Source organism: Rhodococcus sp. IEGM1428, from assembly GCF_050321865.1.
Lineage (GTDB): Bacteria > Actinomycetota > Actinomycetes > Mycobacteriales > Mycobacteriaceae > Rhodococcoides.
Genome location: NZ_JBNQFW010000002.1, coordinates 622,960 through 680,630 on the forward strand (window position 1 = coordinate 622,960; position 57,671 = coordinate 680,630).

A 57,671-nucleotide genomic window follows, 5' to 3' on the forward strand; every position below is an offset into this window, starting at 1 on the left:
CAGTACTTCGAAGAACCGGATCCGATGTACCGGCATGCGTCGATCGACATCTTTTTGGATCCGGCAGTGCACGGCCGCGGAGTCGGAAAGGATGCCGTGGGGACGCTGGTGCGCTACCTGACAGTCGATCTGGGGCACCACCGCCTGGTGATCGATCCGGCTGCCGACAATGCGATAGCGATTGCGTGTTACAGCGCAGTCGGTTTCGAGCCGGTCGGGATCATGCGCAAATACGAGAAGGGTCCCGATGGCTGGCACGACAGTCTGCTGATGGACCTGATCGTCGAGTAGCTATCGCCCGTTCGCCGGAGTGGAGCCCGCGGAGCGACCCGTGAGGCCAGGAAGTGACAGGCGAAATCTCGCGCCCGTAGGCCCTGCGGCACAGACCAGTTCACCGCTGTGTGCGCGAGCGAGCGTCCGTGCGATCGAGAGCCCGAGCCCGACGCCGCCGGAGGAGCGATCGCGCGCGGAGTTCAGCCTGACGAGCCGCTCGAAGATGCGCTCACGGTCTGCCTCTGGAACGCCGGGCCCTTCGTCGTCGACAGTGACTACTGCCTCGTTGCCCACTGAATTCACGGCGACAGTGATACTGCCGCCTCTGGGCGTGAAACGACTGGCGTTGTCGAGCACGTTGGACAGAATCTGCTCGATTCGGCCTACGTCCACCCGAACCGGAACCGGTTGCGCCGCATCGATATCGAACCGAATGTGCGGGGTGAGCAGAGCTGCTCTCTCCACCGTGCGGCGGGTGACGTCTGCGAGGTCGGAATCTGTCAGCTCGAGGTCCGAAGTATTGTCGGCGCGAACGGAATCGAGCATGTCGGATACAAGACGCGATGCTCTGGCGGATTCGCCGACGAGCAACTCGCTCCAGCGTGCGACTCGATCGGGGCGTTGCTCGGCATCGCGCTGCAGCGACTGCGCCAACGCCGAGATGCCGGCGACCGGTGTGCGCAGCTCGTGTGCGGCATCGGCCAGGAACCGGCGCATGTCCTCCTCAGCGAGCTTGGCTGTGCGTGCGGCCGAGGCCTCGCGTCGTTCGGCGTCCTCGAGGGCGTCGAGCATCTCGTCCACGGCCGATGCCGTACGGCCGAGGTCGGTGTTCGGTTTGGTGGGGAGCAGGCGTCTACCCCTGTCGCCGTTGGTGATTCGGCGTGCGACAGACGTCATCGAGTCCAGCGGGGACAGTGCTCGTCGCACGGCAAAGGTCAATGCAGCGGCGGCCAGTAGCAGCGTGACGGCTCCCGCCCCCAGCATCAGGATCCGGAGTTGACGCCGAACGTCGGCGATCGCGGTGGTGTCACCGAGGAGCGACAGTGTCGAGCCATCGGGCAGGGGTTTCGTGATCTCCAGCGAATCCGAAGGTGGGGCAGGCGGATCGGGCGGTCCCGGGGGAGTGGGAGCATTCGACGGGCCGGACGGAGGGTTGGGTGCCGCGGGCCGATCGCCCTGCGCGGGAGGCTCGCCGCCGGGAGCCCCGTACACCGTGCCGTCCGCAGTGGTGACGCGAACTCTGATGGCGTCACCCTGAAGGGCCTGCACCAGATCCTCGGATCCGATGCCGCTCTCCACGAGCTCGACAGCACGGGTTGACCGGTCCGACAACCGTGCTTCCAAGTCGCGCCGAAGCTGTTGACCGAGTACGACATCCACCGAAGAGCCGACGATCACCAGCAACACCGCGAACAACACGACGACGGTGGCAACCACCCGCATTCGCAGCGAGGGGGTCGGTGTGCGTTTCACTGCGGAGCCCGCAATGCATAACCGAGGCCCCGGACGGTATGGATCAACCGCGGCCCATGGGCTTCCATCTTGCGACGCAACGCACTGATGTGAACTTCCACCAGGTTGCCGTCGTACGCGCCGTAGCCCCAAACCGATTCGAGGATGGACGTTTTGGAGACTGTGCGTCCGCGTTGCGCGACCAAGAACGTCGCCAAGCGAAGCTCTGTCGCCGTCAGGTCGAGAACCTGACCCGCCCGAGTCACAACTCCGGCGGACTCGTCGACCAGTAGATCGCCGACCTGGACTGCATCGGACGACCGACCGCGGCGGCGCAACACCGATTTTGCGCGGGCAACCACCTCGTCGAGCTGAAATGGCTTGACCACATAGTCGTCGGCACCGTCACCCAGTCCGCGCAGTCGGTCGGCCAGTTGATCCTTCGCCGTGACCATGATGATGCCCGCGTCGGTGCTCTGCCGGACCACGTCGATGAGAGCGAAACCGTCTCGCGCACCGGGCAGCATGACGTCGAGAATCACCACATCGGGCCGGAAGCCTGCCATCGTGGTCTCGAAGTCGTCGCCGTCGGGTAGGGATGCAGCGGTGAATCCCGCGTCCTCGAACGCGGCCACCAGCGCTTCCCGGATGGGCAGCGAGTCCTCCACCACCATCACCCGGGGAGCGGAACTGTATGTCATGCCTCGATTGTCACCCACGAGCTGAAGTGATCCTGAAGATGCGCCCGGCTTCAGGGTGTCTTCAGCTAGCGGCGGCAATGTCGGTGACAGAACGAAACGAACGAGACAGTCCGAACAAGGAGTGAACGTGAACGATCAGACTCAGCCGATTCCCGCCGCATCGAACCCCGAGCCCGCACCGAGTGCCGAGGCCGACACAGCTCGGGCGAACAAGCCGAAGCGTTGGAGGGGACGCGTACCGCTGGCAGCGACCGCAGCAGCGGGTCTCGCCGTCGGAGCCCTGGTGACGGCGGCAGTGTTCGCAGCCACCGGACCCGACGTTTCGCCTGGCGTTTCCACGGCGGCGTCGTCGTCCGCCCTCGGACAGCGGACCGACGGTGGTGGCGGATCGGACGCATCCAGCACACCGGCAGCCCCGGAGTCCACCGACGGTTCGACGGCCCCCGCACCGGCTGACGGTGCAACACCGCCGGCCCCGGGTGACGGCGCAACTCCGCCTGCCCCGCCCGCGGGTGGTCCGGGCAAGGGTGGCCCCGCTGAGGGCGGTCCGGGTAAGGGTGGACCGGGCGCAGGTGGCCCGGGTGGTGCTGTGTGTGCACCGGAAGACGGTGCGACGCCGCCGGCTCCGCCCGCCGAAGGTGATGGTGCGACTCCTCCCACACCGCCGGCAGCTCCCGCTGATGGTGCGACTCCGCCTGCACCGCCGGCAGGTCCCGCTGATGGTGGGACTCCGCCTGCACCGCCGGCAGCTCCCTCGGGTTCCTGAGCTCAACCTCCTCCAGCCCCGCACCGTGTTCTCGGTGCGGGGCTGGTCTCGTTGTCGGTGGTTATGTGATGTGGGGGCCGGCTCGGGCGTGGGATTGTCGGGTTCTCGGGAGGGGTCGACGGTGGCCGGTGGGATGAACCAGGGGTGGTTGTCGGCGGCGATGAACACTTCCCAATCCGAATGGTGGATGAGTCGGTGGTGGAATCCGCAGAGCAGGACGAGGTTGTTCATGTCGGTGGGTCCACCGTCGGTCCAGTGCCAGATGTGGTGGCCTTCGGTCCAGGCTGCGGGTTTGCCGCAGCCGGGGAACGCGCACCCGTGGTCGCGGGCGGTCAACGCGCGTTTCTGTTTCGCGGTGACAGTGCGGGCGGTGCGAGCGAGGTTGATCGGGGAACCGTTCTCGTCCATGACGATGGCGGTGAGAAGACAATCGCAGGCCAGTTGGCGGGACGTATTGCGGGAGAGTGGTCCCATCCAGGGCATCCAACCGACGGTGGTGCCGTCGCCGAACAAGTCGCGATACGCGCCGCGATCGGCGGTGGCTGGCCGGCTGTCGTTGTCGGATTCGGTTGCGATGCTGCCATTCTCAGAGTCAGAGTCGCTGTCGGCGTTCATGGTGCTGCGGAGGTCGGTGAGATCGCGGAGGCTGATGTGTAGGTTGACGTGCGGCTTCTCTCCGCCCTCGGTGGGTCGGTTGCTGGAGGCGAGGTAGCGGTCGAGGATGTGTCCGAAGGCGTCGGCGCGGCGTTTGGCGGGGCCGCGTTCGTCTTGAGTGCCGTCGGCGGCGGGCTGGGGTTCGGTGAGCTGTGAGAGTGCGGTGAGCAGTTTTTCTCCGGTGACAGCGTCGAAGTCGGCCTTGAGCACCAGCCGCCCGTTGAGGGTTGTGGAGGCGAAGAGTTCGTTGCGGTCGGTGGCCTCGGGGGGAAGTTTCTTGCTGCCGAAGGTGTCCTCGAGTTTGGTGATCGCTTCGCGGATGCGGCCGGCACGTGCGCCGGGTCCGCTCGCAGCCTTGATCATGGCGGCGCGGGCGATGTCCTGGCCTTCTTGCGGGAGGTTCTTCGGTGGTGTTTCGGCGAAGGCGAGGATCAGAGCGGCATGGTCGACGGACATGACGCCCGTGTTCACGGCGTCGGCGATGTCGGGGAAGTTCTTCAGTCCGCGGGCCAGGGCGACGATCTTGGTCGCTTTACTGGGGGAGAGCAGGGTGGTGGAGGTGAGCCAACCGGCGGGCCCGGGGAAGCCGAGCTTCTCGCGGGAGACGCGAGTATCGATCTCGGCGACGAGGGCGATACGTCGGGCTTCGAGCAACTGGATTCGGTGGGAGACATCAGCAGCGTCGGCGAGGAGTTCTGCCTCGCTCAGTTGCCAGATCTCCGTTGTCATGGATCAAGTGTATCGAACGTGCGTTCGACTGACAATCATAGTGCAATCGAAAACTATTGTCTTGCATAAGGATTCGTGAGATCAAACTTGTCGGTGGCCCGTGGTATCAACCCGCCACGCAGTCGTACACGTGCGATCTATCGCCCTTGCGGCTTACCCACACGCCTTCGGCGGTCGATCGCCGAAGCTTGCGTCATCGAACGGTCTGCTCCAGATCTCGGACTCTGCTGCATCACAAACCGCCAATCCGTAGCCGGGGAGTCGTCGGCAAAAGATGTCCGCAAAGATTCTTCGGTACGACTGGAATCCATGGGAGTCTCCGTCTCGAACGAACTCGTAGGTCAATCCGTCATATCGTCGGAAGAACTTGGATCAGCTTCTTGCGCAACTGTTTCCAGCTCGGATCGGTATTGCGCCCACCACGCTGCGTCGCCGTCGGCCATGTTTTCGTTGCCGAGGCGCAGTCCAACGGAGTTGTCGATCAATTCGCGCAGTATGTCTGCGTGCCCGGCATGTCGATTCGTTTCGATACACATATGCACCAGCACGCGATGCAACGTGACTTCCTGCTTCTCCACCGGCCAGTGCGGGACGCGTCCGACTGTGTCCAGGTCGAACGAATCGATGGTCTTGTCGGCGTACGTCCAGGCCTCGCGGTACAAGGCGACTATGGATTCGGACGACTCATCGGCCGTGGCCCACATGTCGGCGTTGAGCCGGGCCGTGGCCGATGCCTCCAGTTCCGCGAAACGAGGTGGGAATTCGCGACCGAACGTGAGGCCGAAGTAGCCGTACTCGACGATCGCCAGGTGCTTGACGAGACCCAAGAGATTCGTTCCGGTCGCCGTCATCGGCCGACGCTTCTGGTATTCGGTCAGGCCGTCGAGTTTCCACACCATGTTCTGGCGTGCGATGCGAAGGTACTGGTGCAGATCGTCTTTCATCGGTATCAGTTCATCGATGCGTGCCACACGAGGGCGGCAGCCAGTGCACCGAGTCCGTTCAACGACCAGTGCAGGGCAATGGGTGCGATGAGACTTCCGCTGCGGCTGCGCAGCCACGTGAAGACCACGCCGGCCGCGGCCGTTGCAATGACAGCCAGCCCGATGCCGACGATCTGCCCGAACAGTCCGCCGCCGAGGAACCCACTGAGGCCGACGTTGCCCGCCGTCAGGCCCAGCGAGGACGCGATATGCCACAGTCCGAACAGCAGAGATCCTGCCGCGAACACGCCCCGTGCGCCGTAGATCCGGCCCAGCGTTCCGTGCAGAACCCCGCGGAACGCGAGCTCTTCCGGGATCACGGTCTGCAGTGGAATGACGATCATCGAGGCGATCACAGCGGCCGAGACGGTCGCGTACCGATCGGCCATGAAGAACGGGCGGGTCAGCGGCAGCAACGCGCCGATCGCAACGACCGTGAGGACGATTCCGACGGCTCCCAGCGCGTACAGCGAACCCGTCTTCCACTGTTTCGGTGACAGGCCCAATTCGGCCCAGCCCAGGCCACGGCGGTTCGAGAGAACGACCAACAGAACTGCGGCGATAGGAACCGTCGCGATACTGGCCCACGCCGTGGTGAAGTGCGCGATGAGGTTGGTGCCCACGAGTACGAGCACGACGATGGCGACGTCGAGGTAAGCGTGGAAGGCACGTCTGGGTGCCACGCTTCCGGCCGGGTCAACAGCAAGCATTGGATCGAGTGTACCGGCGTCAGCTGATAACGCCCGGAGAATCGAGGCTTCTGTCGAGGCCCTTGCGGTCGTAGAGAAGGGTGAACACCAGGCCGAAGACGAGCCCGATGAGCAGCCCGAGAGACGTCATACCCACCGAATGCAGCAGGCCGGCGTCAGGCGAGGCGTTGAAGTACAGGATCGAGCGGGTGCCGAGAAAGATTTGATGCATCGGCTCGAACTGCGCCAGCCACGTGAAGATCGGCGGGCTCGCTTCGAGGGGAATCGTGCCGCCCGAGGATGGCAGTGCCAGGATGATGAAAACGACCAAGTTGATCAGCAACCCTGCTGTGCCGAATGCGGACATGACTGCCAGCGCTGTGAATCCGACGGCGATGATCGCGAACGCGCCGTACATCCACAGGGTCCACGCATGGGTGATGGGCATGCCGAGCAGGTGGCTGATCAGCAAGTACAGGCCGGACACGAACATGGCAAGAACGAACATCACCAGCCACTTGACCAGCAGGGTCTGGAACCGGCTGATCCGGGTGGGTCCTCGGTGGATGTACTTCGGGCCGATTTCGGTGGGGGTGAACCCCAGTAGCCCGTCGACGAGTGTGCTCACGATGGTCGCACCGGTGAACCCCGCCAAGACGAGCAATAGCGCGTAGTAGAACGCAGACAGGCCCCCGCCGGTACCGTCGGGCAGTGGATCATGCTGGGCCACAATCACATTGATCGGCTGCGCCAACGTCAGTGCGCTCGCGCCCGCCAGCGGAGTGTCTCCGAGTTGCTGGCGAACCTGATCGGATATCTGTTCGCCCACAGTCTGATTCACCGATTCGAATGCAGGAGTGGCCACCCCGGTGACGAGCGACATCCCGAAGCTGCCCGCCCGCGGATTGGTGTACACCGTGATGATCGGCTTTTCGACATCGCCGGGAATCACGCTCGCCTGCGCTAGGATTCCCATTCTCTTGGTGAAATCACTGGGGATGACGATGGAGCCGTAGACCTCGGCCGTGGACAGCAGCGATTCGGCCTGCGCCGGGCCGACCTCGCGGAATGCGACCTTCTCGGAGTCGACGTTCTGGATCAAGCCGTCGACGATGTCGTTGCCGATATTTCGTTGCTCGCCTGCGAGGGTGTCACCCTCGTCCTGGTTGACGATCGCGATGGGCAGGTCGTGCAAGTTGCCCCGCGGATCGAGAACGCCGCCCAGATACAGGGCCGCGAGGAACGACATCAACGCCGAGACAACGACGATCGGAGCGAGCCAGAAACGCGGTGAACGAAGCACGTCGGCCATCGACCGAGGGGTTCTGTCGGAGGTCACCGGATCAGTGTCGCAAGTTCCGCTCCCATCTGCGCGGTAGTTCGACCGCCTCTTCACCCACCCGGGGATCGACAGAACGCCCGCCGGACGGTGGTGGCGAGGGCAGCCCGTCGTCGGTCGTGGTCGGCGACGGGTTCGTTGCTGTCGGCGGTGTGGATGATCGCCGCCTGAGCCCACGTGCCGGCCAACGCGATCAGCATCGACCAGATGTCTGCGGCGTCCACGTCGTCCACCAGCAGTCCGTCTCGTTGGGCGTCGGCGATCATCGAGAATTTCTCGTCATCGTGTCCGGGTCTGCGGTCGAACAGCGGCCCGGCCGGGGTTCGCTCCAGCCGCGCCCACGTCAGCAGGCGTACCAGCATGGGGTCGCCGAGGTACATGTCGTAGAGCTTCACCGCGTACCCGGGCAGGTCCTCGGGAGTGAAGGCGATGTTCTCGATATCGGTGTCGACTCGCGTGTCGAATGCGACGTCGAACAAGGTGTCCTTGTTGCCGAAGTAGCTGTAGATCAACGATTTGTTCGACGCGGCCGCCCCTGCGATTCGATCCACCCGTGCTCCAGCGATGCCGTGCGTCGCAAATTCCTCGGTGGCGGCGGCCAGCAGCCGAGCGCGGGTAGCAGCCGAATTGCCCATGCGAGAACCATACATTTCCAACTGGTTGGTTGAAAGTGGAGTCACGACCCGCTACTGTTTCCAACCAGTTGGTTACTTCTGAAGGGATTCACACATGCGCACAACGACCGGGTACCGAGCCGTCGACGAGACCTCGCCACTCGAGCAATGGACATTCGATCGACGAGATCTTCGCGACGACGATATTGCCGTGCGAGTGACGTATTGCGGGGTGTGCCACACCGATCTGCACTCCACTCGGAATCCAGGTGACTTTCCAGTTGTGCCCGGGCACGAGTTCGTCGGGGAGGTGACCGAGATCGGTTCCGGCGTCACGGACTTCGCCGTCGGCGATGCGGTGGCCGTCGGAAACATCGTCGACTCGTGTGGTCGGTGCGATATGTGCACGGTGGGTCAGGAAAATTTCTGTCGAGAGTTCCCGACACTGACCTACGGTGGGCGTGACCGACACGACGGAACTACCACTCGCGGTGCGTATTCCAACGAGTACGTGGTTCGCGCTCGGTTCGTCTACCACCGCCCGGAAAACCTCGACCCAGCGGCAGTGGCACCCCTGATGTGTGCCGGCATCACCGTGTGGGAGCCGTTGCGTCGCTGGAACGTCGGCCCTGGCGTCAGGTTGGGGGTAGCCGGAATCGGTGGGCTCGGCCATCTGGCGGTGAAGCTGGGCCGCGCTCTTGGAGCCGAGGTCTCTGTATTCACCACCAGCGCAAGCAAAGCCGCCGATGCGCAGAAGTTAGGGGCTCATCACACTGTCGTCTCGACCGACGATGCCGCGATGAAAGCACTGGCAGGTGGTCTCGATCTGATCATCGACTGCGTGCCCGTCGAGCACGATCTGGCGCCGTACCTACGCTGCCTCGCGCTCGACGGAACACTGTGCACCGTCGGCTATCTCGGCTCCACCACCGTCGATTTCATGGACCTGCTGATCGGCCGGAAGAGTCTGGCGTCGGCGGGCAGTGGTGGACGCCGATACACCCAAGATCTACTCGACTTCTGCGGCGAACACGGCATCGTCGCCGACGTGGAGACGATGCCGTCCGCTCAGGTGAACAACGCTTTCGACCGGTTGGCCGCCAACGACGTTCGGTACAGATTCGTGCTCGATATGTCGGACCTGGCTGCCCCATCCATGTGAGCGAAATTTCGACCCCTGCTACGAAGTTTCGCTCACCTGCGGCGAAGCCGCTCTAGGCGGTTGCCCGACGCGGCAGCTTCCAGTCCGGACGTACCCAGTGGCAGGTGTATCCCTCGGGGTACTTCTGCAGGTAGTCCTGGTGCTCGGGCTCGGCCTCCCAGAAGTCTCCTGCCGGGGTCACCTCGGTGACGACCTTGCCCGGCCACAGTCCCGACGCGTCGACGTCGGCGATCGTGTCCTCGGCGACGCGCTTCTGCTCGTCGTTCAGGTAGAAGATCGCCGACCGGTAGCTGGCACCGATGTCGTTGCCCTGACGGTTCTTGGTGGACGGATCGTGGATCTGGAAGAAGAACTCCAGCAAATCGCGGTAGGACGTCTGGGTGGGGTCGTAGACGACCTCGAGGCCCTCGGCATGGTTGCCGTGGTTGCGGTACGTCGCGTTGGGAACCTCGCCGCCGGTGTATCCGACGCGGGTGGAGACCACTCCCGGAAGCTTGCGGACCAGCTCCTCGGCTCCCCAGAAGCACCCTCCGGCGAGGATGGCGGTTTCGGTGGCTGCAGACATCGTTACTCCTTATGCTCTATCGATCGATACATGGGGTCCAACGAACGAGTGGCCGTCATAATTCCGAGTCGTGGGGGCGTTCGCCGACCTCGAGAACCAGTTTGCCGGTGTTGGCACCGTCGAACAACAGGTTCAGTGTCGATCCGAAGGCGGCGACGCCACCGATCTCGATCTGCTCCCGTGCGGTCATCTTGCCGCTGCTGAGAAGCTCGGACAGGGCATCGATACCCTCCTGGTACCGGTCGAGGTAGTCGAAGATGATGAAGCCCGTCATCGATGCGCGATTGATCAGCAGGGACAGATAGTGCGCAGGACCGGGCTGGGGATCGGTGGCGTTGTAGCCGGAGATGGCCCCGCACAGCACTACTCGCGCTCCCTTGCGCAGACGTGAGAGGGCTGCGTCCAGGATCTCACCGCCGACGTTGTCGAAGTACACGTCGATGCCCTTCGGCGCAGCCGCCTTCAGGCCCTGGTACACCGACTCGTTCTTGTAGTCGATCGCCGCGTCGAAGCCCAGTTCTTCGGTGAGCCACGCGCACTTCTCGGGTCCACCGGCGATGCCGATCACGGTGGCACCCTTGGCTTTCGCGATCTGACCCGCGATGCTGCCCACGGCTCCTGCGGCCCCCGAGATGACGACGGTATCGCCCTCGGTCAGCTTGCCGACGTCCATCAGGCCGAAGTATGCCGTCAATCCGGGAAAACCGAGGGCTCCGAGCCACGTGGGTGCCGGTGCGACGGATTCGTCGACCTTCTGCACTCCCGTGCCATCCGACAGAGCATGCTCGGTGACGCCGAACGATCCCGAAACGATCTCTCCCACAGCGAAATCGGGGTGATGGGATTCCAGCACCCGTCCCACGGCATGCGCGCGCATCACCTCGCCGATGCCGACGGGCGGCACGTACGACCGTGCATCGTTGAGCCAGCCGCGCATCGCCGGGTCGAGAGAGACGTAGTCGACGGTGACGACGAACTCGCCGTCGCCCGGGGTGGGAATCGGCTCCTCGGTGAGGTCCCACGTCGAGTCGTCGGGACGTCCCACCGGGCGCTGAGCCAATCGGATCTGACGGTTCACAGATGTCATCTACCGTTCCTTCCACATCGAAGACGTGCATGTCGAAAACAGGGCTCTTCGACACTAGGGCAGAATGACGTCACGATGACCAACGCGCCGAACACCACCCGCCTCGCCCCCCGACTCGTTGCCAGCGACGTCGACGGCACCTTGCTCGACCAGCATGAACGCGTCACCGAACGCACCAAGCGTGCCGTCTCGGCCGTGGTCGCCGACGGCGTTCCGTTCGTGCTGTCCACCGGCAGGCCACCGCGATGGATCCAGCCGGTCGTCGACCAGTTGGGATACGCACCGATGTCGGTGTGCGCCAACGGTGCGGTGATCTACGACGCGGCCACCGATCGGGTGCTCAGCGCCGAGACGTTGTCGGTCGAGACGCTGCAGTGGTTGGCCGACGTCGCCTACCGCGCGTTGCCCGGCTGCGGTCTGGCCGCCGAGCGAGTGGGGCAGACCGCACACGACTCGGCCACACCGCAGTTCGTCAGTTCGCCCGGCTACGAGCATGCGTGGCTCAACCCCGACAACGTCGAGATGACCGAGGACGACGTCGTCGACGTCCCCGCGGTGAAGCTGCTGATCCGGCTCTCGGCATCCACCAGCGGCCACATGGCCGACATTCTCTCGCCGCTGATCTCCGGCCGCGCCGACCTGACGTTCTCCACCGACAACGGACTCATCGAGCTGTCGGCCCCGGGGGTCACCAAGGCGTCGGGACTGGCCAAGGTGGCCGAGACGCTGTCGGTCGACGTATCGGACATCGTCGCCTTCGGTGACATGCCGAACGATGTGCCGATGCTGTCGATGGTCGGACTCGGCGTTGCGATGGGCAACGCGCACCCGGCTGCCGTCGCGGCCGCCGACGAACAGACCGTCACCAATGCGGAAGACGGAGTGGCGCAGGTTCTCGAACGCTGGTGGTGACGCGTCGGTCCCGGATCAGTGGCGGGTGACGCGTCGACCCGGCCACATCCGGCCGCCGACGTCGTCGAACATTATGCGCAGCGGACGGCCGTCACGTTGGGCGTGAATGTGCAGGTGCGGCTCGGTGGAGTTGCCCGAATTTCCGACGACTCCCAGCAACTGGCCGGCCCTCACTCGCTGCCCCGCGATGACCGCAACGCTGCCCTTCTTCAGATGCGCGATCAGGATCTCCTCCGACCCGGCTCCCAGCACCACGTGATTTCCCGCCGGTTTCGCTGGGTTCAGCGCGCCGTCGTTCAGTCCGTCGCCGCATCGGACCACCTCGGCGTCGACGGGGGAGTGCACGGGTGAACCGAAGGCGTAGTAGTCCTCGTCGCAACCGGCCAGAACCCCGCGATGCGAGGAACCACGACGATCCACCGCGACGATATCGAGTGCCGCGCGCTGGAGTGGTGCCTCCCAGTGATGATTGAACAGTCTGCCCTCGCCTGCGGCCACCTCCCACCGCCCACCGGCGACCGGAAAGTGCAACCGGAGAGTCGTCGAATCACGCACGGCAAGTTGGCGACTGGCAACCGCAGCCGCGACGGCACAGACGGTGAGCACCGCTTCGAACGAGAAGGCGTCGGTGTCGAACCCGCCGGTCCAGTCGTCGATTCGCACGGCCGATACCGCGCACACCAGCAGGAGCATCGCGCTGATCGGAACGTACGGAATGCCGAACGTCGTCGACGACGGTACCGAGAAGAAGTACGCGAACAGGAACGTCGCGAACATCAGCAGTAGAGATCCGGCCCACTGGCCGCCGTTCTCGGCCGTCCAGCAACCGACGACGGCTACGGCGACGAGCACGAGCCACACCAGCTGGGGGATCGAGGACAACAACACGAAGCGCGTCCGCGTAGACATCACGTCACGGTACCCACCCCAACGCGAAAGGGCCGAGTCACCACAGTGACCCGGCCCTTTCGCGGGAATCTCAGCCTGCGGGTGCAGGCTCCGGTGCGGGTGCCGGTTCCACCGGTGCCGCAGCGGGGTTCTGCATTTCCGCGTTGTACGTGTCGTTGTACGTCTTGATCACCGTGGTGACGATTCCGGTGAGCTCGTTGAAGATCAACGAACCGTTCTCGAAGTCCGTCCGGAAGCCCTCCGGCACCTTGAACTCGTCGGTGATCGGCAGACCGAGGACGCCGTCGACGCCACCCTGCTGCAGGTACTGCTGGAAGATCTTGCCGATGACGGCCACAGCCTGACCGGCCATGTTGGTGATGATCTCGCCGTTCTGGAACTGCGCCTTCTCACGGCCGCCGCTCACCTGCACCAGGCCGCTCACCGGTACGCCCAGTGAGCCGGTCTCGCCGCCCGAGGCCAACCACTTCTGCGCAACAGGACTGGTCGACGCCAGACGCTGCAGCTCGGCGACCAGCGCCGGGATGTTCTCGCCCAGAGTGGAACTGGCATCGGTGCCCGGGCGTGACGGAGCCGGGTCGGTCACCGCGGTGTCGGGAGCGGTGTCGGTCGTATCGGGTGACGCCGGTGTGGCATCCCCGCCGCCGAGGTTGGCAGCCGCGATGTCGCGGATCTCGCCGAGCCGGGCGTATCCGGCGTCACCGGGGCATTCGGTGTTGCCGACGTCGCGGTGCCCGAAGATCACCGGAAGGTCGACGGTCTTGCCCTTGCCGATGAACGTGAAATCCGTTCCCTCGGAGGTCATCGTCGTGGTTCCCTTCGGATCCAGACCGGCCTTGCCGAGTCGCCAGCCGAGGAACTTGCCGACCGAGTCGACGGTCTCCTGAGAGGGATCCTCGGTGGAGTAGTCGCCCATCATGGCGACACCGACGGTGTTCTCGTTGAACCCGCCCGCATGGGCACCCTGGACCGGCTTGTCCAGGCCGCCGGCGCGGCCCTCGAAGATCTGACCGTACTTGTCGACGAGAGCGTTGTAGCCGATGTCGCACCAGCCGAGCGTCTGCGCGTGGTACGCGTAGATGGCCCGGACGATTTCGGCCGATTCGGACTTGGAGTAGTCGTTGCTGCCCGCGGTGTGGTGCACGGTGGCACCGCCGATGAAATCGTCGATTGTCGGGTTGGCGCAACGGATCGACTCGTCGGCACCCCACTGGGCGCGGGTGATGACGTTGGGGCCTGCATCGCCCGCCACCGGAGTGGCGAGGTCGCTGAGTGCGGAGTCGGCCGGGGACGTGCCGGGGGTGATGAGTACGGCACTGATGTCGTTCACTGCCGAGGCCAACTGCTCGGCCGAGCTCTCCGGTGCAGCCTCGGGCTGAGCAGGCTCGATCGGGGCCGCGGGGTCCACGGGAGCCGGATCCTGCTGGCGCAGTGGCTTGCTCGACGACGCCGGGGTGTAGCCGAGGGGCTGTTCCTCGGCGGCGGGAGCGGGAGCCTCGGCGGCAGGCGCATCTGCAGCAGGAGCTTCGGCCGGTGCGTCAGCAGCGGGCAACTCGACGACCGGAACCTCGGGAACAGGTGCAGCCGCGAAGCTTTCGGGAGCGGCACTGCTCGTCAGAGGCGTCAGCAGCACCTGCACGGCCTTGGTCAGTCCGACGAAGATCGGTTCGGTACCTTGCTTTCCCGCAGCGGGAGCGGAGTCGTCGGCAGTGCTGTCCACCGGTGCGGTCTGCAGCCACGGTCCCCAGGAACCGTCCTCGAGCTGCCGGCGAACCTGTGCAGACGCACCGTTCAGCTGCTCGGAGGTCAACGCCACCATGCTGAACGGGGTGTCCTGCGAGATTTCCTTGACTGCCGCACCGAGCGGCGGCCCGGTGGGGTCGGCAGCTTCGGGGTTGACCGGTGCCGATGCGTCCACCCGGGGAATCGGCGCCTGCGCGGTCGCGTTCCCCGGCGCGGGCGTGGTCAGGCCCGGAATGTCGGGGATCTGGATCGGCGGGATCACGATGGAATCCGGCAGCGGCAGGTACTTCAGATCGGAGAGCCGCAGATCGGGCAGCGGCAGGCCGGTGAGCTCCTGCAGCGGAATCACGATGTCCGGTGCTGCGCTGAGTGCGGTCTCGACGATCGTGGTCGGCACGGTGACCGGGGTTGTCTCGTTGGCCGGTCGAACTCCGGTTGTCGTGCTGTCGGTGAGGCCGGCGACCGCAAAGGGGGTCGCGACGGCGAGTAGTGCGACAGCACCGAGAACGATCGACGGCTTCGTTCGACGGTTCGGCAAGGCGGTACTCCCTGGTTGTTGGTAGGTACGCGTCGTAGGATCCCGATTGCTGAACATCACGAATCACATCAGCAACATGAGTCCCATCAGACACAAGGCTAAACCTTAGCTTGACAGTTAGCCACAGCCGGGAAGTTCCAGTGGCGCGGCGCGTCGGGGCTTGCACCCCTGGGTCGTTCCGCAGGCTCCACTCCGTTTGTCTGGGTCGTTCCGCAGGCTCCACTCCCGCCCGCCTACGCTTTTCAGCTGTGACTGTGCACTTCATCGGAGCCGGACCAGGCGCTGCGGACCTCCTCACGCTGCGGGCCGTCGAGTTCCTACGATCCAGCCCGGTCTGCGTGTACGCCGGTACCTACATCGACGACGCCATCCTCGAACACTGCCCGGCCGGCACCCGCCTGGTCGACACCGCGAAGCTGGACCTCGACGCCATCACCGCCGAACTCGTCGCCGCACACGAGCGCGGGGAGGACGTCGCCCGCCTGTGCTCTGGCGATCCGTCCCTCTACTCCGCGCTGGCGGAACAGTCCGCCCGACTCGACTCCGCAGGCGTGCCCTGGGACGTCACCCCGGGCGTGCCTGCCTACGCGGCCGCAGCTGCCGCACTGGGCGTCGAGCTGACGGTTCCCGAGGTGACGCAGTCGGTGGTGCTCACCCGCGCGCAGGCCCGCTCGACGGCGATGCCCGACACCGAGGCGCTGAAGAACTTCGCCGCCACCAGGGCAACGCTCGCGCTGCACCTGGCGATCACCCGCACCCGACTCATCGCCGACGAGCTCACCGAGTTCTACGGGCCGGATTGCCCCGTCGTGGTCGTCTTCCACGCCAGCAATCCGGACGAGCTGATCCTGCGCGGCACCCTGGCCGACATCGCCGATCAGGTCGAGGCCGCGGGGCTGCGTCAGGCTGCAGTCATCCTGGTGGGGCCCGCTCTCGCTCGACGCGTCGTCGTCGAATCACACCTGTACGACGCCTGCCGGGACCGCTCGTGAGGATCCATCTGATCGGCATCGGCGGCGGACATCCGGACCAGGTGACGGTGCAGGCCGTCGGGAAGCTCCGGGCCGTGGACGTGTTCATCGTGGCCGACAAGGGTGCGTCCGTCGGCGATCTCGGAGCAGCCAGGCAGGAGATCCTCGAGCGTCACCACGGTGGCAGCTACCGGGTGATCGAGGTACCCGACCCGCCGCGCGATCGGTCGCCCCGGCAGTACGAGACCGCCGTCCTCGACTGGCACGACGCCCGCGCCCGCGCGTACGCCGACGTGCTCGACGGTCTCGCGGAGGACACCGTCGTCGGTTTTCTCGTCTGGGGAGACCCCGCGCTCTACGACAGCACTATCCGCGTCGTCGAGAGGCTGGCTGCACTGCGCGGCGACATCGAGTTCGATGTCACACCGGGCATCTCCAGTGTGTCGATGCTGGCTGCGAGTCACCGGCTGGTACTCAATCGCATCGGCGGACCGATCGTCATCACCACCGGCCGCAACCTGGCGGGCGACATCGCCGCCGGGCTGGACAACCTGGTGGTCATGCTCGACGGCAACCTGGCCTGCAGCGCGCTGACCGGCGCGGGGTGGGGCATTCACTGGGGTGCCAACCTGGGCACGGTCGACGAGAAGCTGGTGGCGGGGCCACTCGACGACGTATTGGCAGACATCCGCCGCGCCCGCGACGAGGTCAAAGCGGCACACGGCTGGGTGATGGACACGTACCTGCTCCGACGCCTGACCCCGTGACACCGGACCGGCCGACCGATGCCTGGTGGGGTAGAGCGGTCACGATCGTCGGATACCCTGGTTGCCCGTGACTGCTGTGAGCTCCGAGACCACCTCTTCCGACGCCTCCGCGACCGGCCGATACGACTTGATCGTCGTCGGATCCGGGTTCTTCGGACTGACCGTGGCCGAACGGGCGGCGTCCCAGCTGGGCAAGCGTGTTCTGGTGCTCGATCGTCGGCATCACCTGGGTGGCAACGCGTACTCCGAGGCCGAGCCCGAGACGGGCATCGAGATTCACAAGTACGGCGCGCATCTGTTCCACACCTCGAACAAGCGGGTCTGGGAGTACGTCAACCAGTTCACCGACTTCACCAGCTACCAGCACCGTGTCTTCGCTCTGCACAAGGGCCAGTCGTATCAGTTCCCGATGGGCCTCGGCCTCATCTCGCAGTTCTTCGGCAAGTACTTCTCGCCGGCCGAGGCGCGGGCGCTCATCGAAGAGCAGTCCAACGAGTTCGACTCGAAGGACGCGCAGAACTTCGAGGAGAAGGCGATCTCGCTGATCGGGCGTCCGCTGTACGAGGCGTTCATCAAGGATTACACCGCCAAGCAGTGGCAGACCGATCCGAAGAATCTGCCCGCGGGCAACATCACCCGGTTGCCGGTGCGCTACACGTTCGACAACCGCTACTTCAACGACACCTACGAGGGACTGCCGGTCGACGGCTACACCGCGTGGCTCGAGAAGATGGCCGCCGACGAGAAGATCGAGGTCCGGCTGAACACGGACTGGTTCGACGTGCGGGAGCAGATCGTGGCCGAGAGCCCTGACGCCCCGATCGTCTACACCGGCCCACTGGATCGCTACTTCGAGTACTCCGAGGGCGAATTGGGTTGGCGCACAATCGACTTCGAGACCGAGGTGCTGCCGACCGGTGACTTCCAGGGCACACCGGTGATGAACTACAACGACGGCGACGTGCCGTTCATTCGTATTCACGAGTTCCGTCACTTCCACCCCGAGCGCGAGTACCCGACCGACAAGACGGTCATCATGCGCGAGTTCTCCCGCTTCGCGAAGAGCGGCGACGAGCCGTACTACCCGATCAACACTCCCGACGACCGGAGCAAGCTCGAGGCATACCGCGATCGCGCGAAGGCCGAAGCAGCCTCCAGCGGCGTGCTCTTCGGTGGGCGACTCGGGACGTACCAGTACCTGGACATGCACATGGCCATCGCCAGCGCACTGAACATGTACGACAACACTCTGGCCCCGCACTTCGAGACCGGCGCACCCCTGGCAGGCGACAAGTGACCGCCAAACACCTCCTCGCCGACGGTGTCGCCGACGTGGCCCCGGTGCTCGGCAGATCGCTACTGCAGCGAGTGTTGCTGCCCCGCTCCGGCGAGCCGCTCGACGTGCGCACGCTGTACCTCGAAGAAGCACTCACCAATGCCAAACGGGCACACTCGCTCTCGCGTACCTCGGTCACGATCGGCTCCGAGTCCGAGGTGTCGTTCTGTACCTACTTCAATGCTTTCCCGGCCAGCTACTGGCGGCGCTACAGCATTCTGAAGTCCGTGGTGCTGCGCGTCGAGGTCTCCGGACACTGCAGAATCGACGTCTACCGGTCCAAGGCCGACGCGTCGCGCATCCACGTCGAGGGCCGTGAAGCCGTGGACGGCGACGCGGCGCAAGAGTTTCTGATCGATCTCGGTCCGTTCGAGGACGGCGGTTGGATCTGGTTCGACATCACCTCCGATTCCGAGGTGGTTCTCGAGAGTGCCGGCTGGTACGCGCCGATCGAGGCTCCCGGTGAGGCGACCGTCGCCGTCGGTATCCCCACGTTCAACCGCCCGACCGACGCCGTCAAAGCCCTCGTGGCCCTCGGCTCGGATCCGTTGGTTCTCGACGTGATCCAGGCCGTCATCATGCCGGATCAGGGCACCCGCAAGGCCAAGGACGAGCCCGGGTTCGACGAGGCCGCAGCAGCCCTCGGTGGGCGACTCGCCATCCACGACCAAGCCAACCTCGGTGGCTCCGGCGGATACAGCCGCATCATGTACGAGGCGCTGAACAACACTGCCTGCCAACACATTCTGTTCATGGACGACGACATCGAGATCGAACCCGATTCGATTCTGCGGGCGTTGGCGATGTCGCGTTTCGCCAAGGTCCCCACGCTCGTCGGCGGCCAGATGCTCAACCTGCAGGCGCGCAGTCACCTGCACGTCATGGGTGAAGTGATCGACCGCAGCAACTTCATGTGGACCGGCGCGCAGAACGTCGAATACGACCACGACTTCTCCGAGGACCCGCTGCGCACCAGCAAGCTGCTGCACCGACGCATCGACGTCGATTACAACGGCTGGTGGATGTGCATGATCCCTCGCGTCGTCGCCGAGGAACTCGGACAGCCGTTGCCCCTGTTCATCAAGTGGGACGACGCCGAATACGGCTTGCGCGCACGCGATGCCGGCTACCCGACGGTGACCCTGCCGGGTGCGGCGATCTGGCACATGGCGTGGAGCGACAAGGACGACGCCATCGACTGGCAGGCGTACTTCCACCTGCGCAACCGGCTCGTGGTCGCGTCCCTGCACATGCCGGGCGACGGCAAAGGCCTGGTGCTCGACACCATCAAGGCCACCGTCAAGCACCTGCTGTGCCTCGAGTACTCGACGGTCGCTATTCAGAACCTCGCGATCCGTGACTTCCTGGCCGGTCCCGAGCACATCCTCGAGATCCTGCCCACCGCGCTGCCGACGGTGCACGCATTGCGTAAGGAATTTCCCGACGCCGTCGTCGTCGGCAGTTCCACGGAGTTGCCGCTCGCATCCGGTGCGGAAGTCGGAGCCGTCGGCGTGCCGAGCAACCCGATCTCCAAGGTCCGTCGTCTGGCAAAGGGCTTGCTGCACAACGTCAAGCCTGCGCACGAGCAGCACCACGAGCGTCCGCAGCTCAACGTTCCGACTCTCGACGCGCGCTGGTTCCTGCTCTCCCAGGTCGACGGCGTCACCGTGACCACCGCCGACGGCCGAGGCGTCGTCTACCGCAAGCGCGACCGCGCGCAGGCCGCCGCGTTGCTCAAGGAAGCACTGTCGTTGCGCAAGCAGTTGGCAGCCGAATTCCCCGCACTGAAAGCTCGATACCGTGATGCCGTGCCGCACCTGACCAGTAAGGAAACGTGGGAACGTGTCTTTCGTTACCAGGCGTAAAGGCCAGACCGAGGTGCCGACGGAAGTCCGAATCCTCGAGAAGGTGCAGAGCACAGTCGGCAGTGCACCCGGTGCGATCACCGTCGCGCGTGGCATGTCGCACTTCGGCGAACACGCACTCGGCTGGGTTGCGATCGCCGGAATCGGTGCTGCACTGGACGCACCGCGTCGGCGTCAGTGGGCATCGGTGGCCGTCGGAGCCGTCGGCTCGCATGCCGCGTCGATCGTGATCAAGCGCATCGTACGGCGGCCGCGTCCCCACGACCCGGCCGTACGCATCAACGTCTCGACGCCCAGCAAGCTGAGCTTCCCGTCCTCGCATGCGACATCCACCACAGCGGCCTCGGTTCTCCTCGGCCGGGTGACCGGGCTACCGTTACCGGCGGTCCTCGTCCCACCCATGCTGCTCTCGCGCTTGGTGCTCGGAGTCCATTACCCCACCGATGTGCTGGCCGGATCGGCACTCGGCGCGTTGACGGCTGCGGCCGTCGTGAAGTTCGAAGGAGACAAATGAGCGAGGATGCCGCACCCGTAGGCGCACCGCCGAAGAATCTGGCGGACGGCATCGTCAAGGCGCTTCGTCCGCGTCAGTGGGTCAAGAACGTCCTGGTCCTGGCTGCGCCGCTGGCGGCAGGCTCGGTCACCGATCGCGACGTGCTGCTGTCCGTCGCGCTCGCGTTCATCGTGTTCTGCTTCGCCGCCTCGGGCATCTATCTCGTCAACGATGCCCTCGATGTCGAGGCAGACCGCGCTCATCCGACCAAGCGTTTCCGGCCGATCGCTGCCGGTGTTTTGCCGGTCAACGTCGCGTACGGGATGGCAGTGGTCTCACTCGGCCTCGCCATCGGCCTGTCGTTCATCGCGAACTGGAAGCTCGCCCTGGTCATCGGCGTGTACATCGCGGTCCAGCTGGCGTACTGCTTCGGCCTCAAGCACCAGGCCGTGCTCGACATCTGCATCGTCTCCTCCGGCTTCCTGCTCCGCGCGATCGCCGGTGGCGTCGCTGCCTCGATCCCGCTCTCGCAGTGGTTCCTGCTGATCATGGCGTTCGGATCGCTGTTCATGGCGGCAGGAAAGCGCTACGCCGAGCTGCAACTGGCCGAACGCACCGGGGCCAAGATCCGCAAGTCGCTCGAGAACTACACCACTACGTACCTGCGCTTCGTGTGGACGCTCTCCGCGACGGCGGTCGTCATCTGTTACGGCCTGTGGGCTTTCCAACAGGACGCCGAAACCGACTCCAACTGGTTCGCCATTTCGATGATTCCGTTTACCATCGCAATCCTGCGATACGCAGTGGACGTAGACGGCGGCGAGGCAGGCGAACCCGAAGAGATCGCGTTGGGAGACAGGGTTCTGCAGCTACTCGCCATAGCGTGGATCGGAGTGGTTGGTGTCGCTGTCTACCTCGCCTGACCAGCGGGATACGCGGGAGGAAGACTCCGCTCGGGGATCGATCACCAGGCCCGTGTTCTGGGTCGGAGCCGTCGTCACCGGAGCGTTGTTCCTCTGGGGTGCATGGGAGCGCCGCTGGATAGCTGACGACGGTTTGATCGTGCTGCGCACAGTGCGCAACCTGCTGGCCGGAAACGGCCCGGTGTTCAACGCGGGCGAGCGCGTCGAGACCAACACCAGCACCATCTGGACCTACCTCGTGTACGCGGGCAGTTGGCTGAGCGAGGCGCGCCTCGAGTACGTGGTTCTGACGATCGCTCTGGTGCTGTCCACCGCATCCGTCGTCATCGCGATGATCGGCACGTTCGCCCTTCGTGGTCGTACCGCGAAGCGGACCCTGTTCCTCCCCGCAGGCGTCCTGGTCTACATCGCTGTTCCCCCTGCCCGCGACTTCGCGACGTCCGGCCTCGAAACCTGCCTGGTCATCTTCTGGTTGGCGACGCTGTGGTTGCTGATGGTGCGCTGGGGCCAACGCCGCAGCGGTGGCGTCGAACTGCTTCTGCTGGCCTTCTTCGCCGGTCTGGGCCCGCTGGTGCGTCCGGAACTGTCCATCGTGGCTGTGTTCGCGCTGGCCATGATCTTCCTGGCTCCGCAGACCTGGTTGTCGAGATTCCTCGTGTTCGCTTTCGCAGGAGCCGTGCCGGTGCTCTACCAGATATGGCGCATGGGGTATTACGGCCTGCCGTACCCCAACACCGCGGTGTCGAAGGATGCAGGCGGAGCCAAGTGGTCTCAGGGATTCGCGTACCTGTCCAACCTGGTGGGGCCGTACTTGCTGTGGCTGCCGCTCGCGCTTCTCGTGGTGGCAGCCGCGCTGTCGGTATCGCGAATTCGGCTGGCCGTGCCACGCTCGCCACGCGATTGGCTCGCTGCGCTGCGGACGACCACCGCTGTCGTCGCGTTCGCACTGATCAGTGGTTTCGTCCTTGCTGTGTACGCCATTCGCGTCGGCGGCGATTTCATGCACGGACGAACGTTGTTACCGGCATTGTTCACGCTGTTGTTGCCGATTTCGGTATTGCCCGTTGCTGTACCGAAACGCTGGTCCAAGAACCGGGCGACGGCGGTATTCGTCGCCGACCTCATCGTCTGGGGCGGCATCGTCGTCTGGGCCGTGGCGGCCGCGAATACGACGGGAATGCCGCAGGGCACAATCGTCGGCCGGAGTGGAATCGTCGACGAGCGAGCCTTCTACTCGCTCAACACCGGGCACGCTCATCCGATCCTGGCCTCGGACTACCTCGACTATCCGTGGATGCGGGCAATGGTTCGAACCATCGACGACACTCCCGACGGCGGATTACTGCTGCCGTCGGCGCAATACACCTACTGGGACGTCGTTCCGCCGCCGCTCCCGATCCCCGACGGTGGTTTCGGTCACACCGTGTATTTCCTGAACTTGGGAATGACGAGCATGAACGTCGGTCTCGACGTGCGGGTCATCGATCAGATGGGTCTGGCGTATCCGCTGGCATCGCACACGGAGCGCCTCGAGGGTGGTCGCATCGGTCATGACAAGCGCCTCTATCCGGATTGGGTGGTGGCCGACCTCGGATTCGTCGCCGTCCATCCGTACCTGCCCTGGTACATGGACGAGGACTGGGTCACCGAAGCTCAAGTGGCGCTGACCTGCCCCGATACCGAGGAATTGATGGCGTCGTATCGAGCGCCGTTGACGAAACAACTGTTCGTCCGGAATCTCAAACGCTCGTTCTTCTACGCCGGATATCGATTCGACCGAGTGCCGAAGTACGAAATACAGCGATGTGATCTTCCGGCTCCGATATTGAAAGCCGATAATTAGATGCCAGGACACGAAAGAGTCACCGGGTTGCGCCGAATAGATCTCGACGCCAGGATGAGCTATCTCAATCGTGTAACGGCGGTCGTACTTCGCGCGATATGTGCGAAGGATGTGTATGCGAACGACCTGTACGGCCGATCGACAGACATGATGAACTTGCGAGATCAAGCGTTGATTGCGTAACCGATGTGACGACGAAGCAGCTGAGAGGTCGAGTGCATGCTGGGTAGATGGAAGAGCCGGTCCGTGAATGAGCGTGGGGCGGACAAGCGAGCGGGGTCATGGGGACGCCGCGCCGCCACGTCCATGCTGATGGCGGTGGTCCTCCCACTGGGATTGGCCGTAGCGGGCGGTGGCGCAACTGCCAACGCGGCCTTCGACGGCAATGCCATCGACGTCTGGACCGACTCGAGCATGGGCCCGATCAAGAGCCGGGTGTGGCGGGCGGCGGACGGTAACACCAACCGCGTCGTCTACCTGCTCGACGGTCTGCGCGCAACGACGGACATCTCGGGCTGGGAGCACGAGACCGATGCCGGAGCAGTTCTCGCCTCGTGGAACATCAACGTCGTCGAGCCGGTCGGTGGACAGTCGAGCTTCTACTCCGACTGGTACGCACCGTCGAACTTCAACGGTCAGAAGACCACCTACAAGTGGGAAACCTTCCTGACGCAGAACCTGCGTGAGAACCTGCGCGCCAACTGGGGCTTCAACCCCAACCGCAACGGCGTCATCGGTATCTCGATGGGTGGCTCGGCCGCTCTGACGCTCGCCGCGTACCACCCCGACCAGTTCAGCTACGCGGGCTCGCTGTCCGGCTACCTGAACATCTCGGCTCCGGGCATGCGCGAAGCGATGCGTCTGGCGCTGCTGGACTCCGGTCGCTACAACATCGACGCGATGTGGGGACCGCCGTGGGATCCGGCGTGGCTGCGCAACGATCCGTTCGTCTTCGCACCTCGTCTGCGCGACAACGGAACGCGTGTCTGGGTATTCGCAGGTAGCGGTCTGCCCGGCGGACTCGATCGCCCGCAGAGCTTCATCGACTACTACAACACCGCCAACGGCATGGGCCTCGAGGCCATCGCTCTGGCGAACAGCCGCGCCTTCCAGATCCGCATGGCGAGTATCGGTGCCAACAACGTCACATACGCGTTCCCGGCCGTCGGTACCCACCAGTGGGGCTACTGGGGCGAGCAGATTCGCGTCATGGCCCCGGACCTCAGTGCCAACATCGGTAACTGACCGGCCGCAGAACATTTCGGTCGTTTCGCCCGCTTTTCGGCCCCTAGTGACAACTCACGACTTTTCAGGGCTGTTCAGCAGGGACGGCGCAGGATAGTCTCCTGTTTCGGGGAAACGGCGAGATGAAACTGCGACGCTGATCACAGTTTTGCCTTGGAACCGCTCGATGGAATAACCTCCATCGAGCGGTTCTCCTGTTCTCAGCAGAACCTCAGCTTCTCGAGGCTTCGGTCTTGTCAGCATCCCCAGCTCCACCTCGGCCTCACGGGGCCACCAGTTCGCCCTGTTCGATTGCCGGGGGCCGCTACGACAGCGGAGACCGCGTAGATGAGAGAGAGCACCATTCCATGCGATTTGCCGGCCTCAGCAGTACACCGAAGGCCTCCTCACGCTGGCGTCAGCGCCTGTTCGGCGTCAGCGCAGCAGCGCTCGTTCTGCCCATCGCAGCCGGTGTGGTCGGCGGAGCCGTCGCTGTTGCGGCACCGGCGTCCGTCGTGCACCAGACTCCGGCCGGTGGCCGCGAGGACCTGATCGTTCCGTCCGAGATGGGCCCCATCAAGGTTCAGGTTCAGTGGGCCGCCCGCGGCGGAAATGCTGCTCTCTACTTGCTCGACGGCCTGCGCGCCCGCGACGACCGCAACGCGTGGACGTTCGAGACCAACGCGCAGGACCAGTTCGCCAACGACGACGTGACCCTGGTCATGCCCGTCGGCGGTCAGTCCAGCTTCTACAGCGACTGGTACACCTCATCGAACTTCAACGGCCAGGAAGTCACCTACAAGTGGGAGACGTTCCTGACGCAGGAGCTTCCGGCGTTCCTCGAGAACTACGGTGTCTCGCGCAGCAACAACGGTGTCCTCGGACTGTCCATGGGTGGTTCCGCGGCCCTGACGCTCGCGGCGTACCACCGCGATCAGTTCAAGTTCGCCGGCTCGCTCTCGGGCTACCTGAACATCTCCGCGCCCGGTATGCGCGAGGCCATCCGCGTTGCGATGCTCGACGCAGGTCGCTTCAATGTCGACTCCATGTGGGGACCGCCGTGGAACCCGGCGTGGCTGCGTAACGACCCGTTCGTCTTCGCACCGCGTCTGCAGGGCCTGTCGCTGTACATCTCGGCAGCCAGCGGCCTGCCCGGCGAGTTCGACCATCCTGCCGCGCCGATCGATTTCTACAACACGGCCAACGGCATGGCTCTCGAGGCGCTCTCGCTCGCCAACACCCGTGCATTCCAGATCCGGATGAACACTCTCGGCATCCCGGCCACGTACAGCTTCCCGTCGAACGGAATCCATGCCTGGCCGTACTGGGGAGCCGAGCTGTGGAAGGCTCGCACTCAGATCCTGGACGCGCTCAACGCCTGATCTCGACAGGTAATCGATGCTCGGAAAATGCCGCCCTGCGCACCAACGCAGGGCGGCATTCTTCGGTTTCGGCGGGATCGAATCCATCACCTCTGTTCACAATCGCACCATCAGTCACAGCGCGTCTGCTGTCCGTCGCCATCCGGCACGTGTAGAAAGACATACGAAGCATGTCTCCTAACGAGACCTTCGAGAGTTCACGTCGAAAGAGAGTCACCATCATGCGCACTGGGCTTGTTCGGTTCGGTCGAATCCCATCGGCCGGCACACGGGCCGGGCGAGCGGCAGCAGCACTGGCCGTCGCCTCCGCGCTGATGATCCCCTTCGCGACGACGACGGTTGCGGCCGCAGCTCCGATTGCCCACGCCGGACCCGCCTACACCCAGACCTCCGGCGCCACGGTGACGTCCGTGGACTGGCTCTCCGATCGCCGCGTCGCGCTGTGGATCCAGTCGCCCTCGATGGGTACGCCGATCCAGGTTCAGCTGCTGCTCGCCCGTGACTGGAACATCAACCCTCAGGCGACGTTCCCGCAGGTCTACATGCTCGACGGTCTGCGCGCGACCGATCAGGAGAACGGCTGGACGGCCGAGACCGACGCCGAGTCGTACTTCGCCGACAAGAACGTCAACGTCGTCCTCCCCATCGGTGGCCAGTCCAGCTTCTACTCCGACTGGGTCGATCAGGACAACGGCAAGAACTACCAGTGGGAGACGTTCCTGACCAAGGAGCTCCCGCCGATCCTGGCCAAGGACTGGCGCAGCACCGACACCCGCGGCGTCGTGGGACTGTCGATGGGTGGCACCTCGGCGATGTTCCTCGCAGCGCGCAACCCCGGCTTCTTCAAGTTCGCCGGCTCGCTCTCGGGCATCCTGACCACCACCTCGCTCGGCATGCCGCAGGCAATCCAGTACGCAATGACCGACGCCGGCGGCTACAACTCCAGCGCCATGTGGGGACCGCCGTCCAATTCCCTGTGGGCACAACATGATCCGTACCTGCTCGCCGACAAGCTGAAGGGCGTCAGCCTTTACATCTCGAGTGGCAACGGCTCCACCGGACCGTACGATCAGCCGTCGCCCATTCCGGGTGTGAGCACCAACTACGCCGGCATGGGCCTCGAGATCCTGTCGCGGTTGACCTCGCAGACCTTCGCCACCAAGCTCAATCAGCTCGGTATCCCGGCTCAGGTCAACTACCGGCCGTCGGGCACGCACTCGTGGCCGTACTGGCAGTTCGAGCTGCACCAGCTGTGGCCGCAGCTCGCCACCGCGCTCGGTGTCGAGGTGGACAAGCCCGCGTGCAGTGCTGCCGGAATGATCGGCAACGCCAGCGGAGCCAACTCGTGGCTCGGACCGTGCCTGACCGAGGAGTACAACGTCGCAGGTGGACGCGCTCAGGACTTCACGTTCGGCCGAGTTTTCTTCACCCCCGACACCGGCGCGCAGGTCGTCGCCGGAGCGATCGGTGGTATCTACCAGGGCAACAAGGGCCCCGAGGGTGCACTCGGGTTCCCGAAGACCGGCGAGATCGGTACCCCGGACGGTCGTGGACGCTTCAACGCCTTCCAGAACGGCATGGTCTACTTCACGCCGCAGACCGGTGCTCACGTGGTCAAGGGAGCCGTGCTCGACGAGTGGGCGGCCCAGGGCTACGAGGGTGGGCCCCTGGGCTACCCGGTGCTCGACGAGGTCGTGACTCCGAACAAGCCCGGGTCGGTTCAGGGATTCGAGATCGGTGCGATCTACACCTCGCCCGATGCGGGAGTCCATTCGGTGCAGGGCATGATTCTCGGTAAGTACGGTGAATTGGGTTGGGAGAGTGGACCTCTCGGGTTCCCCAAGTCCAACGAGCTCGGCCCGATCCGAGACGGCGGACGGTTCAACCAGTTCGAGACCGGCAACATCTACTGGAGCCCGCTCAGCGGTGCCTGGTCCACCCCGTACGGTCCGATCTTCGATGCCTGGGGATCGGCCGGCTACGAGGGCGGCCGCCTCGGCTACCCCACCAGCGATCAGTTCGACATCGACGGTGGCGGTAAGCAGCAGAACTTCCAGTTCGGCATCATCACTGTCAAGGACGGCGTGGCGACGATCGCGCCGTGATCTCCGAGAGTGCTTCGGAGTCGGTCACGGCTTCAGAGTTCTCTCAGAGCGTGGCTGTACGCTCGCCTGCGACCCGACGACCGAAGGATTTTCGATCGATGACGCGTAACTCTCTGGCCAGAACTCTGTCTCTCGGCGTACTCGCCGTGGCAGCGAGCTCGATGCTGGTGGCCTGCGGAAGTGACGACTCGACGGCCACCGGGGCCCCGACGAGCACCACCACCACAGCAGCCGCGACGACAACCGAGGCGAGTTCGACGTCGGCGGCGGCGGAGAGCACCACTGCCGCCCCGACCACGAGCCCGGGCGAGGCGGCCACTGCGCCGCCGGAGCAGCCGCAACCCGTTCCGGACGACTTCCCTGGCCCGACCGAGAGTCAGATCGACGACCGCGGTCAGAGCTTCCTCGACGAGCTGAAGAAGCAGGGCATCACGCCGGCAGGCAACGGCGACATCGCGGTCTCGACGGCCAACTACATCTGCGCCGCACAGGCTCAGGGTGTGGCGGCGGACGAGATCTCGACCTACGTCACCGCGAACGTCGGCGTCGAAGCCAGTGCGGCCGGAACACAGATGAGCGAGACACAGGCTCAGCAGGCTGCCCAGACCTACATCGCCGCCGCGCAGGCGACGTACTGCAGGCCATAGATCCACGCTGATGGAGATGTACGCCGATGGCCAAGCGTAAGCGCAGAATCCTTCCGGTGATCGCCGTTGCGGTGATCATCGGATTGATCATCGTCGCCCTCTGGTATCTACTCGCCGGACGGTTGCCGAAGGGCCCGGATACTCCGGTGCCGCCGCCGGGGCCGGAAGAGCCGACGTCACAGCCGGCGGATTGCCCCGACGTGCAGGTCATCGCCATTCCCGGCACCTGGGAGTCCTCGTCCACCGACGATCCGTACAACCCGACCGCCAACCCGGTGTCGCTGATGCTCAACGTCACGCGTCCGTTGCAGGAGCAGTTCCCCGGATCGCGCGCCGACGTCTACACCGTGCCGTACGTGGCTCAGTTCTCGAACCCCATCGCTCTGCCGCCGGACGGTCAGCAGTCCTACAACAACAGCCGCACCGAGGGTAAAGCTGTTGCCGTACAGAAGATGACCGATGTGAGCGCACGGTGCCCGCTCACCAACTTCGTGCTCGCGGGCTTCTCCCAGGGCGCGGTCATCTCCGGCGACATCGCGTCCGACATCGGCGCGGGTAACGGCCCCATCTCTGCCGATCGGGTACTCGGGGTGACTCTCATCGCCGACGGTCGACGCGACGGAGTCTCGGGAACCGACGTCCCCGGCCCGCTCGACGGCGTCGGTGCCGAGGTGGCACTCGGGGGACTCGACCTGCCCGGCATCACCATGACGGGGCGTCGGGACGGCGGGTTCGGTGCGCTCGACGACCGGACCAACCAGATCTGCGCACCCGGGGACTTGATCTGTGCCTCGCCGTCGGATGGATTGTCGCTCCGCAACATTCCGCAGAGCATCCAGATTCTGATCGGTGCTGCAGGCAATCCCGTGCACGCGTCCTACAACAGTTTTGTCGTCGACGGCTCCGGCACGACGGCGACGCAGTGGACGGCGGCGTGGGCTGCCGGGTTGATCGAGAATGCCCCGACACCCGCTCATTCGTGAGAACGCGCCGTTTATAACGGACACATCACAACGCGGCGTGTCGCTAGCTATTGCCGCCCACAAACCTGAGCCCGGCAACCCCCAGCCGGTGTGATCCATTCCGGCGAGCGGCTAGAGTGACGCCTTGGACCTGCGCAGATCGGCTCCGGCCGGCTGCTTCCAGCGCCCTACCGACCAGCTGCTTTCAGACCGCTACAACTTCGAAGACCCCCGAGGAGAGCATTAGATGAGTTCCGCCGAGGCCGCGACCGCCGGGCCGCGCAAATTCCGATTCGCTGCAGGCGGAGAGGGAAACGCCGAGGAGGGCGGGGCTCGGAAATTCATCAAGCTGGCGCAACAGGCCGAGGAACTGGGCTACGACAGCTTCATGATTCCCGATCATCTGGGTAATCAGGTCGGTCCCATCGCAGCGCTCGGCGCACTTGCCGTCGCCACCGACAAGATCCGGCTCGGCACGGCAGTGTTGGCGAACGGTTTTCGGCATCCCGCGGTGCTGGCCAAGGATGCGGCGACCATCGATGTGCTCTCGGGTGGCCGACTCGAACTCGGCCTCGGTGCTGGGTGGATGCGCGAGGAGTACGACAAGGCGGGCATCACCTACGACCGTCCGGGAGTGCGAATCGAGAAGCTCGAGGAGACCCTCGAAATTCTCGACGTGCTGTTGCGTGGTCAGGAATGCAATTTCGAGGGCAAGCACTACACGATTTCCGGACTGAAGGGCAGCCCTCGGCCGCGGCAGGGTCCGCGTCCGCCGATCTGCATCGGTGGCGGCGGTCCGAAGATGCTCGCGTTGGCGGCCAAGCATGCAGACATCATCTCCGTGGTGCCGAGCACCTCGAAGGAAGGCAAGCTGCTGCTGTCGGGCATGACCATCGAGAAGACCCTCGAGCGCGTCGAGCTGATTCGTGCGGCCGCAGGCGACCGGTTCGACGACATCGAACTGAACTGGGCCATCACCACCATCGTCGTCACCGACGATCGGGAGCAGATGGCCGAGATGGCGCTTGCGGCTCTGGACAACGGCTACCCGCCGAACGTGGACGTCGACGTCAAGCTGACCGTCGAGGACATCCTGTCGTCTCCGTACCTCGCATTCGGGACGTACGAGGAGATCGCCGATCAAATCCGTAACGTTCGCGCGCGAACGACGATGTCCTATGTCGGGGTTTTCCCTACTCAAATGGAAGCATTCGCACCGGTTGTCGACTTGTTGAAAGGCGAGTGACGAAGGCGCGTGTCGGTACCATGTACCTGGCCTCGAAGCCAGGTGCCAAACCGACACCGGTAGAGCTACTAGTCAGTAACATACAAAGCTGTTCGGTGTCTGCGCTCGTGCAGTCCGGCGTGCGGGTCCACTTAACGCAGGCTGTACGGCAGCGGATTCGTGTCGGAGGAGATTGAAGTAATGAGCCACAATTTCGATGATTTCATCGATGAGAACGGCCACATCACCATCGGTGAAGGGCAAACGCTCGTCCGTCACGTCGAGGTGAACGTTCAAGAGAATTCCGACACGCTGGCGTACCGCTTCGTCGATTACTCCCGTGAGCGTGACGGCGAGGCGCACGAGCTGACCTGGGCCGAGTTCGGAACCCGACTCAAGGCGGTCGCGGCCCGTCTCCAGCAGGTCACCCAGCCCGGTGACCGCGTCGCAATTCTGGCTCCGCAGGGCCTCGAGTACGTTGTCGCCTTCTTCGGCGCGATCTACGCGGGAACCATCGCAGTGCCGCTGTTCGACCCGGACGAGCCCGGCCACACCGACCGTTTGCACGCCGTCCTCGGTGACTGCAAGCCCAGCGCCATCCTCACCGCAGGCAACTCGGCCGCGGGTGTGCGCGCGTTCTTCCGTGCGCTGCCGGCCGCAGAGCGTCCCCGCATCATCGCAGTCGACGCCGTCCCGGACAGCGTGGGCGAGACATGGGTCGAGCCGACGGCAACGCTCGACGACATCGCCTACCTGCAGTACACGTCCGGCTCGACCCGAACCCCGGCCGGCGTGGAGATCACCCACCGTGCGGTCGGCGTCAACGCGCTGCAGATGGTGGACAGCATGGAGATCAACCACGATTCGCGTGGCGTCACCTGGTTGCCGATGTTCCACGACATGGGTCTGCTCACCGTCATCCTCCCGGCGCTCGGTGGCAAATACATCACCATCATGAGCCCGCGTGCGTTCGTGCAGCGCCCGTGGCGCTGGATCAAGGAACTCGCTGCGGTCTCCGACGGCGCAGGCACGTTCGCCGCGGCACCGAACTTCGCGTTCGAGCACGCTGCCCAGCGCGGACTCCCGAAGAACGGTGAGAGCCTGGATCTGTCGAACGTCATCGGTCTGATCAACGGCAGCGAGCCCGTCACGACGTCGTCGATGAAGAAGTTCAACGACGCGTTCGGCCCCTACGGTCTGCCGAAGTCCGCCATCAAGCCGTCCTACGGCATGGCCGAGGCCACGCTGTTCGTCTCGACCAGTAAGCACGCCGACGAGGCCAAGGTCGTCTACGTCGACCGCGTCGAGCTCAATGCGGGCAACTTCGTGGTCGTCGCCCCCGATGCACCCGGTGCCATCCCGCAGGTGTCCACCGGTACGGTCGCCCGTAGCCAGTGGGCCGCCATCGTCGATTCCGAGACCGCCACCGAGGTTGCCGACGAGCACGTCGGCGAGATCTGGTTGCACGGCGAGAACATCGGTCAGGGCTACTGGGGTCGCGAGACCGAGACCACCGAGACCTTCCACAACAAGCTCGTCCACCGCAACGCCGAAGGCTCGCACGCAGACGGTGCTCCCGAGGGTGGCAACTGGATGCGTACCGGCGACTTCGGTGTCTATCACGACGGCGAGCTCTACATCACCGGTCGCGTCAAGGACCTCGTCATCGTCGACGGCCGCAATCACTACCCGCAGGACCTCGAGTTCTCGGCCCAGGAAGCCAGCAAGGCTCTGCGGCCGGGCTTCGTCGCGGCGTTCGCCGTCCCGCTCAATCAGCTCCCCGACATCGTGTTCGAGTTCAGTGGCGCAGCCCTGACGAAGGACTCGGACGACAGCTCCGAACAGCTCGTCATCGTCGCCGAACGCGCTCCGGGCTCCGGCAAGGCCGACCCGCAGCCGATTGCCGACGAGGTGCGCACCGCGGTGTCCGCGCGCCACGGCGTCACGGTGCGCGACGTCCTCCTCGTGCCTGCCGGTTCCATTCCGCGTACCTCCAGCGGCAAGATCGCCCGGCGGGCCTGCAAGGCCGCCTACATCGAGGGCACGCTCCGCGGCGGATATCAGCAGACGGCATTCCCGGACGCCGAACTGCCCGACTGATCTCTGGGCCTCCCGTTCCTTCGATACATAGCTTGGTGAGTAATGGCTGAACAAGAGACAGACAAGATTCAGAGTGCGGACGGGACGGACCTCACGGTCGCCCAACTGCGGGATTGGCTACGCAACTGGGTTGCGGACGCGACCGGGCAACCGGCGTCGGCCATCTCCGACGACCGTCCGATGGAGGAATTCGGTCTGTCCTCTCGCGATGCCGTCGCACTGAGTGGAGAGATCGAAGAGCTGGTGGGGGTCACGTTGACTGCCACCGTCGTCTACCAGCACCCCACCATCGCCTCGCTGGCCAAGATCATCATCGAGGGCGAACCCGAGGAGCCGGTCGGCACCGTCGACGACGCCTTCTACACCAGCGGCGGACAGTCGGGCGACGCGCACGACGTCGCGATCGTCGGCCTGTCCTCTCGCTTCCCCGGCACCGGGCACACTCCGGAAGAGATGTGGTCGCTCCTCATCGAGGGTCGAGACGGCATCACCGATCTGCCCGACGGCCGTTGGCAGGAATTCACGTCCGATCCCGTCATCGCCGCAGCCGTCGCCGCGACGGTGACCAAGGGCGGTTACCTCGACGACGTGAAGACCTTCGACGCCGAGTTCTTCGCGATGTCGCCCAACGAGGTCGTCAACGTCGATCCGCAGCAGCGGCTCGCACTGGAACTGACGTGGGAAGCGTTGGAGCACGCGCACATTCCGGCCAGCTCGATCAAGGGCAGCCAGGTGGGCGTCTTCATCGGCAGCTCGTCCAACGACTACCAGCTCATCGCCGTCAGCGACCCGGCCGTGCACCCGTATGCGCTCACCGGCACGTCCACGGCCATCGTGGCCAACCGGGTGTCGTACTTCTACGACTTCCGCGGGCCGTCCATCGCCGTCGACACCGCCTGCTCGTCCTCCCTGGTTGCCGTGCACCAGGCGGTGCGCAGCCTGCGTACCGGCGAATCCGATCTCGCCGTTGCGGGTGGCGTCAACATGCTGCTCGCGCCGCCGATCACCGTGGGCTTCGGCCAGACGGGTGTGCTGGCACCCGACGGCAAGATCAAGGCGTTCTCGTCCGACGCCAACGGCATGATCCGCTCCGAAGGTGGCGGACTCGTCGTCCTCAAGCGACTCGAAGACGCCGAGCGTGACGGTGATCAGGTACTCGCCGTCATCGCCGGATCTGCGATCAATCAGGACGGCCGCTCGAACGGACTGCTCGCACCGAACCCGGACGCGCAGGCCGACGCACTGCGCTTCGCGTACCGCGACGCCGGCATCAACCCGTCGGGCGTGGACTACATCGAAGCGCACGGCACCGGAACCATCCTGGGCGATCCCATCGAGGCCGATGCGCTCGGTCGTGTGGTGGGTCGAGGCCGCGACGCCGACAAGCCGGCCCTGCTGGGATCGGCGAAGACCAACTTCGGGCACCTCGAATCTGCCGCGGGCGCAGCAGGTTTGATCAAGGTCGTGCTCGCGATGCAGGCGAACAAGCTGCCCGCGTCGCTGAACTACGTGGGCCCCAACCCGTACATCGACTTCGACAAGGCACACCTGAAGGTCATCCCGGAGGCCACCGACTGGCCGCGCTACACCGGCAAGGCCGTCGCAGGCGTCTCCGGCTTCGGCTTCGGTGGCACCAACGCGCACGTTGTCGTGCGCGAGTACGTCCCGGGTGAGACCGACGGCGCGTTCGACGCTTCGGCCGTCGACCCGGAGGCCGCTCTCGTCGAGGGCCTCACCGATGTGGCCGGTGACGAACTGCCGATCGTTGCCGATCCGGAGCCTGTCGTGTCGGAGCCCATCGTGTCCGCGGTCGAGTCGACCGATCCGGTGGCCGAGGCCGAGACCATCCTGGCCGAGACCACTGTGTCCGATACTGAAACCGGCCCGGAGACAGTGATTCTCGCTGTGTCCGCAGCTCTGCCGTCGCGCCGCAAGCGGGCTGCATCGGAGTTGGCCGACTGGCTCGAGACCGAAGAGGGCAGCACGACACCTCTGGTCGACGTGGGCCGCACGTTGGCTCGCCGCAACCACGGGCGTTCGCGCGCAGTGGTTCTCGCATCCACAACAGCCGAGGCCATCGCCGGCCTTCGCGCCATCGCAGCCGGCAAGCCGGGCCCCGGCGTGTTCTCCGCGGATTCACCCGCGTCCAACGGCGCGGTGTGGGTGTTCTCCGGCTTCGGCTCGCAACACCGCAAGATGGCATCGCGGCTGTACCGAACCAACGCCGTGTTCGCTGCCGAGGTGGACAAGGTGGACGAGCTACTCGTCGACGAAGCCGGCTATTCCATCCGCGAGATCATCCTCGACGACTCGCAGACCTACGAGTTCGAGAACTCCCAGGTCGCCATCTTCGTCATCCAGATCGCCTTGGCCGCAACACTTCGCGCGCACGGTGCCGAGCCGTCCGCCGTCATCGGACACTCGATGGGCGAGGTCGCGGCAGCCTACGTCGCCGGAGGTCTCAACCTCGAAGACGCCGTCCGCATCATCTACGCCCGCTCACGGCTGCTGGCCGAGGGTCAAGACGGCCTCGGTGCTGCCTCGCAGGGTGCTATGGCGCTGGTGGAGTACACCCCCGACGAGGTCAAGACCCTCACCGATCAGTTCCCGCATGTGGAGCCCTGCGTCTACGCCGCGCCGACGCACACCACGGTCGGTGGGCCGCGCGCCGAGGTCGAGGCTCTCGTCGAGATGGCCGAGGCCGCAGGAAAAATGGCCCGCCTGCTCGACGTCAAGGGAGCCGGCCACACCGCGGCAGTCGATGTGCTGCTCGGCGAGCTGGCTGCCGAACTGGCCGGAATCGAACCGGGCAAGCTCACCGCCGGGGTCTACTCGTCGGTCGATCGTGAGGCGCACTATCGCGTCGGGCATGCGGCGATCCATGGCGTCGACTACTGGACCAAGGGCATGCGCCATCCGGTCTGGTTCACCCAAGCCGTCAATGTCGCTGTGGGAGATGGGCATACGACGTTCATCGAGCTCGCGCCCAACCCGGTGGCGTTGATGTCCGTGGCCGCGACCGCATGGGCTGCAGGCGTCGCGGACTCGACGTTGATCCCGACGCTCAAACGCAAAGAAGACGAGGCCGAGACGTTCCTGGCCGCGCTGGCGCAGCTGTACGTCCACGGGCACGCGCTGGAGTTGGCCACACTGTTCGAGTCAGGCCCGTACGCCGCCATCCCGCGAACTGCGTACCTGCGCAAGGAGTTCTGGCTCAACTCGCAGGTCAGCTCCAGCGGTAACACGCGGGTGCCCGGAGCGCGCGTCGCGCTGCCCGACGGCCGCCACGTCTGGGAGGTTCAGGCCTCGGCCGTCACCGGTTTCGACGCACTCGTCACGGCTGCTGCGTCGCAGGTGTTCTCCGATGTGGCCCTCGGTGTTTCGGTCTCCCATGCTGCAGTGCCGAAGGTGGGCACGGTCGTCACCACACTGACCTCCCATCTCGGCGGCGCGTCGGTCCAGGTGCACGCGCACGAGGGCTCGGCGTTCACCCTGCTGCACGAGGCCGTCGTCACCTCCGGTGACGTGCGTCCGGAACCCGTTGTGGCGGTGGAGGAGCGATCCTCGTCGCCCATGGAGGAATTGCCGGAGGTCGTCGAGACGTTCGGTGACCGTTGGGATCCGAACGGTAATCAGAAGCTCGAAGACCGATTGGCCATCATCGTGGCGGAGTCCATGGGCTACGCGCCCGAGGATCTGCCGCCCGAGGTTCCGCTGATCGAACTCGGTCTCGATTCGCTCAGCGCCGTCCGCATCAAGAACCGCGTGGAATACGAATTCGACATTCCCACAGTGCAATTGCAGGCCGTGCGCGACGCGAACCTGCGTGAGGTGGAGAAGTACCTGCGTTACGCGATCGAGAACCGCGACGAGGTGCAGGCATTGGCCGACCAGCAGGCAGCCGAGAAGGCGGCCGAGCAGGCTGCCGTTGCACCGGCTTCGGTCGAGACCGCCCCCGTCGAGACTGCCCCCGTCGAGGACAATGCTCCCGCCGCCGACGCCCCTGCCGCCGACGCCCCCGTCGAGAAGGCTGCCCCGGCTGTTGCTGCCGCGGCGCAGACCGACCTCGGCGGCAAGGAAGCATTCGCCGAAGCCGCCGGTTCCGACGTGCCGCCGCGTGACAATGCCGAGCGGATGACGTTCGCAACGTGGGCAGTGGTGACGAAGGAATCGGCCAAGGGCATCTTCAACACCCTGCCGATCCTCGACGACGAGACGGCCGAGAAGTTGGCTGCTCGTCTGACCGAGCGGGCCGGCGGCGAGATTACTTTCGACGACGTCCTCGACTCGGAAACCATCGAGCAGCTCGCAGACAAGGTCCGCCCGCACCTCGAAGACGGTGAGATCGACGGTGTTGTGCGCAATCTGCGCACTCGCCCCGAAGGTTCCAGCGCCACACCGGTGTTCGCGTTCCACTCGGCAGGCAGCTCCACCGTCGCCTACGAGCCGTTGCTGCGGAAGCTGCCGGCAGGTACGCCGATGTACGGGCTCGAGCGCGTCGAGGGGCCCATCGCCACGCGTGCTGCGGAGTACGTGCCGCTGATCAAGGCGATCCAGCCCGAGGGACCGTACGTGTTCGTCGGTTGGTCGCTCGGCGGCATCCTCGCCTACGAGGTGGCGCGTCAGATGGAGGAAGAGGGTATCGAGGTCGCCTACGTCGGTCTGCTCGATACCGTCATGCCCGGCACCAAGATTCCTGACACCAAGGACGAGGTGCGCAAGCGCTGGGAGCGGTACGCGGAGTTCGCCAAGAAGACGTACAACGTCGATTACCCGATCCCGTACGACAAGTTGGTCGACTCCGACGACGAGGGCCAGATTCGGATCATCACCGATCTTGTGAAGCTCAGTGGCGCAAAGATTCCCGGCGGAATCATCGAGCACCAGCGCACCTCGTGGCTCGACAATCGTGCGATCCAGACGGCCGAGCTCAAGGAGTACGGCGGGCACGTGACGCTGTATCTGGCCGACAAGTACCACGACGACGCGATCGCGCTCGAGCCCGCGTATGCCACCCGGGAAGAGCACGGTGGTTGGGGACCGGTGGTGAAGGACCTCGAGATCGTGTACGTCGGAGGCGATCACCTCGCGGTCGTCGACGAGCCGTACATTGGAAAAATTGCGGCCCACCTGTCGAAGACGCTCGAGAACATCGAGTCTGCAAGAACCGGAGCGTAGATTTTGAGTGCCACCACTGCCGAGAAGCTGGCCGAACTACGGGCGAGGCTCGAACTGGCCAAGGAACCGGCCGGCGAGATCGGGGTCGCGAAGCGCGCCAAAAAGGGCATCCCCAGCGCTCGCGATCGCGTCAACTCGTTGCTCGATCCCGGCAGTTTTGTCGAGATCGGCGCACTGGTGAAGGCACCCAACGATCCGGGCGCCCTGTACAGCGACGGTGTCGTCACCGGTCACGGAACCGTCGACGGCCGCCCGATCGCGGTGTTCTCGCACGATCAGACGGTGTTCGGCGGAACCGTCGGCGAGATGTTCGGCCGTAAGGTCGCCGGCATCATGGACTTCGCGATCAAGATGGGTTGCCCGGTCGTCGGCATCAACGACTCCGGCGGCGCTCGCGTGCAGGACGCTGTCACCTCGCTCGCGTGGTACGCCGAACTGGGTCGGCGCCACGAAGCACTGTCCGGCCTGTGCCCGCAGATCTCGTTGATCCTCGGTAAGTGCGCCGGTGGTGCGGTGTACGCGCCGATCAACACCGACATCGTCGTCGCCACCGAAGAGGCGTACATGTTCGTCACCGGTCCGGACATCATCAAGTCCGTCACCGGCGAGGACGTCAGCCTCGACGACCTCGGTAGTGCCCGCGTCCAGGCCATCAACGGCAACGTCCATCACGTGGCGGCCGACGAGAAGGCCGCGTTCGAGTGGATCCGCAACTACCTGAGCTACATGCCGTCGAGCTGCCAGGAAGAGTCGCCGGTGATCAATCCGGGGCTCGAGCCGGAGATCACCGATTCCGATCGCAAGCTCGACTCGTTCATGCCCGACGCCGACAATGCCGGTTACGACATGCACGACATCATTCTGCGCATCTTCGACGACGGCGAATTCCACGAACTGTCCGGCCAGACTGCACCGAACGTCATCACCGGATTCGCGCGCGTCGACGGTCGGCCGGTGGGAATCGTCGGCAATCAGCCGATGCACCTGTCCGGGGCGCTCGACGCCAAGGCAGCGGACAAAGCCGCCCGGTTCATCCGCCTCAGCGATGCCTACAACATTCCGATCATCTTCCTCGTGGACACACCCGGCTTCCTGCCCGGCGTGGACCAGGAAACTCTCGGCGTCATCCATCGCGGTGGCCGCTTCATCTTCTCGTTCGTCGAGGCGACGGTGCCGAAACTGACTGTGGTGATTCGTAAGTCGTACGGCGGCGGATACGCGGTGATGGGCTCGAAGCAGCTCGGATCCGACATCAACCTCGCCTGGCCGACCGCCCGCATCGCCGTCATGGGTGCCGAGGGTGCCATCAACATCATGAGTCGCAAGCAACTCGCCGAGGCAGGCGAGAACGCACCGGCGCTGCGCAAGCAGTTGATCAACTTCTACAACGAGCATGTCGCAACCCCGTGGATCGCGGCCGAGCGTGGCTACATCGACGCCGTCATCGAGCCGTCGCAGACGCGCCTCGAAATCCGCAAGGCCCTGCACATCCTGAAAGACAAGGAAGTGCACAAGAGTCCGCGTAAGCACTCGTTGCTCCCGATCTAGTTCTGCCACAGTCTCGGTCCGGTCGCTTCGCTCCCTTTGGGATCAATGTGGGTTTCAGTCACTCAGACTGCAACGAAGTCGCATTCATTCATCTGTCTCCAGCAGTCAGAAGCGAATGAATGCGACTTTCTTGCAATTGACGTGAGTGCAAGGGACATTCATCCCACGGGCATCGGGTTCTGGCGAACAATAAGGTTCGGGCGGGGCCGGGCCAGGGCCTGGTTATAGCCGGCCTGGAGGTCCGCAAGCACGCGCTGTGGGTCATCGCGGATGTCCTGCGGCAGATGTGACACAACGATTGCACCGTGGCGCTGCATGAGCGCCCGACGAGTCATCGTCTTCGCGTGGTCGATCGGTGACAGGTGATGGGCGAGTGAGTCGATCTCCCACCCGAAACAGACCTCGTCGAGGAAGCCGTCGGGACTGCCGAGGAATGTGCCGTCGGCGGCGAACAGGCGGGCGTTGTGAATCATCGGCGGGAGCCCGCTCGATCGGTAGAGACGTTGAGCGTCGGCCTCGGCGACGGAGTGGGCGTTGCCGAGCAAGTCCCCTATGGCCAGCCGGGTCGACGCGCTGTAACGTCTCGGCCCCTCCGCCAACTCGATTGCCAGCTCTTCCAGTGATACCGCACCCCGTCTGATGATCTCGGCAATCAAAGCCGTGCACTGAGATCGACCGCGGAGCGCGCGGGTCGCATCGACGACACTCCGGGCTACCGGAGCACAGCGCGGACCGTGCTCGAACGCCGCTTCGGGCATGCGCCAGGTGCGTTCGGATCGCACGAACTTGACGGATGCCCGTTGCATCTCGTTGGGCACCAGAATGTGAACTTCGTTCGAGGGTGGATTCGGCCCCAAACCATGGACGCTCAATGCCGCGTTCCCAGTGAGAATGCTGTGTGGCCCGCCATACGCCAATGCCGCAGCCATCCGCTGTTGGTGAGAGGGGTAGCCGTTGTACAACAGCACCACCCCCGGCAGCAAATGCTGCCAGGGTCCGCCGGCAGCACATCTACCAGCTACCGTGCCGTCCGCGACGCGCGCTGCACGCAACTGCGCCCTTGTCACGACGCCGTGATCGGCGACGTCCTCGAGTGTCGATAAGTCTGTGGCCCAAGCTCCCCGTTTCATGCCTCGACTGTCGGACGCGACACCGACACTCCGACGCCGTAAACCATCGTTCGCGGTTTCCCTGTGGATGGCTGCCGGAGTTGTGCACAAGGGCGTCGAATCGTGGCTTACGCACCGGACATAGTCAGGGATGAGTGGTAGGCCCCCGCTCGGCCGACAACGCACCCACCCCCTTCTGGATGAATGCGGGATTCAGTCAGTCAGAGTGCAATGCACAACAAAGGGACATTGATCCCAAAGGGGGGAGGGTTGACGAGGAGCGGGGGCGAGTGATCAGTCCTCAAATACCCGCAGTTGTCCGTCTTTGTACCAACCCGATCGGGTGACGTCGGCGGTCTCGAGTTCGGCGGGCACGGCGCTCGGGTAGTACTGCTCGTAGCGCTCCAACGATCCCCAGTCCCTGGCCCAGTCGTTTTTCAGGTAGGTGGGGACGGTGACGGGCTTGGCGAGCAGTTCGGACCAGCCCAGTGGGCCGCCGTTCTCGCCCGATTGCCAGGTGTCGGTGGAGCTGACGGCGAGTGGGCGGTCGGGGAGGATGCGGTATCCGGGTACCTCGGCGACGCCGTAGCGGTGGTCGAAGGGCCGTTGGCACGGGAATTGCAGTCCGACGGCCCAGTCGAGCAGCACGGGCTGTTCACTGCCGATCATGGTGTTCAGGTTTTCCATCACCGGAACTCGCGGCGGGGTGAACGCGAGCCACTGGTCGCCGGTGAGGTTGGGGTCGTTGGCGACGATACGGACGGCGTCGGCGTCAGGTGCTATGTCCGCCAACGGGATTCGTAGGTTGCGCCACGAGGGTGCGGGTCCGATGTCGCGGGGGAGGTAGGTGCCCTCGGCCTGGACGGTTCCGTCGGGCTGACGCTTGCCGTATTCGAGCAGCAGTGATTGTCCGTAGGTGAGTGCTCCGGTGTCGTCGTACGACCAGATGCGTCCGGCTGCCGACAAGACGACCAGGGGTGCGTCGTCGCTACGAGCGGGCAGTTGGTACCAGCTCGACGTGGCCGACGCGGGTTCCTGGATGCCCTCCTGGTACGAGCCGAGTACCGGGGTGGTGGCGGGGTCGAGGCCGAATGGAAGAGCTGCGTTCGAGCCGTTGACGCCCACGGCTCCGGTACCGCCTGCGGTGCCGGAACTCTGGCCTTCCTCGAAAGCGGGTCCGACGGCCTGTTGGTCGGTATTGCCCTGTCCTGGTTTGACTTCCACGGCATCGGCGCTGAGGTCACTGGGAATGCCGTTGGCGGTGAAGTTGCGCAGGGTGGAGCTCGATCCGCCCAGCGGTCCTGCGGTGGCATCGAACTCGCCCGGCAATGGGTTGAGTATTCCTGCGTTGGGATTCGACTCGACGAGGACATCGTTGGCGAGGCCGCACGAATTGCCCAGGACCGATTGCACATTCGAGCGTGCGAGCGAGTAGGCGGGGTACTGGGAGACGGCACCCTTGACGAGCGAGAGCACCTCGAACAGCACCATGATTCCAGCAATGACGGTCAGCGGTGCGGCAGCGAACTTTCGGATGCGTTTACCGCGCGCCGACGTCGGCTTCGGCTGTGGCGGAGCGTATCCCTCGCGCAGGTATTGGAAGGCGGCGACGGCGAGGACCAGTCCGAAGAGGATGAGGAACAGGGTGCCCGATTCGTTGCCACCCAGCGATACCGTCTTGTCGAACCACGGCACGCCGTAGCTCGAGACGTACCAGTAGCCGTTGATGCCCGAGAACGACAGTGCGAGAACGAACATCAGCCCGGCGGCGAACAGTGAGCGGTTGCGCCGCGAACGCAGGGCGCTGGCCGAGACGGCCACCGCTGTCAGGGCGGCGAGCCCACCGGCGATGCCGGCGTAGGAACCGAAGTGGTGAGTCCACTTGGTGGGGTTGAACATCATGAAGAAGATGGTGCCGAGCACGACGCCGAGCAGACGCCAGGCCGGGCCGTTCGCGATGCCGGGGATGCGGCGACGACGCAGTAGCACGAACAGCGTCGTGAACAGGCACAGGATCATCGTCAGGAACGCGAAGCGGCGTGCGACGGAGCCGTCCACGGTCTGGACGAAGAGGTAGTAGTACCGCAGGAAGTCTTGGTACCAGGCCTCGTTGGGGCCGATGATGGTCCGAACTCGGGTGGACTCGATGACCGTTGCGTACGTCTGGTCGGCGAAGACCACGACGAGGACGAGCACACCGGCGGCGGCCAATGGTGCCAGCAGGGCGAGGGTGCCGACCTGACGGTGGCGTCGGACGACGATCCGCGCGATGGGCCGTGCGCCGGCGAGAAGTGCTGCCACACACATCAATCCGGTGGGAGCGGCGGCGAGGGTGAAGGCTCCGATGAGACAGGCTGCGGCGGCCGGCAGTAGCCTGCCGGTGGCGATGGACCGCTCCACCGAGCACCAGGTGAGCAGTGCGCCGAGGGCGACGATCGGTTCGGGGCGCAGTCCGTTGTTGTACGGGAGCCAGAAGGCGAGGAACACCAGTCCGCCGGTCCACAGCGCGACGTTGGACTTGCGCACTGCGCGTCCGAGGCGTGGAACCACCTCGCGGCTGATCACCATCCAGCACAGGACTCCGGCGATGAGGGCGGGCAATCGCATCCACGGGCTTGCGGTCGAGATCTTGGCGAAGACGGCGAGCACGTCGTAGTACCAGCCGAACGGTGCTTCGGGCACGCCGAACCAGCGGAAGTAGTTGGCCATGTAGCCGGAGTGGTCGGCGGCGCGGGCCATCGTGAGCAGGTAGCCGTCGTCGGAGGTGTTGGCTCCGACGAAATGCCACCCCACCAGAACACCGAGGACGGTGACGTCGACACCGGTGAACTTCCACCAGTGGGACGGGAAGAAGCGGCGGTGTGCGCGGCGATCGGTGCCGTCGAGTCGTCCGAGTGCACCGATGGCCAGCGCGGTGCAGGCGATCGCCAGGATCATGATCAGCAACTTGAGCAACGTCGGCGACGACGAGAAGCGGGAGTCGACGTCGACGGTGACGGACATGTCCGCGGGGGCCGCGCCGCTGAGATCGCTGAAGATGCCGACGACCTGGGGGCGCAGATCGCCGTCGAGCCGGCCTTCCAGCGGCTGGCCGTCGTCGTTCGTCAGGCCGGTGAACGCGGCCGAGGTGTACTGGTCGTTCGAGGTGATTTCGATGGCCGCGCAGCGCGTGCTCTGGACGTCGGCGCGAGGTGCCGTCGCGACCACGACGTTGCGATCGAGGACGTCGACGTTCGACTCGCCGACGCGCACGAACAAACTGTTCAGCGCAGCGCCTTCACCCTGTGGGGGTGCCGTCGCCAACAGCAGCCCGCCCGACGCGGGGAGTGCGGCGACAGCAGAGCACGGCAGGGTCGCAGCGAGGCTCACCGGTGCCTGGGACACCAGCGGGGCGTCCACGTCCTGCAGGAGCCCGTTCTGCGGCCACGCAATGGTGGCGGTGGTCTCCGTGACAGGGGCGAACGGAGTGATCAGTGCGAACAGCACACCGAGCACGCCGGCCACCATGGCGATCAGCCGTGGAATTCGTACCTGAGCACGAAGTTCGTCCGAGGCTCGCAGTGGAGCGGGGACGGGGGGACCAGCTGATGAATCTGTCACGACGTCGGGCACGAGAGTCGATGTTATGCGAGCGTGACGAAGAGGTCACACAGGCACCGTCCCCGTAACCCGCCGGGAAACGGGACTTCAGTCTGTTTTCATCGGTCCGTCGCTGGACAGTCCCGACCGAGACTGCTGCTCGACGGCGATCTCGGCCTGCTGTGCGGCCGGGTCGAGTGGCATGTATCTCTCGATCGAGCCCCAGTCTCGGGCGTAGTCGTCGGCGAGATACGACGGCAGCGTCTGCGCCCCGAGGAGCAGTTCGGTCCAGCCGAGTGGGCCGCCGCCGATCGAGTCCTGCCAGGCGTTGGTGGATTCGGCCCCGGTGCGGTCGGGCAGAATCCGGTACTTCGGCACCTCGGCGACGCCGTCCCGATGATCGAACGGTCGTTGGCACGGGAAGGCCAGTCCGACGGCCCAGTCCAGCAACACCGGGTCGGTCGATCCGACGAGCGAGTTCAGCGTCTGTGTCTTCGGGACCCGCGGCGGGGTGACGGCAAGCCATTGATCGCCGGCCAGGTCGTTGTCCTCGGCGACGATGCGAACGACGTCTGCCTCGGCCGGTAGATCGCTCATCGGGACCCGCAGGTTGCGCCACGACGGCGACGGGCCGATATCGAGAGGCGTGACGCGGCCCAGTGCCTGGACGTCGCTACCGTCGCGGCGCCCGTATTCCAGTTCGACGCGTTGGCCCGGGGTGACGATGCCGTCCTTGTCCACCGATCGGATTCGGCCTGCGGCGGCGATGGCGATCAGGTCGCCGCGGTCGGTGTCGGAGAGCTGGTACCAACCGGAGGTCAGCGATGCAGGCTCGGTGGCACCGAAGCTACCCAGCACCGGAGTGGTCGCGGGATTCAAGCCGAAGGGCAGGGCGACCGAGCTACCGTTGATTCCGACGTTCTCGTTGGTACCGCCGGAGGTGCCCGCGGAGTTCGACGAGGTTGCCGCCGCGCTCTGTTCGGAGTCCTCGGGTCGGATGGAGTTGGCGCTGCCCTGCGCGGTGTCCTCGGAGTCTGCGGTCAGATCCTGGGCGACGCCGTCGGGCGTGAATCCGGTACTACCGCCCGCTCCGAGTGCGTCCGCCGCTGGGTCGATCGGTTGCAGCACCGATCCGTTGACGTCGGTTTCCACCTGCACGTCACCGGCGAGTCCGCACGAGTTTCCGGCGAGAGCCGAGAAGTTGGAGCGGGCGATGGAGTACGCGGGGTATTGCGCCACAGCACCTTTGGCGAAGGAGAGCACTTCGAAGGCGACGACGCCGCCGGCGACGATGGTCAGTGCGGACGGCGCGAATCGGCGTCGTGTGGTGGGTTCTTTTCTGCGATAAGGCAATCGGACGTGCTGGTAGGCGGCGTAGAGCAGCGTCAGAACCGTCAGGCCGAGCAGGATCGTCGAAAAGCCCTTGCCGGCAATGGACGGCGGCTTGTCGAACCACGGAATTCCGTAGCTCGAGACGTACCACCAGCCGTTGGAACTGGTGAATGCCACCGCAGTCAGGAACAGAACCGCGGCAGTGAACAGGGTTCTGTTGCGTGGAGATCGGACGGTCGCCGCGGTGACGGCCACTGCCGCCAATGCGGCCAGCGACGCCGCGAGACCGGCGTACACACCGAAGTGGTGGGTCCACTTGGTGGGGGTGAACATCATCAAAGCCAGTGCACCCAAGATGATTCCGAGTATCCGACGCGATGGCCCGGTGGCTGTTCCGGGGATGCGTCCGTTCTTGCGGAGCATCACCGCGATGCACACGACGATGCACAGCAGCATCGCGAACATGCCGAACCGTCGGGCGAGCGAGCCGTCGGGTGAGATGGTCATCAATGCGTCCCAGCGCACGCGCTCTTCGAACCACGGCACGTTCGGTCCGATGGCCGAGCGCACCCGGGTGGCTTCGAGCACGGTGCTCAGAGTCTGGTCGGCGAAGATCGCGATCAGCACCGCCAGTCCCGACGCGACCAGCGGCGCGAGAACGGCGAGCAGACCTACCTCCCGAGCTCGCTTGACCACGATCATCACCAATGGGCGCAGCCCTGCGAGCAGAGCGGCGACGGCGATCAGTCCGGTGGGTCCGGCGGCGAGGGAGAACGCGGCGATCAGTGTGCCGATCGCGGCGGGCAACAGTCGCCCGGTGGCGATGGCGCGTTCGATCGAGCACCACGTGAGCAATGCGCCGAGAGCGATGATCGGTTCGGGACGCAATCCGTTGTCGTAGGGCAGCCAGAAGGCGAGGAACACCAGGCCCGCGGTCCACAGTGCGACGCGGTTGGTGAGCACCGCGCGGCCCAGACGCGGGATGACCTCGCGGCTGATGACCAGCCAGCACAGCAGCGCGGCGATGGTGGCGGGCAGGCGCATCCAGATGCTGGCCGTGCTGACCTTGGCTAGGGCGGCGAGCATGTCGTAGTAGGGCATGCCGAACGGCGCCTCCGGGACGCCGAACCAACGGAAGTAGTTGGCCATGTAACCGGCGTTCTCGGAGACGCGGGCCATGTTGAGCAGATAACCGTCGTCGGAGGTGTTCGCGCCGATGAAGTGCCAGAGCATCAGCACGCCCACCACAACGGCGTCGACTCCGGTAACGGATTTCCAGCGCGAGGGAAGGAATCGTCGGTGGCGTCGCCCGTCCATGCCGTCGAGTCGATGCAGCGCGAACAGGGAGGCGATGATGGCGAGTGCGCCGACGATCATCGCCAGCAACTTGAACGTCGTCGGAGTCGAGGAATAGCGCGAGTCGATGTCCACGCGCACGTTCAGGCCGTCGACCGGTGCCGTGAGATCGGTGAACACGCCGACGACCTGGGGCCGGATGTCTCCGTCCACAGTATTCGCCTGGCCGTCGAGGTCGACGGTCGTGCGAGTGGCGTTCGACGACACGGTCAGCGCGCAGTTACCGCTCAGCTCGTCGACGGGTGCCTCGGCAAGAACGCGATCGCGCAGCAGCACCTGCAGACGGCCGTCGTCGACCCGAACGATCAGTGCCTTCTGCTCGGTCTTCGCAGCGGCGATGGGTGCGGTGGAGACCAGCGTGCCGCCGTCGGTGAGAGCAGTGGCCGCGCTGCACGGAACGGTTGCCTCGAGGTCGACGGGCGAGTAGCTCACCAACGGGGCGTTCACGCTGCCGAACGAGCTCTGTGGCCACGACAGCGTCGCGACGTCCTGCTGAACCGGCAGCAGGGGAGTCGCGATGGCCAGGAGTGCACCGACGATTCCGGTGACGATCGCTATCAGCCGGGCGGTCTTGACGTTCGGAGCGGTCTCGGGCACGCCGACGATGCTATTGGACGAGCGTCCGCACATCCCACACCCACACGCCACCGGTGTATTGCGGCTGGACGCCGAGCAGTTCGGTGACGGTGGTGCGCAGTGCAACGGTCCGCTTGCTCGGCGGCAGTACGACCACGTCCGCCTCCCAGAACGTCAGATCCTCGACGGCCTGCGCACGTTGATCGTCGGTTATCTCCGGGACAGTGCCTCGGTCGTACACCGAGCCCAGCAACAGTGCCGTCGGCCGGTCGACGGCTCCGTACTTGGCAACCTTCTCTTCTTGATCACTCGGTCCGACGAAGTATCCGGCTGCCAGCTTGAAGCCCATGTCGGCGTCCATCTGCCAGCGCAGCGGGCGGGCGTCCTCGGGCCGTGGCAGGGGCACGGTGACGACGGAACCGTCGTCGACGTAGTTCTCCCACTCGCCGTCGGCGAAGAACTCCGGCGTCGGAGATTTGTCGACGGCAACCAGCGGCGTCGGGATCAGCGGAACGAGTGCGAGGGCGAGGCCGGCGATCCAGAAGGCCGGCAGTGGGCGCAGTCCGTTACGGAACGTGCGGTCGGTGGCCAGCACGAGCAGCAGGGCCAGCGCAGGCACCGCGCCCAACGCGAAGCGGGTCTCGAGGACGGATTCGACGAGTGGGTACTCGGCGAGCTTCGTCCACGGCAGGGTGATGCCGGTGTCGTTCTTGCCGATCATCAGCGTCGCACCGAGCGAGAGCACGCTCATGACGATTGCCGTTGCCGCGGCGGCACGGGCGCACGCGACGCGCCACATCCACACGGCAGCCACCAGGCACAGCACCAGCAGCGGCCACCCGAAGTACGCGTTCTCCTCGGTGGCGTTGATGCGGACGTTCTGCCCTGGAGTCGCGACGCCACCGATCGATTGCGTCGGGAACTGGAACAGGGCCTTCGCGTCGTTGCCCATCGGTCCGTGTTCGAGGAAGGAGTACGACTGCGGTCCGAAGAACTGCCACCACAGCGGAAGCGCGACAATGGCCAGTGCGATCGTGGCCGATACAGCGAGCCGGGGCACGGCATTGCGCACAGCCGGCCACAGCGAACGTGGCCGGGTCACGTAGTAGGCGACGGCGAAGATGGCGAACGACATCGCGAAAATCAGCAGCGGCTCTTCGCCGAGAAGGATCTGCAGCGCGACGATCAAGCCGAGCCCGACGGTGTTCTTGGTGGTTCCGCCGCCGTGGGCGATGCGCGTGACCAGCATCGCGATGACCGGAAGCAGGAACAGCACCACGAAGTTGGGGTGCCCGTTGGCGTGTGAAATTGCTCCGGGTGCGAAGCCGCACAGAGCGCCACCGATCGCGGCCGCGCCCTTGGAGGCGTTCAGCTGACGCGAGAACAGCCAGTACCAGGCGAACGAGGTTCCGGCGAGGCCGGCGGTGAGGGCGATCGCCCAGGTGACGGTCGGTCCGAAGAGCAATGTGATCGGGGCCAGGGGGATCGAGATGCCGAACATCGCGGTGTTCGCCATCAGATTCACCCCGAGCGGGTAATTCTGCAGGTCACTCGACAGCGGGTTGTCCAGATGTGCGACGGCATGGGCGGCGACGGAGAAGAACCACTCCCACATCGTCTGGTCCTGGCCGCTGTTGTAGAGGTAGCCGCCCGAAAGATTGCGCCACTGGCCCTGAAGGACGTACACCGCGGCCACAAGGAATCCCACCGCCGCAACAGCGTCACCGCGTCCGACGCCGGAGTGTCGAGCCGGTGCCGTGGTCGGCTGCCGCTCGAGAACTCTCTGGTCGTGGGTGGTCATCGCGTCGAGGTTACAGAAAGATCACGGCAGGCGGAAACCTGAACGACGTGGGTCACACCGTTGGGCGGGAGCCTGTCCGCTCTGCGAGCGCAGACCCCCGGACCTTGTTGCTGGTCATAAAATTCCGGCCCATTAACCGAATACCGCAGTGACATAGCACAACCGAAACGTGCAAAAAGAACTTGAAGTATGTTTCGGCAGCAAACCTCGGTCCGGGCGCTTGTTTGTTGCACAATGACTCTGATAACTGTTCAAAAATCAAACAACACGCTCGACGTGCCTCAGAAGGGTTGTCGAGTATCACTCAGGAGTTCACCGTTGACGACCCCCGTACTCCCTAGCGTCCACTCGGCACATCGGCCGAGCTCACTGGCACACGAACCCGATATGCCCGGCCCTCTCCGAGAAGGGCTCGATGCCGGTCCCTGGTCGACGCGTTGCGCCGGGGGAACCATGACATTGACGGCCGCGACGCCATCGGGTTCCCCGGAACTGTGGTCCCGCTACGTCGAAGGAGCGTGGGAATCGTATTCACGCCATGGTGTCACCGCTGCACTCGATATGGACGAAGTCGCTTCGGGCGCAACGACAACCCTGTTCTACGTGGTGCTCGACGAGGCAGGGCAGATGCTCGGCGGCGTCAGAGCCCAAGGCCCGTACACGATGATCGAGCAATCCCACGTGTTGACCGAATGGGAGGACTCGCCTGGACTGCCGCTGGTCACCGAACTGTTGCACGCTCGGCTCTCGCACGGGATCGTGGAAATGAAGAGCGCGTGGGTGGATGCGGGGGCCGCTGGGCGGACGGTGTCGAATGTCCTGGCGAGAACAGCATTGCCCACGCTCGAATTGACCGGTAGCCGATACCTGTTCGCCAGCGCGGCCGATCACGTCCTGCGTTTGTGGGAGAGCTCCGGTGGGCGGATCGACCACGCCATCCCTGCCGCGGCGTACCCGAGTGAGCAGTACAGGACCGTCATGATGTGGTGGGACATGGACTCGCTGGCCCGCAACGCGAGGCCCGAGGTGTGGCAGTCGATGGTTCGCGAGGCCCGCTCACTGTGTGGGTACGGTCAGCGCATTCCATCGGTGGCGTGACGGCTGGTGGAGTCTTTGGGGCGGCTCGTCCGCGTCTGTCCGGACCTGGGGCTGCCCGACCAGTCGATCGTGAGTGTGCCCGCGTGGTACGCCCTGTCTCGACCGTCGGCTTTGGCGCGGTAGAGCGCGGCGTCGGCGGCACGGACGACGGCGTCGAGCACCTGATCGAGACCGCCCGATCCGCCGGAAGCAACGTCTGCGGTGGGCAACGCCGGGTCACCGGGTGCAGTGGGCCGTACGTCGAGTGTCACCGTTCCGATGCTGACCGTGACCGGGCAGTCGGACCGGATGAGATCGAGTATCTGCTGCGTCAGGTCGTGACCGTCTCGGTGCGGGGCGAGGATCAGGAACTCTTCGCCACCGGTTCGCGCGATAACCGCTTCGGATTCGCCGACCTCTGCGTGTACAGCGCGAGCCAGGGTATCGGCGACTGCTGCGAGCGTTCGGTCTCCGGCTGTGTGACCGGCGGTGTCGTTGACGGTCTTGAAATAGTCGACATCGACGACGAGAGCAGACAGTGGTTCCCTCCGCTCGCACGCCTCCTGCACGAGGATCTGGGCATTCGAGAGCAGTCCACGGCGATTGACCAGACCCGTCAACGGGTCCGTGTCGGCCAGCCGTTGCAGTTTCTCGTTGACCGAGGACAGGGTTCGGCGCAGGCCGCCGATGAGCGCAACCGGCACCAGCACCGTGGTCGCGGCGGCACCGATCGCAACGGCGGTCACCGCCCACCCGGAGGATCCCACACTGACCACGGACAGCACCGTGGCCATGACGACCGAGGCCGCCGACAGACGGGCGGTCACGCGCGGCGGTGAGCTGGATGCCGCAATTGCCGGAACGATGGCCAGCATCGAGGTGACCGCGCGCGTCCCGGACGGATCGGCGATCAGGTAGGCGCTGATAGCGACTCCGGTCATGCCGCCGAAGCCCAGAACGGCGAATTGACCTTCGCTCAAACGCCCCACTTTGGCGGCAAAGAGCACGGTGACAGCGGTGAACGTCAGCACCCCGATGAGAATCGGAAGCGCGTTCGGCCGCAAGAACGTCGGAGACAACAGGGCAATAGCCAACATCGGTACGGCACCGGTGGCGCTGGCAATGACTGCGGTAGTGCGGGTATCGAGCCGTGACCGCCAGGAGTTCGCTCGCCGACGAGACGAGTTGTCGATCACGTTCATCGGGTGTTTCCTCGGATCAATGTCGGGCGAACCCCATAGACAGTATCTGGCGATGCCTCCGGCCGCTGGTGCGCCCGCTCAGGCGTTCTCAGCGTCGGCTGCCGGGTCGAGTCCGGTGCGCACCAACGCATCCAGGTCTATTCGCCGCCGACCGGACGGGAGCGGTTCACCGCGGCCGAACGCCCTCACCGCAGCGGTCACAGCGGCACCACCGAGCGCGACGTCTCCGCCGAGCTGTGGCCAGGTCGAGAGCGTCCGCCCGATTTCCGGCACCGATGCGATCATTCGCGGGGTCAGTTTGCTCGGCTCGAGCAACGTCGCTGCGATCGTGCTTTTTTGCTCGATGGTCATATCGGCCACATCCGCGATCTTCATCTCGCCGAGCAGTCCGTGGAACACCGGTCTGTCGGGTTCGAGATCGAAGCGTTCGACATCGAGAACGCCTCCATCGCTGGTCTCCATGACCACGGGGATGCCTCGGGCGCGGGCGTGATGGCGGACCAGCAGTTTGGTGTCGATCGAGTCGCATTCCTCCACAACGAGATCGAGCCCGTCCAGAAAGCCATCGAGCGTCTCGGCCGTCACACCGTCCGCGAAGACCTGCACATTCAGGTAGGGGTCGAGTTCGGCGATCCGTCGGGCCGCGACGACCGCCTTGTTCAGGCCCAAGTCGAACACCGAGGACGGGACACGGTTGAGATTGGAGAGATCGAGCTCATCGAAGTCGGCCAGACGCAACTCGCCGCACAGTCCTTCCAGCGCGAGGGTATGAGCGACGGCATGGCCGACGCTCAACCCGACAACTCCCACTCGCAGGCCTCTGAACCGAGCTTGTTCCTCGGACGTGATCTTGTTTCTGTTGCGGTCCAGTCGTAGCCGATCGAACCCGCGTGGACCGAGGACCCGCACCACTGTGCGCCGCCATGGGTAGTGCACCCACCGTGGCAATTCCTCGGAGTCACCGGCCGTCGCAGGAAGTAACTCGCGAAGCGAGGCCAGTTGATCGGGTGTCGTGTCCACGACACCGACATTGGGATCATCGAGCAGTGCACGGACCACCGAGTCCTGTTCGCGCTCGGATGGGTCGAACACGCTGTGCTCTGACATTGCTGATGCTCCGCATCTTTCGGATGACTGTCGACGACAAGCAACGCCGATCATGTCCGACGGCCGGGAGGGATATCAGACTGCTTCACGTTACTGAAGACTCGCCGACAGTGCGGCCGCGCACAGCTATTGAGGAGCAACACAGCCGCCTGAACCACCACTGTGGCAAAGTCCGTATCCAGACGACGCCCCCGCGTGCCTCGGCGCAGGGAACGGAAGTCTCTGTGCACGTGCAGCGCTGGGATCGAGAACATGGGGTGAATGTTGGGCGTCGACGGTGACTTCGACGAGCGGTTCAGCTCACTGATCTCGGTCTTTCAGCCGATCGTCGACTCGAGGACCGGGCTGGTGGTTGCGCACGAGGCGCTCACCAGGTGGCCGGCGTTTCCGGACAACTCGCCAGACCAGATCTTCGACGTCGCTCGCACCATGGGGATGGCCGAGGAGCTGGACCGCAGATGCATAGCCTCGGCAGTCACTGCAGCGGCACAGTTCACCCCCGCCGACCACCCGCCACGTACGTTGTTCGTCAACATAGAAGCCGAAGCAATGTCCTCCGAGAACTCGTCGACCTCGGCCCGTCACCTCAGCGAACTGTTGCGCGGAGGCGGATCGCAGGTTCGGCCCGTCGCGGAATTTGCTGAACGCTCCCTGCTCACCGACCCGGCGCGTCTACTCCGATCAGCCGACCGACTCCGACGCGACGGCATCATCATCGCTCTCGACGACGTCGGTGCCGACCCCGACTCGATGGTGGTCCTGCCCCTTCTCGCACCCGAGGTGATCAAACTCGACAGATCGTTGCTCGCCGACGACCTCTCGGGCGACAAGCTCGCCACCTTGCTCGCCGTTCTTGCCTACGCGAGCCGGTTCGATGTTGCACTCATCGCCGAAGGAATAGAAACCGAGAGACAGAAGGAGAAGGCGATCGCGTGGGGTGCCGCTTACGGACAAGGATTTCATCTCGGCCGGCCCGCCCCCCTCGATGCATCCCCGACGTCGGCCTTTCCGATACAGCCACGCCCTCCTGTGACGAGGCCGTTGACAGAGATCCTCGACGACCGCGCCACCGACACGACGTCGATCTCGGTCCTCACGTCCATCTCCAACCACCTGCTCGATTTCGCAATGGCCACCACCGAAGCTCTGACGATTGTGATCGCATTTCGAGAACCCGACATGTGCACCGCCGACATGGCGCGAACGCTGCGGCGTCTCGCACGCAAACACCCGTATGTGAAAGCACTCGATGCACCTCGCGCGCTCTTCACCGCCACCGACGGGGTACGCCACGCCGACCTGGTTCAACCCTCGGAGAGAATCGGTGCCATCGCCGTGATCGGCCAACGGTTCTACTGCGCCCTGGTCGCACGCCCACTCGACCCCGACGCTCCAGCGTCGGGGTCGAATCAGTGGAGGTACTTCCTCACCGTCGATCCAGCCCAGGTCTGCACAGCCGCACACACGCTGATCGTGAACAGTACGAGCCCCACCGACCCGGGTACGTCCGGTTGGCTGGGCTGACACTCGACGTTCGATCGTGCCGAACCCCGATGTCGGTCACGCGGTGCGCACCACCAACGCGAACGGCCCGATGTCGGTGACCGTGAAGCGTGGATCCTCGAACAGTGCCTCGGGGAAGGTCACGGTGTAGCGGCGCACGTTGGGGTCGTTCGGGTAGACGTCCTCGGCCAAGCGCAGGGTGTAGCCGTCGGCACCACGTCGGAACAGGAAGGCGTCCGGCGCGCGCCACTGGCTGGTGTTCAACGCCTCGATCAATTGGTCGGGTGTCTCGAGCTCGGTCCACCGCTCGATGGCGGCGGCTCGCTGATCGAACTGCGCCAGCGGGTTGGCGTAGTGCGAGGTCAGTCCTTGGAAGCCGAAGTACGGGTAGTAGCTGAGGAACGAGGTGTCCGCGGTCAGCACGACCGTCTCGTCGCGCGGGCGCTCGGTTTGCTCGGTGATGGCGTCGTCGACCTCGCGGTAGTACGAGACCGCGCTCGGTGGGCGCATGTCGGCGCGGTTGCCGTCACCGTCGGTGTCGGAGTACGCGACGGTGATCTCGCTCTGCAGTACCTGGGGGATGTTCTGCGCGAAGGCCATGGCACCGATGATCGCCACGACTACGGCCGCGATACGGAACTTGGGCGGTTCGTTGATGGCCTGGTAGATCGCGTGACTACCTTCGAGAAAGCCGAAAACTCCTGCGCTGCCCAGCAATACGATCAAAACCGCTTCGAGCCGAAAGGAAAGTAACGTGGTGCCCGCGGCCGTGGCGGCCATGGATAACAGTGTCCACAGATAGATCGAGACGACGCCGACGCCGAGTGCCTGCGCTCGACGCGAGGAGGAGAAGCGCACCGCCACCCACACCGTGCCGATCAGGCACAGCGCACCCGACATGGAGAACTCGAACATCGGGAAGGGAAGTGTTGCACCGGCTTCGGGTAGGTAATGCAGGGCTGTGCCCGATGTGGACGGTGCTCCGCGCAGGAAGTCGATGAGATACGGCAGCCACACCGTCGCGGCGATGACGCCGGAGATGGCGGCGATCGAGGCGACCTTGATCGCGATGGGCACCAGTACGTTCCAGGTCTTGCGCTCGCGATAGGCGAGAACAGCGGCGAACAGCGCCATGAGTACGACGGTGAATGCGGCCAGGCCCAGGTACAGGGTGTAGAACGTCGCGGCCAGTCCGAGGAAGAGGCCGGTGCCTGCCGCCGCTCCCCACCCGCCGGCCGCTTTTCTGTGCAACGCACCCCATGCCAGCACAAGTGCCGGGGCGAACAGCAACACGATGACGGCGCTGTAGGCCTCGGGGGAGGCGTAGGCGACGACGAGCGCAGTGGTGACGGCACTGACGGCGACGGCCCAGTCGCTGCGAATCAGGGCCTTCCACAACACGAATGCGACCACCGATGTGACGGCGAGCAGCCCGATTGCGTAGGGCTTGAATACTTCCCACCCGTCCATGCCCAACACGTTGCCGACGCGTCCGCCGAGCCAGAACCAACCGGCGGGGTAGAACGGCGGGATGTCGGTGTACGTCATGTCGCGCAACGACGCCGAATCGGTCAGGCGCGTCAGGTATTCGGTGCGGAACTCCTGGTCGACCGAGATGCCGAACAGGTACAGCTTGGTTGCCGCCAAGGGCATGCCGAGGGTGACGGTGACGAAGCCGGACAGGCCGACCCACGCCGAGAGTCGAGCGATCCACGGCCACTTGTGGATTCGGTACAGGTAGATCGACGTGGCGAACAGTGCCGCAGCTACTACCTGACCCAGGGTCGTCAGAGCGCGAGTGACGTTGGACGAGTTGAACGCCGGCCACTGAACCAGTGAGAAGGCGTACAACCCGACCGTAGCCACGACGACTGCGACGAGGATTCCGGCAACTATTTCTCCGACGGCAGAAGCAGTTCTGCGCGCCGGCGCAACCCCGACAGTCATGCAGTTAGATGGGCAGCTTGCGGAAGATCGGCCGCGGTACGTGCCGCAGCACCATCATCACCAGACGCCAGGGAGCAGGAGTCCAGATGAGGGGAGTGCCCTTGCGCGACGCGTTCACCGCAAGCTTCGCGATGACCTCCTTGTCGACCGTCATCGGCGCTTCCTTGACGTGCGCGCTGAACTTGGTGCGCACCATGCCCGGGCGAACGACGGTGACCCGAGGTCCGAACTCGCGCAACGCTTCTCCGAGTCCGAGGTAGAACCCGTCGAGGCCGGCCTTGGTGGAGCCGTAGACGAAGTTGGAGCGACGAACCCGCTCGCCTGCCACCGAGGACATGACGATGATGCGGCCGTACGCCTGGGCCTTCATCTTCTCGCCCAGCAGCACACCGACCGACACCGAAGCGGTGTAGTTGATGTTCGCGGCGAGGACGGCCTTGCGCTGGTCCTGCCAGAGCTGCTCGGCATCGAAGTCGACGGCGAAGGCGACGATGGCGACATCGACGTCACCCTTGGCCCAGGCGGCGTCGATGACCTTCGGGTGCGATGCGGTGTCGAGTGCATCGAAGTCGATGACGTCGACGGACTTCGCGCCCTTGGCGGTCAGTTGTGCAACGGCACTGTCGCGCAGCGGGTCGTTCGGCAGCGCGGCGAGGATGACACGTGCCGGAGACTTCGACAGGTACTCCTCGGTGATCGCGAGACCGATCTCGCTGGTGCCACCCAGAACGAGAATCGTCTGGGGGTTACCTACGGCGTCTATCGTCACAGCAGTTCCAGCCTTCTAGCCATATCGGAGGCGAAAACGCCTGTGGGGTCTACGGATCGACGGACCTTGATCCACTCGTCGATCCGCGGGTACATCGAATGGAACGTCTCGGCGTCGGTGCGCGAATCTTTCGCGGTGTACAGACGGCCACCGAATTCGAGCACGCGCTTGTCGAGCTCGCGCACCATCTCGTTCAGGCCCGCCTTGATCGGGAAGTCCATCGCGACGTTCCAGCCGGCCATCGGAAAGCTCAGTGGCGCTTTGTTTCCCGGGCCGAACAGCTTGAAGACGTTGAGTGCCGAGTACTGACCGGAGCGCTGAATGAACCGGATGATGTCCTTGAACTCTTCGAGGGCCTCGGTCGGAACGAGGAACTGGTACTGCAGGAATCCCTTGGGCCCGTAGCCTCGGTTCCACTCACCGACGAGATCGAGTGGGTGGTAGAACTGCGTGAGGTTCTGCACCTTGCCGGTGTAGTTCCCGCCCATGCGGTAGTAGGCCTCGCCGATCATGCTCATCGACAGCTTGTTCAAACCACTGATCGGGAAGATATCCGGCACCGTCAACAGCTGGGGTGCGTCGAACTTCAGTGGATCCTTCTGCAGTTTCGCGGGAAGTTCGTCGAACT

41 protein-coding genes (2 of these 41 only partly in view) are annotated in these 57,671 nt (G+C 64.9%); 21 read left to right on the forward strand and 20 right to left on the reverse strand.

Annotation, left to right across the window (positions count from 1 at the left end):
* Positions 1–291 carry the 3' portion of a GNAT family N-acetyltransferase gene (locus ACQR3T_RS11525; protein ID WP_428693478.1) on the forward strand. 195 nt of this gene lie to the left of the window's left edge, so 291 of the gene's 486 nt are visible here — the last part of the coding sequence; the start codon falls outside the window, past its left edge; it ends in the stop codon at positions 289–291.
* Here the strand turns inward: ACQR3T_RS11525 and ACQR3T_RS11530 are convergent, their stop codons facing one another.
* The 7 genes from ACQR3T_RS11530 to ACQR3T_RS11560 all read right to left on the reverse strand — a co-directional run bounded on the left by ACQR3T_RS11530 (position 292) and on the right by ACQR3T_RS11560 (position 8,221).
* Positions 292–1,746: a sensor histidine kinase gene (locus ACQR3T_RS11530; RefSeq protein WP_428693479.1), complete on the reverse strand. Its 1,455-nt coding sequence runs from the start codon at positions 1,744–1,746 to the stop codon at positions 292–294.
* Positions 1,743–2,426, reverse strand: a complete 684-nt coding sequence (locus tag ACQR3T_RS11535; protein ID WP_428693480.1) for a response regulator transcription factor — start codon at positions 2,424–2,426, stop codon at positions 1,743–1,745. Before ACQR3T_RS11535 ends, ACQR3T_RS11530 begins: the two co-directional genes overlap by 4 nt.
* A gap of 61 nt (positions 2,427–2,487) precedes the next feature.
* A complete protein-coding gene (locus ACQR3T_RS11540; RefSeq protein WP_428693481.1) occupies positions 2,488–4,575 on the reverse strand; it encodes a DUF222 domain-containing protein in 2,088 nt (695 codons plus the stop codon).
* A gap of 341 nt (positions 4,576–4,916) precedes the next feature.
* The gene (locus tag ACQR3T_RS11545; RefSeq protein ID WP_428693482.1) at positions 4,917–5,519 is read right to left on the reverse strand and encodes a DinB family protein; all 603 of its coding nucleotides are present in this window, start codon (positions 5,517–5,519) and stop codon (positions 4,917–4,919) included.
* Positions 5,520–5,524: 5 nt separating this feature from the next.
* A complete protein-coding gene (locus ACQR3T_RS11550; protein ID WP_032381067.1) occupies positions 5,525–6,268 on the reverse strand; it encodes a CPBP family intramembrane glutamic endopeptidase in 744 nt (247 codons plus the stop codon).
* Between the two features lie 19 nt (positions 6,269–6,287).
* Positions 6,288–7,586 carry a YhgE/Pip domain-containing protein gene (locus ACQR3T_RS11555; protein ID WP_428693483.1) on the reverse strand — a complete coding sequence of 433 codons (1,299 nt, stop codon included), beginning with the start codon at positions 7,584–7,586 and terminating at the stop codon, positions 6,288–6,290.
* 53 nt (positions 7,587–7,639) lie between these two features.
* Positions 7,640–8,221, reverse strand: coding sequence for a TetR family transcriptional regulator (locus ACQR3T_RS11560; RefSeq protein ID WP_428693484.1), 582 nt, complete (start codon positions 8,219–8,221; stop codon positions 7,640–7,642).
* A 94-nt stretch (positions 8,222–8,315) separates the two neighbouring features.
* On the opposite strand from ACQR3T_RS11560, the gene ACQR3T_RS11565 reads away from it, so the two are divergent.
* On the forward strand, positions 8,316–9,362 hold the full coding sequence (locus ACQR3T_RS11565) for an NAD(P)-dependent alcohol dehydrogenase (protein ID WP_428693485.1): 1,047 nt from the start codon (positions 8,316–8,318) through the stop codon (positions 9,360–9,362).
* A gap of 52 nt (positions 9,363–9,414) precedes the next feature.
* Here ACQR3T_RS11565 and msrA read toward each other — a convergent pair whose 3' ends face one another.
* Entirely contained in the window at positions 9,415–9,927 is a 513-nt protein-coding gene (msrA, locus tag ACQR3T_RS11570) for a peptide-methionine (S)-S-oxide reductase MsrA (protein ID WP_032381071.1), read from the reverse strand.
* Between the two features lie 55 nt (positions 9,928–9,982).
* Complete coding sequence (locus ACQR3T_RS11575; RefSeq protein ID WP_032381072.1) at positions 9,983–11,014, reverse strand: NADP-dependent oxidoreductase; 1,032 nt, start codon at positions 11,012–11,014, stop codon at positions 9,983–9,985.
* Between the two features lie 75 nt (positions 11,015–11,089).
* Between ACQR3T_RS11575 and ACQR3T_RS11580 the strand changes: the two genes are divergently transcribed.
* Positions 11,090–11,926, forward strand: a complete 837-nt coding sequence (locus ACQR3T_RS11580) for an HAD family hydrolase (RefSeq protein WP_428693486.1) — start codon at positions 11,090–11,092, stop codon at positions 11,924–11,926.
* Positions 11,927–11,941: 15 nt separating this feature from the next.
* On the opposite strand, the gene ACQR3T_RS11585 is transcribed toward ACQR3T_RS11580, so the two are convergent.
* The gene (locus tag ACQR3T_RS11585; RefSeq protein ID WP_428693487.1) at positions 11,942–12,835 is read right to left on the reverse strand and encodes a M23 family metallopeptidase; all 894 of its coding nucleotides are present in this window, start codon (positions 12,833–12,835) and stop codon (positions 11,942–11,944) included.
* A gap of 70 nt (positions 12,836–12,905) precedes the next feature.
* Positions 12,906–15,116, reverse strand: coding sequence for an N-acetylmuramoyl-L-alanine amidase (locus ACQR3T_RS11590; RefSeq protein ID WP_428693488.1), 2,211 nt, complete (start codon positions 15,114–15,116; stop codon positions 12,906–12,908).
* A gap of 248 nt (positions 15,117–15,364) precedes the next feature.
* On the opposite strand from ACQR3T_RS11590, the gene cobM reads away from it, so the two are divergent.
* The 16 genes from cobM to ACQR3T_RS11670 all read left to right on the forward strand — a co-directional run bounded on the left by cobM (position 15,365) and on the right by ACQR3T_RS11670 (position 39,685).
* Positions 15,365–16,108 carry a precorrin-4 C(11)-methyltransferase gene (gene cobM / locus ACQR3T_RS11595; RefSeq protein WP_428693489.1) on the forward strand — a complete coding sequence of 248 codons (744 nt, stop codon included), beginning with the start codon at positions 15,365–15,367 and terminating at the stop codon, positions 16,106–16,108.
* Positions 16,105–16,854, forward strand: a complete 750-nt coding sequence (cobF, locus tag ACQR3T_RS11600) for a precorrin-6A synthase (deacetylating) (RefSeq protein WP_428693490.1) — start codon at positions 16,105–16,107, stop codon at positions 16,852–16,854. Before cobM ends, cobF begins: the two co-directional genes overlap by 4 nt.
* Before the next feature lie 67 nt (positions 16,855–16,921).
* Positions 16,922–18,151: a UDP-galactopyranose mutase gene (gene glf / locus ACQR3T_RS11605; protein ID WP_428693491.1), complete on the forward strand. Its 1,230-nt coding sequence runs from the start codon at positions 16,922–16,924 to the stop codon at positions 18,149–18,151.
* Positions 18,148–20,055, forward strand: a complete 1,908-nt coding sequence (locus tag ACQR3T_RS11610; protein ID WP_032381077.1) for a glycosyltransferase — start codon at positions 18,148–18,150, stop codon at positions 20,053–20,055. The genes glf and ACQR3T_RS11610 overlap by 4 nt, the downstream gene beginning before the upstream one ends.
* Complete coding sequence (locus ACQR3T_RS11615; RefSeq protein WP_428693492.1) at positions 20,033–20,569, forward strand: phosphatase PAP2 family protein; 537 nt, start codon at positions 20,033–20,035, stop codon at positions 20,567–20,569. The genes ACQR3T_RS11610 and ACQR3T_RS11615 overlap by 23 nt, the downstream gene beginning before the upstream one ends.
* Positions 20,566–21,471 (forward strand): decaprenyl-phosphate phosphoribosyltransferase, encoded by a 906-nt coding sequence (locus ACQR3T_RS11620; RefSeq protein WP_032381079.1) that lies wholly within the window; start codon positions 20,566–20,568, stop codon positions 21,469–21,471. Before ACQR3T_RS11615 ends, ACQR3T_RS11620 begins: the two co-directional genes overlap by 4 nt.
* Positions 21,449–23,314, forward strand: a complete 1,866-nt coding sequence (gene zomB / locus ACQR3T_RS11625; protein WP_428693493.1) for a flagellar motor control protein ZomB — start codon at positions 21,449–21,451, stop codon at positions 23,312–23,314. Before ACQR3T_RS11620 ends, zomB begins: the two co-directional genes overlap by 23 nt.
* Before the next feature lie 219 nt (positions 23,315–23,533).
* On the forward strand, positions 23,534–24,559 hold the full coding sequence (locus ACQR3T_RS11630; RefSeq protein ID WP_371829223.1) for an alpha/beta hydrolase: 1,026 nt from the start codon (positions 23,534–23,536) through the stop codon (positions 24,557–24,559).
* Between the two features lie 347 nt (positions 24,560–24,906).
* The gene (locus ACQR3T_RS11635; RefSeq protein WP_428693494.1) at positions 24,907–25,920 is read left to right on the forward strand and encodes an alpha/beta hydrolase; all 1,014 of its coding nucleotides are present in this window, start codon (positions 24,907–24,909) and stop codon (positions 25,918–25,920) included.
* A gap of 221 nt (positions 25,921–26,141) precedes the next feature.
* Entirely contained in the window at positions 26,142–28,025 is a 1,884-nt protein-coding gene (locus ACQR3T_RS11640; RefSeq protein ID WP_371829224.1) for an alpha/beta hydrolase-fold protein, read from the forward strand.
* A gap of 98 nt (positions 28,026–28,123) precedes the next feature.
* The gene (locus tag ACQR3T_RS11645; RefSeq protein WP_428693495.1) at positions 28,124–28,672 is read left to right on the forward strand and encodes a DUF732 domain-containing protein; all 549 of its coding nucleotides are present in this window, start codon (positions 28,124–28,126) and stop codon (positions 28,670–28,672) included.
* A 26-nt stretch (positions 28,673–28,698) separates the two neighbouring features.
* Complete coding sequence (locus ACQR3T_RS11650; protein ID WP_032381082.1) at positions 28,699–29,655, forward strand: cutinase family protein; 957 nt, start codon at positions 28,699–28,701, stop codon at positions 29,653–29,655.
* Positions 29,656–29,881: 226 nt separating this feature from the next.
* Positions 29,882–30,880 carry an LLM class F420-dependent oxidoreductase gene (locus ACQR3T_RS11655; RefSeq protein WP_032381083.1) on the forward strand — a complete coding sequence of 333 codons (999 nt, stop codon included), beginning with the start codon at positions 29,882–29,884 and terminating at the stop codon, positions 30,878–30,880.
* Positions 30,881–31,060: 180 nt separating this feature from the next.
* Positions 31,061–32,959: a long-chain-fatty-acid--AMP ligase FadD32 gene (gene fadD32 / locus ACQR3T_RS11660; protein WP_032381084.1), complete on the forward strand. Its 1,899-nt coding sequence runs from the start codon at positions 31,061–31,063 to the stop codon at positions 32,957–32,959.
* A 42-nt stretch (positions 32,960–33,001) separates the two neighbouring features.
* Positions 33,002–38,137 carry a polyketide synthase Pks13 gene (pks13, locus tag ACQR3T_RS11665; RefSeq protein ID WP_428693496.1) on the forward strand — a complete coding sequence of 1,712 codons (5,136 nt, stop codon included), beginning with the start codon at positions 33,002–33,004 and terminating at the stop codon, positions 38,135–38,137.
* Between the two features lie 3 nt (positions 38,138–38,140).
* The gene (locus tag ACQR3T_RS11670; protein WP_032381086.1) at positions 38,141–39,685 is read left to right on the forward strand and encodes an acyl-CoA carboxylase subunit beta; all 1,545 of its coding nucleotides are present in this window, start codon (positions 38,141–38,143) and stop codon (positions 39,683–39,685) included.
* A gap of 158 nt (positions 39,686–39,843) precedes the next feature.
* On the opposite strand, the gene ACQR3T_RS11675 is transcribed toward ACQR3T_RS11670, so the two are convergent.
* The 4 genes from ACQR3T_RS11675 to ACQR3T_RS11690 all read right to left on the reverse strand — a co-directional run bounded on the left by ACQR3T_RS11675 (position 39,844) and on the right by ACQR3T_RS11690 (position 49,438).
* Positions 39,844–40,815, reverse strand: a complete 972-nt coding sequence (locus tag ACQR3T_RS11675) for a hypothetical protein (protein ID WP_428693497.1) — start codon at positions 40,813–40,815, stop codon at positions 39,844–39,846.
* 273 nt (positions 40,816–41,088) lie between these two features.
* Positions 41,089–44,406 (reverse strand): arabinosyltransferase domain-containing protein, encoded by a 3,318-nt coding sequence (locus tag ACQR3T_RS11680; protein ID WP_428693498.1) that lies wholly within the window; start codon positions 44,404–44,406, stop codon positions 41,089–41,091.
* Positions 44,407–44,481: 75 nt separating this feature from the next.
* The gene (locus tag ACQR3T_RS11685; RefSeq protein ID WP_428693499.1) at positions 44,482–47,691 is read right to left on the reverse strand and encodes an arabinosyltransferase domain-containing protein; all 3,210 of its coding nucleotides are present in this window, start codon (positions 47,689–47,691) and stop codon (positions 44,482–44,484) included.
* The gene (locus ACQR3T_RS11690; protein WP_032381089.1) at positions 47,669–49,438 is read right to left on the reverse strand and encodes a glycosyl transferase; all 1,770 of its coding nucleotides are present in this window, start codon (positions 49,436–49,438) and stop codon (positions 47,669–47,671) included. Before ACQR3T_RS11690 ends, ACQR3T_RS11685 begins: the two co-directional genes overlap by 23 nt.
* Before the next feature lie 387 nt (positions 49,439–49,825).
* On the opposite strand from ACQR3T_RS11690, the gene ACQR3T_RS11695 reads away from it, so the two are divergent.
* Positions 49,826–50,536, forward strand: a complete 711-nt coding sequence (locus ACQR3T_RS11695) for a hypothetical protein (protein WP_428693500.1) — start codon at positions 49,826–49,828, stop codon at positions 50,534–50,536.
* Here the strand turns inward: ACQR3T_RS11695 and ACQR3T_RS11700 are convergent.
* Both ACQR3T_RS11700 and ACQR3T_RS11705 read right to left on the reverse strand, forming a co-directional pair.
* A complete protein-coding gene (locus ACQR3T_RS11700) occupies positions 50,512–51,717 on the reverse strand; it encodes a diguanylate cyclase (RefSeq protein ID WP_428693501.1) in 1,206 nt (401 codons plus the stop codon). The genes ACQR3T_RS11695 and ACQR3T_RS11700 overlap by 25 nt on opposite strands.
* A 78-nt stretch (positions 51,718–51,795) precedes the next feature.
* Positions 51,796–52,824 carry an Rv1355c family protein gene (locus ACQR3T_RS11705; RefSeq protein ID WP_052071057.1) on the reverse strand — a complete coding sequence of 343 codons (1,029 nt, stop codon included), beginning with the start codon at positions 52,822–52,824 and terminating at the stop codon, positions 51,796–51,798.
* 261 nt (positions 52,825–53,085) lie between these two features.
* Between ACQR3T_RS11705 and ACQR3T_RS11710 the strand changes: the two genes are divergently transcribed.
* Positions 53,086–54,348, forward strand: a complete 1,263-nt coding sequence (locus tag ACQR3T_RS11710; RefSeq protein ID WP_428693502.1) for an EAL domain-containing protein — start codon at positions 53,086–53,088, stop codon at positions 54,346–54,348.
* A 36-nt stretch (positions 54,349–54,384) separates the two neighbouring features.
* Here the strand turns inward: ACQR3T_RS11710 and ACQR3T_RS11715 are convergent, their stop codons facing one another.
* The 3 genes in view from ACQR3T_RS11715 to ACQR3T_RS11725 are tightly spaced (at most 4 nt apart) and all read right to left on the reverse strand, a layout consistent with a single transcriptional unit that may run on beyond the window.
* On the reverse strand, positions 54,385–56,274 hold the full coding sequence (locus tag ACQR3T_RS11715) for a galactan 5-O-arabinofuranosyltransferase (protein ID WP_428693503.1): 1,890 nt from the start codon (positions 56,272–56,274) through the stop codon (positions 54,385–54,387).
* 4 nt (positions 56,275–56,278) lie between these two features.
* Positions 56,279–57,043, reverse strand: a complete 765-nt coding sequence (locus ACQR3T_RS11720) for a decaprenylphospho-beta-D-erythro-pentofuranosid-2-ulose 2-reductase (RefSeq protein WP_149407733.1) — start codon at positions 57,041–57,043, stop codon at positions 56,279–56,281.
* Positions 57,040–57,671, reverse strand: the end of a protein-coding gene (locus ACQR3T_RS11725; protein ID WP_428693504.1) for an FAD-binding protein. The gene runs 820 nt beyond the window's last position; the window shows 632 of its 1,452 coding nt (coding positions 821–1,452); the start codon falls outside the window, past its right edge — the gene reads right to left on this strand; the stop codon is at positions 57,040–57,042. Before ACQR3T_RS11725 ends, ACQR3T_RS11720 begins: the two co-directional genes overlap by 4 nt.

Bases quoted from the DNA above. Each gene is read 5' to 3' on its own strand.
- ACQR3T_RS11640 (WP_371829224.1), top strand. From the start codon at position 26,142: ATGCGCACTGGGCTTGTTCGGTTCGGTCGAATCCCATCGGCCGGCACA.
- ACQR3T_RS11695 (WP_428693500.1), top strand. From the start codon at position 49,826: ATGCCCGGCCCTCTCCGAGAAGGGCTCGATGCCGGTCCCTGGTCGACG.
- ACQR3T_RS11550 (WP_032381067.1), bottom strand. From the start codon at position 6,268: ATGCTTGCTGTTGACCCGGCCGGAAGCGTGGCACCCAGACGTGCCTTC.
- ACQR3T_RS11535 (WP_428693480.1), bottom strand. From the start codon at position 2,426: ATGACATACAGTTCCGCTCCCCGGGTGATGGTGGTGGAGGACTCGCTG.
- ACQR3T_RS11655 (WP_032381083.1), top strand. From the start codon at position 29,882: ATGAGTTCCGCCGAGGCCGCGACCGCCGGGCCGCGCAAATTCCGATTC.
- ACQR3T_RS11705 (WP_052071057.1), bottom strand. From the start codon at position 52,824: ATGTCAGAGCACAGCGTGTTCGACCCATCCGAGCGCGAACAGGACTCG.
- msrA (WP_032381071.1), bottom strand. From the start codon at position 9,927: ATGTCTGCAGCCACCGAAACCGCCATCCTCGCCGGAGGGTGCTTCTGG.
- ACQR3T_RS11690 (WP_032381089.1), bottom strand. From the start codon at position 49,438: ATGACCACCCACGACCAGAGAGTTCTCGAGCGGCAGCCGACCACGGCA.
- ACQR3T_RS11540 (WP_428693481.1), bottom strand. From the start codon at position 4,575: ATGACAACGGAGATCTGGCAACTGAGCGAGGCAGAACTCCTCGCCGAC.
- ACQR3T_RS11560 (WP_428693484.1), bottom strand. From the start codon at position 8,221: ATGGGCAATTCGGCTGCTACCCGCGCTCGGCTGCTGGCCGCCGCCACC.
- ACQR3T_RS11685 (WP_428693499.1), bottom strand. From the start codon at position 47,691: ATGTGCGGACGCTCGTCCAATAGCATCGTCGGCGTGCCCGAGACCGCT.
- ACQR3T_RS11585 (WP_428693487.1), bottom strand. From the start codon at position 12,835: ATGTCTACGCGGACGCGCTTCGTGTTGTTGTCCTCGATCCCCCAGCTG.
- ACQR3T_RS11675 (WP_428693497.1), bottom strand. From the start codon at position 40,815: ATGAAACGGGGAGCTTGGGCCACAGACTTATCGACACTCGAGGACGTC.
- pks13 (WP_428693496.1), top strand. From the start codon at position 33,002: ATGGCTGAACAAGAGACAGACAAGATTCAGAGTGCGGACGGGACGGAC.
- ACQR3T_RS11645 (WP_428693495.1), top strand. From the start codon at position 28,124: ATGACGCGTAACTCTCTGGCCAGAACTCTGTCTCTCGGCGTACTCGCC.
- ACQR3T_RS11700 (WP_428693501.1), bottom strand. From the start codon at position 51,717: ATGAACGTGATCGACAACTCGTCTCGTCGGCGAGCGAACTCCTGGCGG.
- ACQR3T_RS11630 (WP_371829223.1), top strand. From the start codon at position 23,534: ATGCTGGGTAGATGGAAGAGCCGGTCCGTGAATGAGCGTGGGGCGGAC.
- ACQR3T_RS11710 (WP_428693502.1), top strand. From the start codon at position 53,086: ATGTTGGGCGTCGACGGTGACTTCGACGAGCGGTTCAGCTCACTGATC.
- ACQR3T_RS11650 (WP_032381082.1), top strand. From the start codon at position 28,699: ATGGCCAAGCGTAAGCGCAGAATCCTTCCGGTGATCGCCGTTGCGGTG.
- ACQR3T_RS11635 (WP_428693494.1), top strand. From the start codon at position 24,907: ATGCGATTTGCCGGCCTCAGCAGTACACCGAAGGCCTCCTCACGCTGG.
- ACQR3T_RS11545 (WP_428693482.1), bottom strand. From the start codon at position 5,519: ATGAAAGACGATCTGCACCAGTACCTTCGCATCGCACGCCAGAACATG.
- ACQR3T_RS11565 (WP_428693485.1), top strand. From the start codon at position 8,316: ATGCGCACAACGACCGGGTACCGAGCCGTCGACGAGACCTCGCCACTC.
- ACQR3T_RS11580 (WP_428693486.1), top strand. From the start codon at position 11,090: ATGACCAACGCGCCGAACACCACCCGCCTCGCCCCCCGACTCGTTGCC.
- ACQR3T_RS11715 (WP_428693503.1), bottom strand. From the start codon at position 56,274: ATGACTGTCGGGGTTGCGCCGGCGCGCAGAACTGCTTCTGCCGTCGGA.
- ACQR3T_RS11620 (WP_032381079.1), top strand. From the start codon at position 20,566: ATGAGCGAGGATGCCGCACCCGTAGGCGCACCGCCGAAGAATCTGGCG.
- fadD32 (WP_032381084.1), top strand. From the start codon at position 31,061: ATGAGCCACAATTTCGATGATTTCATCGATGAGAACGGCCACATCACC.
- ACQR3T_RS11575 (WP_032381072.1), bottom strand. From the start codon at position 11,014: ATGACATCTGTGAACCGTCAGATCCGATTGGCTCAGCGCCCGGTGGGA.